Raw genomic sequence first — 57,671 nt, 5'->3', positions numbered from 1 at the left:
GTGGAGATGTTTAGATGGGTAAGATTATTGGTATCGACTTGGGTACAACCAACTCTTGTGTAGCGATTATGGACGGTACGCAGGTCAAAGTACTGGAAAACAGCGAAGGTGATCGCACCACGCCTTCCATTATTGCTTATACGCAAGATGGTGAAACTCTGGTTGGCCAACCGGCTAAACGTCAGGCGGTGACTAACCCGAAAAATACGCTGTTTGCTATCAAACGTTTGATTGGTCGTCGTTTCCAGGATGAAGAAGTTCAGCGCGACACCAACATCATGCCGTACAGAATTATCCCGGCTGACAACGGCGACGCGTGGGTAGAAGTTAAAGACCAGAAACTGGCTCCGCCGCAGATTTCCGCTGAAGTGCTGAAGAAAATGAAAAAGACGGCGGAAGATTATCTGGGTGAAACCATCACCGAAGCCGTCATTACCGTTCCGGCTTATTTTAACGATGCTCAGCGTCAGGCGACCAAAGACGCCGGCCGTATCGCGGGCCTCGAAGTAAAACGTATCATTAACGAACCGACCGCCGCAGCGCTGGCATACGGCCTGGACAAAGGTGTTGGCAACCGCACTATCGCCGTGTATGACCTGGGTGGTGGTACGTTCGATATCTCCATTATCGAAATCGATGACGTGGACGGCGAAAAAACCTTTGAAGTACTGGCGACCAACGGTGATACCCACCTGGGTGGCGAAGACTTCGATAGCCGTATGATCAACTATCTGGTTGACGAGTTCAAAAAAGAGCAGGGCTTTGACCTGCGTAACGACCCGCTGGCGATGCAGCGTCTGAAAGAAGCGGCAGAAAAAGCGAAGATTGAGCTGTCTTCCGCTCAGCAGACTGACGTTAACCTGCCGTACATCACGGCGGACGCAACCGGTCCGAAACACCTGAATATCAAGGTGACTCGCGCCAAACTGGAATCGCTGGTTGAAGACCTGGTAACCCGTTCACTGGAACCGCTGAAAGTGGCGTTGCAGGATGCTGGCCTGTCCGTGTCCGAAATCCACGACGTGATCCTGGTCGGTGGTCAGACACGTATGCCGCTGGTACAGAAGAAAGTGGCCGATTTCTTCGGAAAAGAGCCGCGTAAAGATGTTAACCCGGATGAAGCTGTGGCGATCGGTGCTGCGGTGCAGGGTGGCGTGCTGGCCGGTGACGTAAAAGACGTGCTGCTGCTGGACGTGACTCCGCTGTCTCTGGGTATCGAAACCATGGGCGGCGTGATGACTCCGCTGATTACCAAGAACACCACCATTCCGACCAAACACAGTCAGGTGTTCTCAACGGCGGAAGACAACCAGTCTGCGGTGACTATCCATGTACTGCAGGGTGAGCGTAAGCGCGCTCATGATAACAAGTCGCTGGGCCAGTTCAACCTGGACGGTATCCAGCCGGCACCGCGCGGTATGCCGCAGATTGAAGTGACGTTCGACATCGACGCCGACGGTATCCTGCATGTATCGGCTAAAGACAAGAACAGTGGCCGTGAGCAGAACATCACCATCAAAGCCTCTTCGGGCCTGAATGAGGACGAAATTCAGAAGATGGTACGTGATGCCGAAGCTAACGCCGAAGCGGACCGTAAGTTTGAAGAACTGGTACAGGCACGCAACCAGGGTGACCACCTGCTGCATAGCACCCGTAAGCAACTGGAAGAAACCGGCGACAAGCTGGCTGCCGCTGACAAGACCGCTATTGAAGAAGCACTGAAAGCGCTGGAAACTGCGCTGAAAGGTGAAGATAAAGCGGATATCGACGCGAAAATCCAGAAACTGGCGGAAGCATCGACCAAACTGCTGGAAGCGGCTCAGCAGCAACAGGCTCAGGCCGGTGCGGCGGGCGCTGACAATGCAGCCCGTCAGGATGACGATGTGGTCGACGCCGAGTTCGAAGAAGTCAAAGACAAGAAATAATCGCCCTTAAGCGGGCGCAGTAGCGGTAGCTCATACTGTTGCTGGCAACCAGCACGGGCGTCGGGGAAACTCTGCGCCCGTGCACGCATGTTGAGGGCAGGAAAAAAGAATGGCGAAGCAAGACTACTACGAAATTCTGGGTGTTGCGAAAGACGCTGATGAACGCGACATCAAAAAGGCTTATAAACGGCTGGCGATGAAATATCATCCGGACCGCAATCCGGGTGATAAAGAGGCTGAAGCCAAGTTCAAGGAAGTCAAAGAAGCCTATGAGATTTTGACCGATGCTCAGAAACGCGCCGCCTACGATCAGTATGGACATGCCGCGTTTGAGCAAGGTGGCATGGGTGGCGGCGGTGCCGGTGGTTTCGGCGGCGCTGATTTCGGCGACATTTTTGGTGATGTATTCGGCGATATCTTTGGCGGCGGACGTCGTCAGCGTGCAAGTCGCGGCTCTGATTTACGTTACACCATGGAGCTGACGCTGGAAGAAGCGGTGCGCGGCGTTACGAAAGAGATCCGTATCCCGACGCTGCAGGAGTGTGACGTGTGCCATGGCAGCGGCGCTAAACCGGGCAGCAATGCGGTCACGTGCCCGACGTGCCACGGCAACGGACAGGTGCAAATGCGTCAGGGCTTCTTTACGGTGCAGCAGACGTGTCCGCACTGTCATGGGCGCGGGAAAATCATCAAAGATCCTTGCACGAAGTGCCACGGTCATGGCCGCGTCGAGAAGAGCAAAACACTATCGGTCAAGATCCCGGCAGGGGTCGATACTGGTGACCGCATCCGCCTGGCAGGTGAAGGGGAAGCGGGAGAATTTGGCGCGCCAGCAGGCGATTTGTATGTTCAGGTGCAAGTGCGTGAACACCCGATCTTCCAGCGTGAAGACAATAACCTCTATTGCGAAGTACCGATTAACTTTGCGATGGCGGCGCTGGGGGGCGAAATCGAAGTGCCGACGCTCGACGGTCGTGTGATGCTGAAAGTACCAGCGGAAACGCAAACCGGTAAACTGTTCCGTATGCGTGGTAAAGGTGTGAAATCTGTTCGCGGCGGCGTTCAGGGCGACCTGCTGTGCCGGGTGGTGGTAGAAACCCCGGTCAACTTGAGCGATCGTCAAAAACAACTGTTGCAGGAATTGCAGGAAAGTTTCGGTGGGCCGACTGGCGAAAGCAACAGCCCACGTTCCAAAAGTTTCTTCGACGGTGTGAAAAAATTCTTTGATGATTTGACTCGCTAAGTCGATTCTCCGCCCGTCTTAATAAAAGCCAGCCAGGGTAACCCGGCTGGCTTTTTTACCGATATCGTCTAACTGTTCGGTTTATTCGAGTAATAATCCAGTTTAAAACTGCTTTTAACGATGAGTACTGTAGCTTAACCTTGCATCTCATTATCGGGCCGTGATGCCCGTCGATGGGGTAAGGGAGACAAAAATGATAAAGCTATTTCGCTATTTGACCGGCCTGGAAGCGGCTGCCGGTATGATTTTGATTATCGCCACGCTGTTGGCGTTACTGGTTGCCAATATCCCCGCCACACTATCGTGGTATCACGCCTTTCTGGATATACCGGTTGTACTGGGGATTGGCGCACTGGATATCAACAAACCGCTGCTGTTGTGGATCAATGACGGTTTGATGGCGCTGTTTTTCCTGCAGGTAGGGCTGGAGGTGAAGCGTGAATTGGTCGTCGGTGCGCTGGCGAGTCGACGTCAGGCCATACTGCCGGTGGTGGCGGCATTTGGTGGGATGCTGGTGCCCGCGCTGTTTTTCCTGCTGTTCAACGCCACTGAAGTAGAAACTCGCTCCGGCTGGGCGATTCCGACGGCGACGGATATCGCTTTCGCGGTCGGTATCCTGGTGCTGTTGGGTAAACGAGTGCCAACCGGGTTAAAAGTATTTCTGCTGGCGCTGGCGATCATTGACGACCTGGGGGCTATCGTCATCATTGCCTTGTTCTATACACAGCAGTTGCATTGGCTGGCGCTGTCAGGCGCACTGGCCGCCATCGCGGTTCTGGCGTACATGAATCACCAGCAGGTGATGAAAACCTCGGCCTATCTGTTGGTTGGCATCGTGCTGTGGGTATGTATTCTGAAATCTGGCGTGCATGCTACGCTTGCCGGGGTGATTGTGGGATTCTTTATTCCCCTGCGTGTTCCGGCGGGGCATCCTTCACCTGCCAGTACGCTGGAGCATGGGCTGGCGAGTTGGATTGCCTTTTTGGTGATCCCGCTGTTTGCTTTCGCTAATGCCGGTATTTCGTTGCAGGGTGTTGAGTTCCAGCACTTGTTATCACCATTAACGTTGGGTATCGCCAGCGGATTACTGGTGGGCAAGCCGATTGGTGTGTCGTTATTTAGCTGGCTGGTGATCCGCCTTGGGCTTGGCCGGTTACCGGCTGGCGTGGATTTTCGTCAGGTGATGGCGGTATCGGTGTTGTGCGGCATTGGGTTCACCATGTCTATCTTCATTACGTTACTGGCGTTTGGCGATGTGTCGGCACAGGATATTCTGTATGCCAAGCTGGCGATTTTGCTGACGTCGCTGACCACGGCGGTATTGGGCTACCTGACATTGCGTGCGGTGTTGCCTGCGGCACAGCGCTAACTCGGTATGAATGAACTATGCATGAATGAAGGGACGCGGGCCTATGTCGCATATTAACTTCAATCATCTCTACTATTTCTGGCAAGTGTGTAAGACCGGTTCGGTGGCTGCCGCCGCCGAACGGCTATTTCTGACGCCACAAACGATTACCGGGCAAATAAAACTACTGGAAGAGCGACTACAGGGAAAGTTGTTCAAGCGTAAAGGCCGTGGGCTGGAGCCAACAGAACTGGGGCAACTGGTATTTCGCTATGCGGACAAGATGTTTGCCTTGAGTCAGGAGATGCTGGATATCGTGAATTACCGCAAGGAGTCCAGCCTGCTGTTTGACGTCGGCGTGGCGGATGCCTTGTCGAAACGACTGGTAAGTCGGGTGTTGGAAACGGTGGTGAATGAACAAATGCCGATTCACCTGCGCTGCTTCGAATCCACCCATGAGTTGCTGATTGAACAGTTAAGCCAGCACAAGCTGGATATGATTTTGTCTGATTGCCCGGTAGATTCCGGCCAGCAGGCCGGGCTATTTTCCCGCAAACTGGGTGAGTGCGGGGTGAGTTTTTATAGCCGCCGCCCGGGGCCGGATGCGCCTTTCCCCGCTTGCCTGTCGCAAAGTAAGCTATTAATTCCTGCCCGCCGTACCATGCTGGGGCGCAAGCTGCTCAATTGGTTTAGTGAGCAGAATCTGTTAGTGGATATCATGGGCGAGTTCGATGATGCAGCATTGATGACCGCTTTCGGAATGAGTCACGATGCGATTTTTGTCGCGCCATCGCTGCATGCCGATGAAATGGTGGCGCAAGGCGAGATTGTAGAGATTGGTCGCATCGACAATATTCAGGATGAGTATTACGTTATTTTTGCCGAACGCATGATTCAACACCCGGCGGTGCAACGCGTCTGCAACGAAGATTTCTCTTCCCTGTTTTGTGAATAACGGTGTTTGTACTCTGTTTGACGGGCACAAAAAAACCGGCCTGAGCCGGTTTCTTTAGCGATTCATCACGTAAACGTGATTACTGCATCGCGTTGATCTGCGCAGTCAGATTGGATTTATGACGAGCAGCTTTGTTTTTGTGGATCAGACCTTTGCTGGCCTGACGGTCCACGATCGGTTGCATGTCATTAAATGCTTTCTGCGCAGCTTCTTTATCGCCAGTGGCGATGGCCGCATACACTTTCTTGATGAAAGTACGCATCATGGAGCGACGGCTTGCATTGTGCTTGCGGCGCTTCTCAGACTGTACGGCGCGTTTCTTAGCTGATTTGATATTAGCCAAGGTCCAACTCCCAAATATATTCTATCGAGGACAATTCAAAGGCCGAGGAATATGCCCTTTTAGCCTTCTTTTGTCAATGGATTTGTGCAAATAAGCGCCGTTTGTACGCCAGCGCTTGTTACGTTGTGATGGCGCGGGATTTTAGCAGCTTAAGCGTCGGGAATACAGCCTTTCGCGTCATAAATTCGCCCTTTGCCGCCTTTGTCGCGTCAAGCGTTTGATTACGGGTTAAAAGCCGTGCGCTCGTCGATGCGCCTGCTAGCGGCCAGGTGAAAAATTCTCATTGAGGTGGGAAGGCGAAATACGCTGACATGGCAACAAAAGGCATGAATCGCGGGTTAACCTTGGTCGCTGTACAAGGTATAATCCGCCGATTTCCACTGTTTTGAGCCAGTTATGCAGCTAATACGCGGTATACACAATCTCCAGGCCTGCCATTACGGCTGTGTGCTAACTATTGGTAACTTTGACGGTGTCCACCGCGGGCATCAGGCATTGCTTGAGCGCCTGAAGCAGGAAGGTCAGGCCCGTGGGTTACCGGTCATGGTGATGATTTTCGAGCCTCAGCCGCTGGAGCTGTTTGCCGCAGAAAAAGCACCGGCACGGTTGACCCGGCTGCGCGATAAGGTCAAGTATCTGGCGCAGGCTGGTGTGGATTATCTCTTGTGCGTGACCTTTGACGCCCATTTTGCCGCGAACCATGCCAGTACCTTTATTTCCAGCCTGTTGGTGGAAAAGCTAGGGGTGAAATTTCTGGTGGTGGGGGATGACTTCCGCTTCGGGGCTGGCCGCGAGGGGGATTTCCTGTTATTACAGAAAGCGGGCGTCGAACAGAATTTCGACGTGATCAGCACGCAGACCTTTTGCAGCAGTGGCAAACGGGTGAGCAGCACCGCCGTACGTGAAGCGTTGGCGCAGGACAACCTGACGCTGGCGCAGGAGCTGTTAGGGCACCCGTTCAGTATCTCTGGTCGGGTGGTGCACGGCAACGAGCTGGGGCGTACCATCGGTTTTCCAACGGCCAACCTGCCTTTGAAACGCCAGGTTTCTCCGGTAAGCGGTGTCTATGCCGTCCAGGTGTACGGACTGGGTGATGCACCGTTGCCCGGTGTTGCCAATATTGGTACCCGTCCGACCATCACGGGCGATAAACGCCAGCAACTGGAAGTGCATTTGTTGGATGTCACACTGGATCTGTATGGGCGACATATAGATGTGGTGATGTGTAAAAAATTACGTAGTGAGCAGCGGTTTGCTTCGCTGGATGCGCTGAAGCAGCAAATCGCCAACGATGTGGTGGCCGCCCGTGAGTTCTTCGGGTTGAAGGCACCGGTTTAATTTTTCTCTAGCCGAAAACGAAATCGAGAAGCGAATGAGTGACTATAAAACTACCCTGAATTTGCCGGAAACAGGGTTCCCGATGCGTGGCGATTTAGCCAAGCGCGAACCTGACATGCTGAAACGTTGGTATGAGCAGGATTTGTACGGGATTATTCGTGGCGCCAAGAAGGGTAAAAAAACCTTTATCCTTCATGACGGCCCGCCGTATGCGAACGGCAACATTCATATTGGTCACTCGGTTAACAAGATTCTCAAAGACATTATTAACAAGGCCAAAGGTTTATCCGGTTATGACTCGCCGTATGTGCCGGGCTGGGACTGCCATGGTTTGCCAATCGAACTGAAAGTAGAACAACTGGTGGGCAAACCGGGTGAGAAAGTCAGCGCCGCACAATTCCGTGAAGAGTGCCGGAAATACGCAGCCGAGCAGGTAGCCGGGCAGAAAAAAGATTTCATCCGTCTGGGTGTGTTGGGTGACTGGGATCGTCCCTACCTGACAATGGATTTCAAAACCGAAGCCAACATTATTCGCGCACTGGGTCGAATCATCGAAAACGGCCATCTGCACAAAGGTGCCAAGCCGGTGCACTGGTGTGCCGACTGCGGTTCCGCGTTGGCGGAAGCGGAAGTAGAGTATTACGACAAAACGTCCCCGGCGATTGATGTGGCGTTCAACGCGGTTGACCGTGCCGCCGTGCTGGCGAAGTTCGGGCTGGCTGCCGATGCGGTTGATGGCGATGTGGCGCTGGTCATCTGGACGACGACCCCCTGGACGTTGCCGGCCAACCGCGCCATTTCACTGAATGCCGAGTTCGACTATGCGCTGATTCAGGTGGCTGGCAAAGCCATCATCGTTGCTGAAGGGCTGGCCGACGCGGTCGCTAAACGTGTTACCGGGAGCGACGCTAGTACTCGTCTGGGACATACCGTCAAAGGTAGCGAGCTGGAATTGCTGCGTTTCCGTCATCCATTCCTGGATTTCGATGTCCCGGCTATTTTGGGTGATCACGTCACGCTGGATGCCGGTACCGGTGCGGTACACACCGCCGGTGGTCACGGTCCGGACGACTATGTCATCAGCCAGAAATACCAATTAGAAATCGCTAACCCTGTCGGACCCAACGGCTGCTACCTGCCGGGTACCTTCCCGGGGTTGGATGGTCTGTTCGTGTTTAAAGCCAACGACAAGATCGTTGAATTGCTGCGTGAGCGCGGCGCGTTGTTGCACCATGAAAAGCTGCAACACAGCTACCCGTGCTGCTGGCGTCACAAGTCTCCGATCCTGTTCCGTGCTACGCCGCAGTGGTTCGTGAGCATGGATCAAAACGGCTTGCGTAAACAGTCGCTGTCTGAAATTAAAGGCGTGCAGTGGATTCCGGATTGGGGTCAGGCGCGCATTGAGTCGATGGTCGCGAACCGTCCTGACTGGTGTATTTCCCGCCAGCGTACCTGGGGCGTGCCGATGTCGCTGTTCGTGCATAAAGAAACACAGGAACTGCATCCTCGTACCGCAGAGCTGATTGAGGCGGTAGCCAAACGTGTCGAGCAGGACGGCATTCAGGCATGGTGGGATCTCAACCCGGCAGACCTGATGGGCGCGGAAGCGGCCGATTATGAAAAAGTACCGGATACGCTGGATGTGTGGTTCGACTCAGGGTCGACGCATGCTTCTGTGGTGGATGTTCGCCCGGAATTTGGCGGCCACGCAGCGGATATGTATCTGGAAGGCTCCGACCAGCATCGTGGCTGGTTCATGTCTTCACTGATGATTTCTACCGCAATTAAAGGCAAAGCGCCGTACCGTCAGGTGCTGACCCACGGTTTCACCGTGGACGGTCAGGGCCGCAAGATGTCGAAATCCATCGGCAACACCGTCAGCCCGCAGGATGTGATGGATAAATTGGGGGCGGATATTCTGCGTTTGTGGATCGGCTCTACCGATTACTCTGGCGAGATTGCGGTATCTGATGAAATCCTCAAACGTTCTGCCGATGCCTACCGTCGTATCCGTAACACCGCACGTTTCCTGCTGGCTAACCTGAATGGTTTCGATCCGGCGCTGCATAGCGTGAAGCCGGAAGACATGGTGGTGCTGGATCGTTGGGCGGTAGGCTGTGCCAAAGCGGCGCAGGATGAGATTGTCGAGGCTTACGAGAGCTACGATTTCCACCGTGTGGTGCAGCGTCTGATGCAGTTCTGCTCTATTGAGATGGGGTCGTTCTATCTCGATATCATCAAGGACCGCCAGTACACCGCGAAACACGACAGCGTGGCGCGTCGTAGCTGTCAGACTGCACTGTTCCATATCGCCGAAGCGCTGGTGCGTTGGATGGCCCCGATTATGTCGTTTACCGCCGATGAAATCTGGGGGTATCTGCCGGGTAAACGTGCGCAGTTTGTCTTTACCGAAGAGTGGTATGACGGTTTATTCGGGCTGGCCGACAGCGAACCGATGAACGATGCGTTCTGGACTGACATGCTGAATGTGCGCAGTGAAGTCAACAAGGTGATCGAGCAGGCGCGTAACGACAAGCGTATCGGTGGTTCACTGGAAGCGGCCGTGACGTTGTATGCGGATGAGCGGTTGTTTGCACAGCTCAACAGTCTGCAAGGTGAGTTGCACTTTGCCTTGTTAACTTCCAAAGCGCGCCTGGAACGTGGTGAGAATGCACCGGCTGACGCACAGCAAAGTGAATTACCGGGACTGAAAGTTGTCCTTACTAAAGCCGACGGGGAGAAATGCCCGCGTTGTTGGCACTATGAAACGGATATCGGCAGTGATGCCGCGCATCCGGATGTATGCGGTCGCTGTGCGACCAATGTTGGCGGCAATGGCGAAGAGCGTAAGTTTGTCTGATGAGTAAATCTACTGGAGCAACGGGTCTGCGCTGGCTGTGGCTGGCTGCACTGGTACTGGTGGTCGATCTCGGCAGCAAGCAGTGGGTGATGACCCACTTCCAACTGGGCGAGTCGGTACCGCTGGTGCCGTTCTTCAATTTTACCTACGCCCATAACTATGGCGCGGCGTTTAGCTTTCTGGCAGACAAAGGCGGCTGGCAACGCTGGCTGTTTGCGGTGATAGCACTGGTGATTATTGTGGCGTTGCTGGCGATGATGCTTCGCTCCAGTGCCAGCCAGAAGCAGAACAACATCGCTTATGCGATGATCATTGGTGGCGCTATTGGCAACCTGGCCGATCGGTTGGTACATGGTTACGTGATCGACTTTCTGGATTTTTACGTCAATAACTGGCATTACCCGACGTTTAATCTGGCGGATAGCGCCATTGTCGTGGGAGCGTTGCTGATTGTGCTGGAGGGGTTTTTGGCTTCTCCGCAAAAAAAGCAGGCGGAAGGTAAATAACACATGACGGAATTCGTGACGAACGGCAGCGGAGTGCTGGTGCATTTTACGCTGATGCTGGAAGACGGTTCCGTGGCGGAAGCCACCCGTGAGAGCGGCAAACCAGCGATGTTTCGGCTGGGGGACGGTAGCCTGTCTACGGCGCTGGAAGCTCAATTGCTGGGTTTGCAGGTCGGCGATAAGCGTACGTTCAGTCTGCCGCCAGAGTCTGCCTTTGGCCCGTTGAATCCCGATTTGATCCAATTCTTCCTGCGTCGTGATTTTGTGCAGACCGGGGTGCCCGAAGTGGGCACCATCATGCTGTTCAGCGGTATGGCTGGTAATGATATGCCAGGCATTATCCGTGAGGTGGCTGACGAGTCGGTGACGGTGGATTTCAACCACCCGTTGGCCGGGCATACCATCACGTTTGACGTAGAAGTACTGGAGGTTCATCCCCCTTCTGACGGAGGCAACGCATGAAAATCTTGCTGGCTAACCCCCGTGGATTCTGTGCTGGCGTCGATCGCGCTATCAGTATTGTCGAGCGGGCGCTGGAAGTGTACGGCGCGCCGATTTACGTCCGTCATGAAGTGGTACATAACCGCTATGTGGTGGACGGGCTGCGCGATCGCGGTGCCGTCTTTATCGAGCAAATCGAAGACGTGCCGGATGGCGCGATTCTGATCTTCTCCGCGCATGGCGTATCGCAGGCGGTGAGAGCGGAAGCCAAAAGTCGTGAATTGACCGTCTTTGATGCGACTTGTCCGCTGGTGACGAAAGTGCATATGGAAGTGGCGCGTGCCAGCCGTAAGGGGACGGAAGCCATCCTGATAGGCCACGCCGGGCACCCAGAAGTGGAAGGCACCATGGGTCAGTACAACAACCCGGCTGGGGGCATGTACCTGGTGGAAGGGCCGGAGGATGTCTGGTCGCTGCAGGTAAAAGATGAAACCAATCTCTGTTTCATGACCCAGACGACCTTGTCGGTGGATGATACCTCGGCAGTTATCGATGCACTGCGGGCGCGTTTCCCGCAGATTATCGGGCCACGCAAAGATGATATCTGTTACGCCACCACCAACCGTCAGGAAGCCGTACGTAACCTGGCGGCACAGGCAAATGTGGTGCTGGTGGTTGGGTCGAAAAACTCCTCTAATTCCAATCGTCTGGCCGAGTTGTCACAGCGTGTCGGTAAACCGTCTTACTTGATTGATTCTGCGGATGATATTCAGGAAGAGTGGCTAAAGGGTGTTGCTTGTGTGGGGGTGACCGCCGGGGCTTCTGCGCCGGACGTGCTGGTTCAGCAAGTCATTAAACGCCTGCAAAGCATGGGGGGAGAAGTGGCCATGGAGATGGAAGGTCGCGCAGAGAACATCGTGTTTGAAGTGCCGAAAGAATTGCGTATGGACGTTCGTGAGGTGGAGTAAGTCCTTCGCCTCATCGTTAAAAAATGATGCCAGACGATGAAAATCGCCTGGCATTTTTTTGGGAGAACGCGCATGAACCGAATCCCCATTATTCTGGATACTGACCCAGGCATCGACGATGCTGTTGCCATCGCGGCGGCGTTGTTTGCCCCTGAACTGGATCTGAAGCTCATTACGACAGTAGCAGGCAATGTGGACGTGGAAAAAACCACGCGCAATGCGCTGCAACTGCTGCATTTTTGGGACGCAGTCGTGCCGGTGGCGCAAGGGGCGGCGACACCGTTGGTACGTCCGTTGCGTGACGCTGCCTATGTTCATGGTGAGTCTGGCATGGAAGGCTACGACTTTGTGGCGCATGAAGGCACTGCGCTGGAAACGTCTGCTGCCCAGGCCATGTATGACTGCCTTAACCGTAGCCCTGAGCCTGTCACGCTTGTGACCATCGGGCCGCTGACCAATGTCGCCTTACTGTTGACGCTTTACCCACAGTGTAAAAAACAGATTAAACATCTGGTGATGATGGGGGGATCGTCAGGGCGTGGCAATTTCACGCCGAATGCGGAATTTAATATGGCGATTGACCCGGAGGCGGCGGCGCGTGTCTTCGACAGTGGTATCGATATCGTGATGTGTGGGCTGGATGTGACCAATGAGGCAGTGCTGACACCGGATTATCTGGCCACATTACCGGGCCTTAACCGTACCGGTGCCATGTTGCATGCCCTGTTCAGCCATTATCGCAGCGGCAGTATGGCGACTGGTTTGCGTATGCACGACCTGTGCGCTATTGCTTATCTGGTGAAACCCAGCCTGTTTACTCTGCAACACTGTTTTGTCGCGGTGGAAACGCAGGGAGAATATACCGCGGGTACCACGGTAGTGGATCTCCAGCATCGGTTGCATCGCCCGGCTAATGCGCAGGTGGCGTTAGCGTTGGATGTCGCGGGATTTCGCGCCTGGGTGGCGCAGGTGTTGGCTTTAGCGCCTTAATGTTTTGGTTAAGCCATGCCTGCCTGCAGGGGCAGGGTATTGTGGCCATAAACAATAGCTTTTACTGATATCCCCGCGGGTTTGTCATAAATTTCTAATTATGGGGGTTTTCGGCTGGCAGCGCCTGGCTGGGCTGGTTAACCTGAGAACCTTTTCTCACTCATCAACAAATAAAGAGTACGAATATGCGTGATGCACAAATCCGCGTCGCCATCGCAGGAGCGGGTGGTCGCATGGGGCGGCAGTTGATTCAGGCTGCATTGCAGATGGAAGGCGTAGTCCTGGGTGCGGCGCTGGAATGCGAAGGTTCATCTTTGCTGGGTAGTGACGCGGGCGAGTTGGCCGGGGCAGGGAAAACGGATGTTACCGTACAGAGCAGTCTTGAGGCGGTGGTGAACGATTTCGACGTGTTTATCGATTTTACTCGTCCGGAAGGTACGCTTAGTCACCTCGCGTTTTGTCGCCAGCACGGCAAAGGGATGGTGATCGGCACCACCGGTTTTGACGACGCCGGTAAAGCGGCGATTCAGCAGGCTGCCGCCGACATTGGGATTGTGTTTGCCGCTAACTTTAGCGTTGGCGTGAATGTGTTGCTCAAGCTGCTGGAAAAAGCGGCCAAAGTCATGGGCGACTACACGGACATTGAAATCATAGAAGCGCACCACCGCCATAAAGTGGACGCGCCATCAGGCACGGCATTGGCGATGGGCGAGGCGATCGCCGGGGCGTTGGGTCGTGACCTGAAAGAGTGTGCGGTTTATGCACGTGAAGGGTATACCGGTGAGCGTGAGCCAAAAAGCATCGGTTTTGCCACCATTCGGGCTGGAGATATCGTGGGAGAGCACACGGCGATGTTTGCAGATATCGGTGAGCGTATCGAGATAACACACAAGGCTTCCAGCCGGATGACTTTCGCAAATGGCGCGGTCAGGTCTGCATTATGGGTAAGCTCTCGTAATCATGGTCTTTTTGATATGAGAGATGTGCTTGGGCTTGATGATTTGTAAGGTGTTTCTCTCTGGTTTTTTATTAATGTGTTGATTTTAATGGCGCTAAAAATAGCGCCATTGTTTTATTTGATAAATAATGGTTTCGTTTGAATATTGGTGTGTGTTGGTTTTTTTTAATGATTATCTTTCTTTTTGTTTGTGGTGTGTCGGCCATTTATGATTCATTACACCGGTTTTGGCGTGATTTTAATCATTCTTTCATTCATTGGTGCTGGCAACCGTTTACTTTTCGCAGTTGATGTGTGTTTTTGCCGGTATGGCGATGTATTAACGCCTGAAGCCGTGAAATAGTGAAAAAAAATCCGGTTTGGCTAGACAACGGTCAGGGGCATCATTAAAATGCGCGCAATTTGCCAAAAATTTGCCTTACAGGTGGTTTTTGCATTGATTTAGTCCATCAAATCTGAATTAATATGCAAATAACATGATTTTTTATTCCTTGGAGGGTGTTTTGATTAAGTCAGCGCTATTGGTTCTGGAAGACGGAACCCAATTCCACGGTCGGGCCATTGGGGCAGAGGGAACGGCAGTGGGGGAAGTCGTTTTCAATACGTCAATGACCGGTTATCAAGAAATCCTCACTGATCCTTCCTATTCCCGCCAGATTGTCACTCTTACTTATCCCCATATCGGAAATGTCGGCACCAACAAAGCCGATGAAGAATCTCCCGCCGTTCATGCTCAGGGTTTGGTTATCCGTGATTTACCCCTGATTGCCAGCAACTACCGCAGCGAAGAAAGCCTGTCTGATTACCTCAAACGCAACAATATTGTGGCGATTGCGGATATCGACACCCGCAAATTAACGCGGCTGCTGCGTGAAAAAGGCGCACAAAATGGCTGCATTATCGCCGGTGACGCACCGGATGCGGCGCTGGCGCTGGAAAAGGCTAAAGCGTTCCCCGGCCTGAAAGGGATGGATCTGGCGAAAGAAGTGACTACCCGCTCCAGCTATAGCTGGTTGCAGGGAAGCTGGACGCTGGAAGGCGAACTGCCAGCGGCAAAAACCGAGGGTGAACTGCCGTATCATGTGGTGGCGTATGACTACGGTGTGAAGCGTAATATCCTGCGTATGCTGGTGGATCGCGGCTGCCGCCTGACGGTGGTACCGGCGCAAACCCCGGCCGAGGATGTGCTGAAACTCAATCCGGACGGTATTTTCCTCTCCAACGGTCCTGGCGATCCGGAGCCGTGCGATTACGCCATCAAGGCGATTAAAGCCTTCCTGGAAACCGATATTCCGGTATTCGGCATTTGTCTGGGCCACCAGTTGCTGGCGCTGGCCAGTGGCGCGAAAACCGTCAAGATGAAGTTCGGTCACCACGGCGGCAACCACCCGGTGAAAGATCTGGACGGTAATCGTGTGATGATCACCGCGCAAAACCACGGCTTTGCGGTAGATGAAACGTCGCTGCCCGCCACACTGCGTGCAACGCACAAATCGCTGTTTGATGGTTCGCTGCAGGGCATTCATCGCACCGATAAAGCGGCATTCAGTTTTCAGGGGCACCCTGAAGCCAGCCCCGGCCCACATGATGCCGCGCCGCTGTTTGATCACTTCATCGAGCTGATTGAGTCTTACCGTAACACCAAATAATCAGAATCCGTTTAGTCACGCTGCGATAAAAGAACAGGGCGAAAGTACCAGCGCGGCGGTGAGTAAACGGGTTCGCAGGAGCGAAAAATGCCAAAACGTACAGACATAAAAAGTATCCTGATTCTCGGTGCCGGTCCGATCGTGATCGGTCAGGCGTGCGAGTTTGACTACTCCGGCGCTCAGGCGTGTAAGGCGCTGCGTGAAGAAGGCTACCGCGTGATTCTGGTGAACTCCAACCCGGCTACGATTATGACCGACCCGGAGATGGCCGACGCCACCTACATTGAACCGATCCACTGGGAAGTGGTGCGCAAAATCATCGAAAAAGAACGTCCGGATGCCGTGTTGCCGACAATGGGCGGTCAGACGGCGCTGAACTGTGCGCTGGAACTGGAACGTCAGGGGGTGCTGGCAGAGTTCGGCGTGACCATGATTGGCGCGACTGCTGATGCCATCGATAAAGCGGAAGATCGTCGCCGTTTCGATATCGCGATGAAAAAAATCGGCCTTGAAACCGCTCGTTCCGGCATTGCCCACAATATGGACGAAGCGCTGGCGGTGGCGGCGGATGTCGGGTATCCCTGCATCATTCGCCCGTCTTTCACCATGGGTGGCACGGGCGGTGGTATTGCTTATAACCGTGAAGAGTTCGAAGAAATTTGTACCCGTGGTCTGGATTTGTCACCGACCAAGGAACTGTTGATCGACGAATCGTTGATCGGCTGGAAAGAGTATGAAATGGAAGTGGTGCGGGATAAAAACGATAACTGCATCATCGTCTGCTCTATCGAAAACCTTGATGCGATGGGGATCCACACCGGTGACTCTATCACTGTCGCACCAGCACAAACCCTGACCGACAAAGAATACCAAATCATGCGTAACGCCTCGATGGCGGTACTGCGTGAAATCGGGGTAGAAACCGGCGGATCCAACGTGCAGTTTGCGGTTAATCCGAAAACCGGGCGTCTGATCGTTATCGAAATGAACCCGCGTGTATCCCGCTCCTCGGCGCTGGCTTCCAAAGCGACCGGTTTCCCGATCGCCAAGATCGCGGCCAAACTGGCGGTGGGTTATACGCTTGATGAACTGATGAATGATATTACCGGCGGGCGTACCCCGGCATCGTTCGAACCGTCCATCGATTATGTGGTTACCAAGATCCCGCGCTTTAACTTCGAAAAATTCGCTGGTGCTAACGATCGTCTAACCACGCAGATGAAATCGGTGGGCGAAGTGATGGCGATCGGCCGTACCCAACAGGAGTCGTTGCAGAAAGCGCTGCGTGGTCTGGAAGTCGGGGCGACCGGTTTCGATCCTAAAGTGAGTCTGGACGATCCAGAAGCGCTGACTAAAATCCGCCGCGAATTGAAAGACGCCGGCGGCGACCGTATCTGGTATCTGGCGGATGCGTTCCGCGCAGGCATGTCGGTTGACGGCGTATTCAACCTGACCAACATTGACCGCTGGTTCCTGGTGCAAATTGAAGAACTGGTGCGTCTGGAAGAGCAGGTGGCAGAACAAGGCGCTAACGGCCTGACGAAAGAATTCCTGCGTTTGCTCAAACGCAAAGGTTTTGCCGATGCACGTCTGGCAAAACTGGCCGGTGTATCAGAAGGTGAAATCCGCAAGCTGCGTTACAAATATGATCTGCACCCGGTCTACAAGCGTGTAGATACCTGTGCCGCTGAGTTCGCCACCGATACCGCCTACATGTACTCCACGTATGACGAGGAGTGCGAGGCCAACCCGAATCAGGATCGTGACAAGATCATGGTGCTGGGTGGTGGCCCCAACCGTATCGGTCAGGGGATTGAGTTTGACTATTGCTGTGTGCATGCGGCGCTGGCGCTGCGTGAAGACGGCTATGAAACCATTATGGTCAACTGCAACCCGGAAACCGTCTCCACCGATTACGATACTTCCGATCGCCTCTACTTCGAGCCGGTAACGTTGGAAGACGTGCTGGAGATCGTGCGCATTGAGCAGCCGAAGGGCGTGATCGTGCAGTATGGCGGACAGACGCCGCTGAAATTGGCGCGCCAGCTTGAGGCCGCGGGTGTGCCAGTGATCGGCACCAGCCCGGATGCTATTGACCGTGCGGAAGACCGTGAGCGCTTCCAGCAGGCGGTCAACCGCCTTGGCCTGAAGCAACCGGCCAACGCCACGGTCAGCACCATCGACCAGGCGGTGGAAAAAGCCGTTAACATCGGCTATCCGCTGGTGGTGCGCCCGTCTTACGTACTGGGTGGCCGGGCGATGGAAATCGTGTATGACGAAATCGATTTGCGTCGTTACTTCCAGACAGCGGTCAGCGTTTCCAACGATGCGCCGGTACTGCTGGACCGTTTCCTGGATGACGCGGTGGAAGTGGATGTGGACGCTATCTGCGACGGTGAGCGCGTATTGATTGGCGGCATCATGGAACATATCGAGCAGGCGGGTGTGCACTCCGGTGACTCGGCCTGTTCGCTGCCAGCGTATACCCTGAGCAAAGAGATTCAGGATGTGATGCGTCAGCAGGTAGAAAAACTGGCGTTCGAGCTTGCGGTGCGTGGCCTGATGAATGTGCAGTTCGCGGTGAAAAACAACGAAGTGTACCTGATTGAGGTGAACCCGCGTGCGGCGCGTACCGTGCCGTTTGTTTCCAAAGCCACAGGGGTTCCGCTGGCGAAAGTGGCGGCCCGTGTGATGGTTGGGCAAACGCTGGCGCAGCAGGGCGTCACCAAAGAGGTGATCCCGCCGTACTATTCCGTTAAGGAAGTGGTGCTGCCGTTTAATAAATTCCCAGGTGTGGACCCGATCCTCGGGCCGGAAATGCGTTCTACCGGTGAAGTGATGGGCGTGGGACGGACCTTTGCCGAAGCCTTCGCCAAGGCAATGCTGGGCAGTAACTCTCCGATGAAGAAAACCGGCCGCGCGTTGCTGTCGGTACGTGAGGGTGACAAGGCTCGCGTGGTGGATTTGGCGGCCAAGCTGCTCAAGCACGGTTTTGAACTGGATGCGACTCACGGCACTGCGGTGGTGTTGGGTGAAGCCGGTATCAATCCGCGTTTGGTGAACAAGGTGCATGAAGGCCGTCCACATATTCAGGACCGCATCAAGAATGGCGAGTACACCTACATCGTCAATACCACGGCAGGTCGTCAGGCGATCGAAGATTCCAAACTGATTCGCCGCAGTGCGCTGCAGTATAAAGTGCATTACGACACCACCATGAACGGCGGTTTTGCTACAGCGATGTCGCTGAACGCCGACCCAACCGAGCAGGTCATTTCCGTTCAGGAAATGCATGCCCGTATTCAGGGATAATGGCTAAAAACGCGTCTGGGTTCAGGCGCGTTGTCGTGAAATCGTGAAAGGTCAATCATGAAAAATAAAACCGGCCTGATGCGTGGCATCAGGTCGGTTTTTTTCGTCTGTTATCAGGGCGTATTTAGCTTAAGGCAACTTTGATGCCCAGCGTAATCAACACGCCACCAAGCAGTTTGTCGATCAGCTTTTGCGCTTTGGTCAGACCGCGACGTACTGGTTCGCTCTGAATCAGAATAACCAGTAGCGGCCACCAGATCAGCGTCAATCCCAGGATTATCCCGGCGTACCACAACTTTTCCCCCATGCTGGAGTTCAGCCCCAACACCTGGGTGAATACCGCCAGAAAAAACAGTGTTGCTTTCGGGTTCAGCAGGTTGCAGAGATAGCCCTGGAGGAAGGCTTTCCACAATCCAACGCGCTGTGGCGTCAGGCCGGACAAATCCAGTTTACTGCCGCCGCGTGAGCACAGTGCCTGAATGCCCAGCCAGATCAGGTAAGCGGCACCGACATATTTCAGCAGGCTGAATAGCCAGGGCGTGGTGGTGATGACGACCGCCAGACCGGCGACACAATACGCCATATGGGTGGCGACACCCGCGATAACACCGACAGTGGTCATCATGGCGGCCAGCCGTGGGTAACGTACCGCGTTTTTGATCACCAGAAAAAAGTCCGGGCCGGGAGATATCATCCCCAGTGCAGCGATGGTCGCCACGAATAAAGAGGTTTCAAGCATGATGGATCACGTATGACAATCAAGGATTCGACGAAAAAAGGTGGGCATAATACCGTCAGTGGCATTTTTTCGCACTATCAATCATCGATTTGAAATGTTAATAAACTTATAAAAACCACGCTTATAGTGGTTGTACTCAGGACAGGGGACGAAGTGTAAGATGGTAAATGAAACCACACAGCAGCGGGATATTACCCGATTGTGTATTCAGTGCGCACTGCTGCTGTTGCAGCATGGTGCGGAAAGTATGTTGGTCGAGCAACTTTCGTCACGACTTGGTGTGGCACTGGGCATGGACGCGGTAGAAAGCTCGATTTCGGCTAACGCAATAGTGCTGACCACCATTATGCAGGGGCATTGCCTGACATCCACCCGTAAAAATGTGGACAGAGGCATCAACATGCATGTGGTGACGGAAGTGCAGCGTGTTGTGATCATGGCAGAACATAAACTGCTGGATGTGGCGGGTGTGGCAAAGCGCTTTAGTCATATTAAACCGTTGCGTTACCCGCGTTGGCTGATGGTGACCATCGTGGCGTTGTCGTGCGGCTGTTTTAGCCGTTTAAACGGCGGCGGTTGGGATGCGTTTCTGGTGACGCTGATTGCCAGCGGCATGGCGATGTATGTTCGCCAGGTTTTGACCGCCCGGCACCTTAATCCGTTGATCAATTTCTGTATTACCGCATTTGTGGCGACGTCGGTATCCGGGTTGCTGATGCGTGTGCCCGGCCTTGAACACAGCTCCTCCGTGGCGATGGCGGCGAGCGTGTTGTTGCTGGTACCTGGTTTTCCGCTGATCAATGCGGTCGCCGATATGTTTAAAGGCCATGTGAACACCGGGTTGGCACGCTGGACGATGGCCAGCCTGCTGACGCTGTCGACCTGTATTGGTGTGGTAACGGCAATGGTGATATGGGGGCTGCACGGATGGTGATTGAACTGGTTTGGGCGTTAATTCAGGACATGGTGCTGGCGGCGGTGCCAGCGGTCGGGTTCGCTATGGTATTTAACGTACCGATGCGGGCGTTGCCGTATTGCGCGCTACTCGGCGCACTGGGGCATAGTGTGCGCTTTCTGATGATTCGCTTCGGTATTCCTATCGAGCTGGCGACCTTTGTGGCATCGATTATGGTGGGGATTATCGGCATTCGCTGGTCCCGCTGGTTTCTGGCTCACCCTAAAGTCTTTACCGTCGCAGCGGTGATCCCGATGTTCCCCGGGATTTCAGCCTATACGGCGATGATTTCGGTCGTGCAGCTTTCCCGGTATGGATACAGTGAAGCGTTAATGCAAACGCTGATCACCAACTTCCTGAAGGCCAGTTTTATCGTTGGGGCACTGTCTATCGGGCTGTCGTTACCGGGGATCTGGATTTATCGTAAACGTCCGGGAGTATAACGCTTCGGCTTTCTGTTTAAGGATTCGGTGCTCTTTTAAGGCATTCAGTGTTCTCTTAAATAGTGGGTGACGACCCGGTAATCATATCGACGCATGGGCAGGCTTTCCGTATAGTGGCACCAATTTTGTAGCCTGTAGGGTTTTACCATGGTGATTAGTTTGATTGCCGCACTGGCAGTGGATCGTGTGATCGGAATGGAGAACGCCATGCCGTGGCACCTGCCAGCTGATTTGGCGTGGTTTAAGCGCAACACACTCAACAAACCGGTGATTATGGGGCGTAATACGTTCCGCTCTATCGGGCGGCCGCTGCCGGGACGACTGAACATTGTGGTGAGCAGTCAACCGGGCGACGATGACCGGGTAACCTGGGCGACGTCGCTGGACGCGGCGCTGGCAGCCGCTGGCGACGTGGAAGAAGTGATGGTGATCGGCGGAGGCAGCATTTATCAGCAGATGCTGCCGCAAGCAGGCCGCCTGTATCTGACCCATATTGACGCTGAGGTAGAAGGCGATACCCATTTCCCGGATTACGAACCGGATGAGTGGGTATCGACGTTCAGTGAATTCCATGATGCCGATGAGCAAAACTCTCACAGTTATTGCTTCGAAATCCTCGACCGTCGCTAAGAGTGCTTGCCTGCGATAACGCTCTGCCGGTAATACGCCAGACAGCCAGCTAAACCCGTCTTATGACGGGTTTTTTCGTTTTCTGTTCCCACAGCAAAAGGCTTTTCATGCTTATCAACCCGTAAGACACATTTTCGTCATCTGTCATCGTTAGTATAAAGATGAGTAACCGCTTTCGTTGTTAAATCAACGATGTCAGTAAATCGCTGTGTTTGATAGGCATTTGATAGGTCGGAGACCGTATGCATGACGAATAGCAACCGCAATCTGAATACTGACCGTTTGAGCGATCCACGTCGCCGTGAATTGCCCTCCGGTGATCTGGAAGTTGTTGGTTTGGCCGGATTCCTTGGCGGCGGCATCTGGTCGATTCCCGCCGAGGCGTCAGCCGAGCAGTCATCCCAAAAGGTTCAGTCTGGGACGCCCTTTTCGTTGCTATGACATTGGCACGGCTGGGGATAAGGGGCGTTTTTACTTATCCGTTCAGCGCGATATCGCCAGAAAACTCGGTATTGGATGAGAGTGACGGTTGCGTGAAATAGCGCTTATCGTCCCAACGCAAACAAGTGAGTGCGCCACCCCAGCAGCAGCCGGTATCCAGCGCGTAGATACCTTCCGGTGTGCCTTTTCCTTCCAATGATGCCCAGTGACCAAACGCAATAGCGTATTCGGTTGGAACCGGGCCCGGTAGTGCAAACCAGGGCTTAAGCAGCGACGGTGCCTGTGAGGGCGCCTCTTTACACAGCATATCGAGCTGACCGCCTGAAAAGCAGTAGCGCATGCGGGTAAATACGTTGGTACTAAAGCGCAAACGCGCCAGCCCACTCAATTCCGGGCTCCAATGGTTTGGCATGTCGCCGTACATCGCATCCAGAAACAGCGGGTAGCTGTCGCTGCTGAGGATCGCTTCGACTTCTCTCGCGCACATTTTGGCGGTGTCCAGATCCCATTGCGGCGTGATACCGGCGTGGGCCATCACCAGCTTACGTTCTTCATCTACCTGCAGCAGCGGCTGGCGTCGCAGCCAGTTGATCAAGTCGTCCGCGTCCGGTGCCGACAGCAGCGGATCCAGACGATCTTTGGGTTTATTGCGACTGATACCCGCGTATACCGCCAGGAGATGGAGATCGTGGTTGCCGAGCACCATACGTACTGAATCGCCCAATGAGCGCACATAGCGCAGCACGTCCAGCGAATCGGGGCCACGCGCGACCAGATCGCCGGTCAGCCACAGCGTATCGCTCTCAGGGTTAAACGCAACTTGCGCCAGCAACGCTTTGAGCTCGACGGCACAGCCGTGAACGTCGCCAATAAGATAGGTAGCCATAGTCTTTCAATGTATCAGTGAGGGAATGGCCAGGCGGAATACCGTAATGGGAACCTGAAATGTTTCACCCTGATGATCAATCATCTGGTAATGACCTTCCATGGTGCCCATCGGCGTTTCCAGAATGGCTCCGCTGGTATACTGGAATTCGCTGCCCGGCTGAATGACAGGTTGCAGGCCGATCACGCCTTCACCCTGTACTTCAGTTTGTTTGCCGTTGCCGTTGGTAATCATCCAGTAGCGGCTAAGCAGTTTGACGTCATGACGACCGAGATTGCGGATGGTGATGGTATACGCGAAGACGAAACGGCCTTCTTCTGGCTGAGATTGCGCTTCCACATAGAAGCTCTGAACCTGTATACACACTCGGGGCGCATTCATCATGACGACAACTCCAGCTTATTCCTGCGATGTGGGGTGCGCGGTCAGCCACTCGGCCAGACGGCAATATTGCGCAATAGTGACGTTTTCAGCCCGGGTGTTAGGGTCCACTTCCAGTGCCGTCAATTGCTCTGGCGTGAACAGGTTACCCAGACTGTTACGCAGCGTTTTACGTCGCTGATTAAAGGCTTCCGTGGTAATCCGGCTCAGGATACGGGTATCCACAGCCGGATAAGGCGATGCCGTGTGCGGTACCAACCGCACTACCGCAGAATCCACTTTGGGGGCCGGTTTGAAGGCGGTCGGCGGCACTTCAAGCACCGGAATAACCTGACAATAGTACTGCGCCATCACACTCAGACGACCATAAGCCTTGCTGTTTGGCCCTGCCACCAGCCGGTTGACCACTTCTTTTTGCAACATGAAGTGCATGTCGTGAATAGCCTGAGTATAGCTGAACAGGTGGAACATCAGCGGTGTCGAAATATTATACGGCAGGTTACCAAAAACCCGCAGCGGTTGTCCCGCCTGTTGTGACAGTGCGGCAAAGTCCACTGTCATCGCGTCCTGCTGGATGATGGTCAGCTTGTCCTTGAGCGTCGGATGCACTTCCAGCCGGGCGGCCAGATCGCGGTCCAGTTCGACGACGGTAAAGCGGTCGATACGTTCGCCGACAGGAATAGTTAACGCCCCCAGACCGGGGCCGATTTCCACCATGGCCTGACCCGGCTGCGGGTGGATGGCGGAAACAATACTGTCGATCACGAACTGATCGTTGAGAAAATTCTGGCCAAAGCGCTTACGCGCGAAGTGGCCTTGATGGACGCGATTATTCATTAAGGTTAGCAATCATATGTAGAGCGAGATTCAATGCAGTGCGGAAGCTGCCCGGATCGGCCTGACCGCGACCGGCAAGTTCCAGTGCGGTGCCGTGATCGACGGACGTGCGGATAAACGGCAGCCCCAGCGTGATGTTGACGGCTCGACCAAAGCCCTGATATTTCAGTACCGGCAAACCCTGGTCGTGATACATCGCCAGCACAGCGTCGGCGTGTTCGAGGTACTTGGGTTGGAATAAGGTGTCGGCAGGCAGCGGGCCAACCAGTTGAATACCAGACTGACGCAGCTCATCTAGCGCGGGAATAATGACATCCAGTTCTTCACGCCCCATATGGCCACCTTCGCCAGCGTGTGGGTTCAAACCACAGACGTAGATGACTGGTTGGGCGAGGCCGAACTTGCGCTGCAAATCCTGATGCAGAATGGTAATCACTTCGTGCAGACTGTCGCGGGTGATAGCATCCGATACTGCTTTTAGCGGCAGATGGGTGGTCGCCAGCGCAACGCGCAGTTCTTCGGTTGCTAGCATCATCACCACGCGCGTGCAGTGACTGCGCTCGGCGAAAAACTCCGTGTGACCGGAAAACGCAATACCTGACTCGTTGATAATGCCTTTGTGTACCGGCCCGGTGATCAGCGCGGCAAAATCGCCTTTCAGACAACCATCACAGGCGCGGGCCAGCGTATCGAGCACATAGCGGCTGTTCGCCACGTCCAATTGTCCTGGCACCACGGTAGCGTCGGTGGCAACCGGCAGCAACGTCAACGTGCCAGCCGCTTGCGGCTGTGCCGCCAGGTGCGGTTGGTATTCACGCAAGGTCAGCGGGAGTTTCAGCGCCAGTGCACGGCTTAACAACAGCTCAGCATCGGCGCATACCACCAGTTCCACCGGCCAGCTTTGCTGAGCCAGCGCAACAACCACATCGGGACCAATCCCGGCGGGTTCGCCGGGGGTAATCACGACTCGCTGAACCTGCGTTTCAACGGACATCAGTTCTGACCATCCAGGATTTTCACGTATGCCGCCGCGCGTTTTTCCTGCATCCAGGTTTGGGCTTCTTCGGCGAATTTACGGTTAAACAGCATGCGATAAGCGCGATCCTTCTGAGCGGCGTCAGTCTTGTCTACCCGGCGGGTATCCAGCAGTTGGATCAAATGCCAGCCAAAAGAGGAGTGAACCGGTGCGCTGATTTCGCCTTTTTTCAGGTCCATCAAGGCATCGCGGAATGCCGGGTCATACATATCTGGCGAGGCCCATCCCAGGTCGCCGCCCTGATTAGCCGAGCCCGGATCCTGAGATAACTGTTTGGCTGCGGCGGCGAAGCTCAGTTTGCCACTCCGGATTTGGCTTGCCACCTCTTCGAGTTTAGCTTTGGCTTGCGCGTCGTTCATCACTACCGAGGTCGTCAGCAGAATGTGGCGGGCATGCACTTCAGTAACTGATACCGCTTGAGAGCCACCACGGGTATCGTTAACACGCAGAATATGGAAGCCCACACCAGAGCGAATTGGCCCGATGATCTGTCCTTTCTGTGGGTTAGCCAGACGTTCGGCAAACAGCGACGGCAGTTCTTGCGGACGGCCCCAACCCATCTGCCCACCTTTCAGCGCCTGCGGATCGGCGGAGTAGGTGATGGCCAGTTTGCCGAAATCAGCACCCTGAGAGGCTTCTTTTACCAGGCGGTTGGCCAGACTCTCTGCTTTATCGACCTGATCTTGCGTCGGATTTTCCGGCAGCGGGATCAAAATTTGGCTCAGATTAACCTCGGGGCCGTTTGCTCCCTGACTGGCAAGCTGCTGAGCCAGCGCGTCCACTTCCTGCGGTAGCACGGTGACGCGGCGGCGCACTTCACTGTTACGCACATCCGCGATCATCATGTCTTTGCGGATCTGGTTACGGTAAGTATCGAAACTGACGCCTTCGGCGGCCAGGCGGCTGCGCAACTGGTCAAGGCTCATGTGGTTTTGCGCCGCAATATTGGCGATAGAGCGATCCAATTGCTCATCGGTGACCTGAACACCCATCTTTTGCGCCATCTGCATGATGATGTTATCCATGATCAAACGCTCCAGAATCTGGTGACGGAGCGTGGCGTCGTCCGGCAACTGCTGACCGGCTTCTTGCGCGTTCAGTTTGACGGACTGTAGCAGGCTATTGATATCACTTTCCAGAACCACACTGTTGTCGACGACGGCGGCGATCTTGTTGACCTCTTGTGGGGCCGCAAACGCCATATTGGCACTCAGTGCCAGTCCCAGGACAAGCGCTCTCCAGTTCTTCATACCTTTCCCGTTTAATTTATCCGCCAGGGCGGGTTACATGTTTAATCGCTACCGGTTATTAGACGTTTATTGTCGCCAGAGTTCCCGGCGTTACCTCATCAGAACGCACGCTGGTAAGGCAATATGCTGTTTCTCAGCATTTTGTCCGTTCCCAGATTGTAATTGCTGCTCAGGCCACGCAATTCGAAGCTGAAGCCAATCTTGCTGTCGTAGACGCTCTGATTGGTGGTGCTATTCCATTTGGTTATCTTGCGTTCATAGCCCACGTTGACCGCCCAACAGCAGGTGTTGTACTGCAGGCCCACTAACTGGTCAGCGGGTTGATTGGCCTTGGTGTCATAGTAATAAGCACCCACGATAGCCCAGCGATCGGACAACGGCCAACTGGCTGTGGCACCAACCTGAGATATGCCTTGCTGGAAACCGGGGTTTGTGATGTCTGGCAGCATGGCCTGAATATACTCTGAGCTGGCGAAACGGTAATTCAACTGGAACATACGCTCACCACCGCCACGGTATTCAAGAATAGCGTCGCCGAGGGTAACGCTTTTGAGACGTTCATCGTATTGTGCGCCACCACGCAGACCCCAGTTGTCGGCAAATTTCCAGTAGGCGTCCCCCGCCCAGTTCAGGCTGCCGCGCTCATCATTCTGGTCGAGACTCGAGTTGGTACCGGTGCGTGGGCGATCAAAATAATAAATCTGCCCTAGTGACGCATTGAAACGCTCTTCGAGCGCATTGTCATACAACCGCGTTGTCACCCCGCTCGATACCTGGTTCGCAGACGCGATGCGATCCAGGCCGCTGAAGGTACGGTCACGGAATAACCCGGCGTAGTCTGCCTGCAACAAGGTGGAGTCATAGGCGCGAATATCAGACTGATTACGGTATGGCACATATAAATACTGCACTCGGGGCTCGAGCGTTTGGGTATAGCCTTTCGCCCAGTCCATATCGCGTTCGAACACCATCTTGCCATCGGTTTTGAACTGCGGCATGACACGGTTGACGCTACTTTTTAATGGCGAGTCCGGGTTGCTGGCGTTATAGGCATCCAGATTTTCCTGCTGATAGTGGGTGGCCATCAGCTTGGCTTCGGTATTCAGGCTGGCCCACTGATTGGAAACCGGCATAGAAATTGTCGGCTCGAAATGCAGACGGGTCGCGTCAGGCAGGCTGGGGTTAATATTGGTAAATTTTACCGCCTGACCATAAAGGTGCAGATCGAAGGGGCCGATATCATTCTGATAGTAATTCATATCGAGCTGCGGCAGCGCTCGATAAATATCGCGGGAAGACAGATTGCTGAATATCTGGTACTGACGTGTCGAGACGGTGGCATCCCAGTTTTGGTTGGCGTAACCCAGGCTGAATTTCTGGGTGGCGTAACCGTCGGTGGTATTACCGTAAAACGAATCCAGATCGGTGAAATAATTTGGATCGCTGACCTTGGTATAGTCAGCACTAAAGCGCCACACCTGATCCATCACGCCGAAATGCTGCCAGTGGAACAGCCAGCGGGTGTAATTATCATCAGGCGCATAACCTGATTTACCTGATAACACGTCGTTTTTGTATTGTCTGTCGTCCGGCAACCAGTCAAATTCGACCAGGCCTAAGCCCGCGCTCGACAGATAACGGAATTCGTTCTGCCACTGCATGCCGCGATTGGTCTGTACATGCGGCGTGATGGTGGCGTCGTAGTTGGGCGCGATATTCCAGTAATAAGGTGTGACCAACTCAAACCCGTTACTCCTGCCGTATTTCGCGTTGGGGATCAGGAAACCGGAGCGACGCTTGTTGCCAATCGGGAGTTGCATGTAAGGGCTGTAGAATACCGGGACACCCGCGATGCGAAAACGGGCGTTCCAGATTTCGGCGACTTCCTCCTGCCGGTCCTGAATCACTTCCGAACCGACGACGCTCCAGCTATCATCACCTGGCAGGCAGGATGTAAATGAGCCATGATCCAGAATGGTATAGCGGTTGTTCTCGCGCTGTTTCATCTTGTCGGCATCGCCGCGACCCTGGCGCCCGACCATCTGGTAGTCGCCGTCTTCGACGTCGGTATCCTTGGTGTTGAGGTTGGACCAGGCGCGCGGGCCTTTCAGAATGACCTGATTATCATCGTAATGCACGTTACCGATAGCCGTGACAGTGCGGACAGGGTCGGCCTGACCCGCCTGTTGTTTCTGATGCAGCTGCACCTGGTCTGCGGTCAGTACGCGATTACCCTGCTCGACGTTCACATTGCCGGTAAATAAGGCGCTGTCGGGGTAGTTGGCCTGTGACTGATCCGCTTTGATGTGAACCGGCAACTGACTGGTGTCCCCGGTGACCAGCGGACGATTGTATACAGGAACGCCCGACATACACTGAGAGGCGAGATCGGCCAGCGCATGCTGGCTGTACAGCGCCGACCCAATTAATGAGGCCAGCAGGGTTGGAAAACTTTTTTTCATACGCGGTATCTGGTGTTCCGTCATCAAGGGCGTCATGCCGGCAAACGGTCAGAGACTATATTAGCCACCGGCGTAGCGCCAGTGCAAAATCCCCGCCATTTTCTATGCGTTGCCGTTAGGAGCAAAGATAAATGACGGGTATGATAAAGCAATTTTTGGCCGACGGCATGGGGATTTGAGGAGTATATGCGGTATTGGGGAAAGTTGCTGGGACTGGCGTTGGGGATTGTGTCCAGCGCCGGTGTCGGCGGGTTGATAATCGGGCTGCTGTTGGGTCATTTGCTTGACAGAGCTCGTGCATCCCGTCGTCGCGACTTTTTTTCCGCGCAAGCCACCCGCCAGGCCTTGTTTTGTCTGACCACCTTTCAGGCGATGGGGCACCTGGCCAAATCAAAAGGGCGGGTGACGGAGTCTGATATCCGTATCGCGACCACCATGATGGACCGGCTGGAACTGCATGGCGAGGCGCGTAATGCCGCGCAACAGGCGTTCCGTGAAGGGAAAGCCAGTCAGTTTCCGGTGCGTAATAAGCTGCGTAAGTTACGCGACGCCTGCATTGGACGTTTTGATTTAATCAGAATGTTTCTGGAGATTCAGTTACAGGCCGCGTTTGTAGACGGCGCATTACACCCGAATGAACGGCGGTTGCTGTATGTGTTTGCCGATGAGCTGGGCGTAACCCGCGAACAGTTTGAGCTGTTCATGCGCAACATGGAGCGTGGTGCCCATCAGTCGTCAAAACAGAGCAGCAGTGGTTACCAGTCACGACAGGGCAATACCTACCAGTCGCGGCAAGGGAGCACCCATCAATCACGGCAGAATAATAGTCAGCAACAATCATCAAGACAGGGCAATAAGTCTTATCAGCGGCGTAATCAGTCTTATGGTGGGCAGTCCTATGGCCAGCGGCCGCCGGTATACTCGCGCGGGCCGACTATCGAGAGCGCCTGCCGGACATTAGGGGTACGTAGCACGGATGATGCGGCGACGGTGAAGCGCGCTTATCGCAAACTGATGAGCGAACACCACCCTGATAAAATGATGGGCAAAGGCCTGTCGCCGCGCATGATTGAGATAGCCAAGCGTAAAGCGCAGGATATTCAGGCTGCCTATGAGTTTTTGAAAATCAACAAGTTTTCTCGCTAATTCTTCTTCTCTTTTTGCTGTTCCCGTCGTCGCACTTCTTTCCATGATTGCCTGTTTTCATACAGGGCGCTCGTTTCTAACGCTGCACGGTTTTCAGTGCGAGAGTTGGAGCCTGAGCACAGGTATTAGAAGTCGGCTTCGCAACGAAAGTGCATCGGTGTCGTAAAAATCGGATGGGTAATGGCCAGTTCCTGTGCATGCAGTAGCAAACGGGGTGCCAGTGCTTTCGCCTCCGGGTGGGCGTAAAACCCGTCGCCCAGAATCGGGTGACCCAATGCCAGCATGTGGACACGCAACTGATGTGAGCGACCGGTGATAGGCATCAGTTTCACTCGGGTGGTGCCATCGCTGTCCCGTGATAAGACGATGTAGTCGGTCTGGGCGGGCTTACCTTGCTCAAAGCAGACTTTTTGTTTCGGACGGTTAGGCCAGTCGCAAATCAGCGGCAGATCGACCAGCCCTTCATCCTGCGCCAGATGGCCCCAAACGCGGGCAATGTAAGACTTCTTCGGTTCCCGCTCGCGGAACTGGCGTTTCAGCTCTCGCTCAGCCGCTTTGGTCAGGGCGACCACCATCACACCGCTGGTGGCCATATCCAGACGATGGACGGACTCGGCGGTGGGAAAATCAGCCTGAATACGGGTCATGATGCTGTCTTTATGTTCTTCGGCGCGACCGGGAACGGAGAGCAGTCCGCTAGGCTTGTTCACCACCATGATGTGCTGATCCTGATACAGGATGTGCAGCCAGGGCTCGCGAGGGGGGTTATAGGGTTCCATGAAGGCTCCGGCATCGCGGCAAGGCAGGCCTTGCCGCGAAGTAGGTAGATAACAGATGAGGTTTACTGGTGCGCCACCATCACCAGACGGATGGAATCCAGACGCCAGTTGGCCTGTTGCAGATTCAGCAGCACCTGTTCACGCTGTTCTTCCAGCGCTTCCAGTTCATCGTCACGGATGTTCGGGTTGACGGCTTTGAGCGCCTCCAGTCGTTCCTGTTCGCGGCGCAACTGTGTTTCGGCGTTACGCTGCGCCTCGGCGATCAGCGCTTGAGCCTGTGCTTCTACCAATGGCTGAGCCTTCTGTAACATATCGTGCACCTCGTCTTGCACCGCATTGACCAGCTTGCTGGAAGTGTGGCGATTGACGGCGCTCAGTTGACGGTTGAAGCTCTCGAACTCCACTTGTGCGGCCAGATTGGTGCCTTTGCGATCCAGCAGGACGCGAATCGGCGTCGGTGGCAGGAAGCGGGTCAGTTGCAGTTTCTTCGGTGCCTGTGCTTCCACGACATAGACCAGCTCTGCCAGCAGTGTGCCGACCGGCAAGGCTTTGTTTTTCAACAGCGATACAGCGCAGCTGCCGGTGTCGCCAGACAGGATCAGATCCAGACCATTGCGGATCAGCGGATGCTCCCAACTCACGAACTGGGCATCTTCGCGCGACAGCGCCTGATCGCGATCGAACGTGATAGTACAGCCATCCTGCGGCAAGCCGGGGAAGTCCGGCACCAGCATGTGATCAGACGGTGTCAGCACAATCAAATTATCGCTACGGTCATCCTGATGAATACCGATGATGTCGAACAGGTTGAGTGCGAAATTGACCAGATTGACGTCGTTATCCTGCTCGGCAATGGCTTGTGCCAGTGCTTGCGCCCGCTCGCCGCCGTTGGAGTGCATCTCCAGCAGGCGGTCACGTCCTTGCTCCAGTTGCGCTTTCAGCGTGTCATGTTGCTGACGGCAGGTATGGATAAAGTCATCCAGTCCGGTTTGTTCAGACGGTTTCGCCAGCAGGTTGATCAGTTGCTCGTAGTGGCTGTCATAAATTGCGCGACCCGTCGGGCAGGTATGTTCGAACGCATCCAGCCCTTCGTGATACCAGCGTACCAGCAATGCCTGAGCGGTATTTTCCAGATAAGGCACCAGAATCTGAATGTCACGGCTCTGACCGATACGATCCAGACGACCGATACGTTGTTCCAGCAGATCCGGGTTAAACGGCAGATCAAACATGATCAGATGGCTTGCAAACTGGAAGTTGCGGCCTTCGGATCCGATCTCCGAACAGATCAGTACCTGAGCGCCTTCTTCTTCCGAGGCGAAATACGCAGCAGCACGGTCACGCTCGAGTATAGAGAGTCCTTCGTGGAAGACGGCGGCGCGGATAGCTTCACGGGTGCGCAGCACTTGTTCGAGTTGCAACGCAGTGGCGGCCTTAGCGCAGATTACCAGTACTTTTTCATCGCGATGGCTGGTCAGAAACTCCAGCATCCATTCGACGCGTGGATCGAAGCTCCACCAGGTGGCGTTATCGTCTTCGAACTGCTGATAAATTTGCTCCGGGTAGAGCATGTCGCGTGCGCAGTCTTCTGCGGATTTACGGGCATTCATAATGCCGGATACGCGAATCGCTGTCTGATACTGTGTGGGTAACGGCAGCCTGATTTGGTGTAGCTCGCGTTTCGGGAACCCTTTCACGCCCTGACGGGTATTGCGGAACAGCACACGGCTGGTGCCGTGGCGGTCCATCAGCATAGTGATCAGTTCCTGACGTGCGGCGGCGCTGTCTTCACTGTTGCTGGCGATGGATTTCAGCAGCGGTTCGATATCCTGCTCACCCAGCATCTCGCTCAGGGCGTTGCGTTCGCTATCGCTAATACTGTTGCCACTCAGCAGCAGGGTGACCGCATCGGCGACCGGGCGGTATTGTTGCTGTTCAGCGATAAATTCGTGGTAATCGTGGAAACGATCCGGGTCGAGCAGACGCAGGCGGGCGAAGTGGCTTTCCTGACCTAATTGCTCTGGCGTTGCCGTCAGCAGCAAGACGGCAGGAATAGCGCGTGCCAGACGCTCAATCGCTTTATAGCCAGCGCTCGGCGCGGCTTCACTCCAGGCCAGATGATGGGCTTCATCCACCACCAGCAGATCCCAGTCGGCATCCAGCAACTGTTCGAAACGGGAGGGGTTACGGCGGACAAAATCCAGTGAGCAGATGATCAGTTGCTCAGTTTCAAACGGGTTGTCGCTATCCAGGCGGGCTTCGGCGTAGCGTTCGTCGTCAAACAACGAAAACAGCAGGTTGAAACGGCGCAACATTTCCACCAGCCATTGATGTTGCAGGGTTTCCGGCACCACGATCAGTACGCGCTCGGCACGACCTGCCAGCAATTGCTGGTGGATAATCATGCCAGCTTCGATGGTCTTACCCAAACCGACTTCGTCGGCCAGCAATACGCGTGGCGCATGGCGTTGGCCTACTTCGCGGGCGATGTGTAACTGATGAGGGATCAGGCTGGCGCGCATGCCACGCAACCCTCCCCAGGATTGCAGCGCCTGTTCATGCTGGTGCAGACGGGCACGGTAACGCAGTGCAAAACGATCCATGCGGTCAATCTGCCCGGCGAACAACCGGTCTTGCGGTTTATTGAAGGTCAGTTTGCTGTCGAGGAACACCTCCCGCAGTTCAGCGGGCTCGTCGGTATCCAGACGCTGGCCGATGTAGGTGCGCAGGCCGTTCTCATCACGAACGTCTTCCACCTGTAGTTGCCAGCCTTCGTGGCTGGTGACGGTATCGCCAGGATTGAACATGACACGGGTGATAGGTGCGTCATTTCTGGAATAGAGGCGGTTTTCGCCGCTAGCCGGAAATAGCACCGTAATCATGCGGGCATCCATCGCCACTACCGTACCCAATCCTAAATCGCTTTCTGTATCGCTGATCCAGCGTTGACCAAGTGTAAAAGGCATAAATTCTAAGCTCGATACTCGTCGTTGTCGGAGAATGTCTGAACAGGAGGCTGCCGACCCCTGCGTACGGCAATACCTTACCCGCCCTGCGCGACAGAGATGCTATCGTGCACAGCCTGTGTGATGCGGGTATGGGGGAAGCGCCCCGGATGTAATTGACCGTTGTCTAACTGACAGACGTGGACCCACGCCTGATATTTTTGAAAGGGCGCTATGGTACTGGATGGCGGCCTGTTCGTCACCTGTCAGGCACCATCGGATTGTTAAAATAACCCCATCTGTCCGGTAATCAGTGTAGCAAAATCATCGTGAATGAAAGGCAGAATGGCATCGGCCACCGGTTGCAGCTGTTTTTCCACATAGTGATTGTAATCCAGCATTGAGTGACGATTCTCCAGCGGTTCGGGGCCATTCACCGTGATGACGTAGCTTATCCAGCCGCCGCTTTGGTACTGCAAAGGACGGTCATGCTGACGGTTGTACTCGTCGGCCATTCTGGCGGCGCGGACTTGCGGCGGTACATTGCGTTGATAGTCGCTCAGTTTATGGCGTAGGCGTTTGCGGTAGACCAGCAGGTCGTCATGCTCGCCTTCCATCGTTTTAGCCACGTATTCCCGCACCCATTCCTGATACGGTTCACGGTGGAAAATACGCCGATAAAGCTGCTGCTGGAATTGCTGCGCCAGGGGTGTCCAGTCCGAACGTACCGTTTCCAGCCCTTTGAATACCATCTGCTCACCCTGTGGCGTCATTGTCATACCGGCGTAGCGTTTTTTGCTGCCCAGTTCGGCCCCACGGATAGTGGGCATCAAAAAACGGTGAAAATGGGTTTCGTATTCCATCTCCAGCGCGCTGTTCAGCCCATGTTGCTGATGCAGGTGCTGTTGCCACCAGTCGTTGATATAAGCGACCAATTCACGACCGATGGCGTCCGCTTCGTCCGCGCGATGGGCGCGCTTAAGCCACACGAAGGTCGAATCCGTATCGCCATAAATCACCTGATAACCTTTGGCTTCAATCAGCGAACGGGTCTGGCGCATGATCTCATGGCCGCGCAGGGTGATCGACGACGCCAGTCGAGGATCAAAAAAGCGGCAACCGCTCGACCCCAGTACGCCATAAAATGCATTCATGATGATCTTCAGCGCCTGTGACAGCGGTTTATTGTTCTCCTGCTTGGCGAGATCACGCCCGTGCCACACCTCTTCTACGATAGCGGGCAGGCAATGCTGGCGGCGGGAAAACCAGGCACCGCGAAAACCTTCGACGGCGTGCTGTTCATCAGGCTGCTGCAAGCCGGTGATAAGCCCGACCGGGTCAATCAGGAAGGTGCGAATGATGGAGGGGTAGAGGCTTTTATAGTCCAGTACCAGCACCGAATCGTACAGACCGGGGCGGGAGTCCATCACGTAGCCGCCGGGGCTGGCTTCCGGCGGGATCTCACCCAGGTTGGGGGCGACAAACCCGGCCCGGTGCATACGTGGCAGGTAGAGGTGAGTAAATGCCGCTACCGAGCCGCCGCTGCGGTCTGCGGCCAGCCCGGTGACGCTCGCCCGCTCCAGTAAAAAGGCGATTAAATGGGTTTTCTCGAAGATGCGCGTCACCAGCTCGCAGTCTTTCAGGTTGTAGCGCGCCAGCGCGGGTTTGTCTTGCTGAAAACGCTGCTCGATCTCTTCCAGTCGCTGATAAGGATTGTCGCTGGCTTTCCCTTCGCCAAGCAGCGACTGGGCGACAAATTCCAGGCTGAACGAGGCAAAATGCCAGGTGGCGGATTTCAGTGCTTCGATACCATCGACGATCAACCGGCCCGGCGCGCTGGCGAAAAAATGCCCCTGTCGATAGCCATGCTCGCGCCACTCCAGCTCCTGACTGTTGCGTCCGAATCGTAATGGAATGCGGTAACGCTCGGCGTGCTGTTGCAGCACCCGCAGGTCAAACTGCACCAGATTCCAGCCGATAATGACATCCGGATCGTAGGTGTGCAGCCACTGATTGAGTTTTTCCAGCAGTTGTGGACGGCTGGCGACGTATTCCAGCGTCAGGTCGCCAGCATCCTCTCTGTTGCCATTTTCTGGCCCCAGCATAAATACCTGACGCTGGCCGCACCCTTCCAGACCGATGCAGTAAAGCTCGCCGTGGCGGCTGGTTTCGATATCCAGCGACACCGTTTTGAGTGACGGGCGGTAGTCAGGGGCCGGTTTGAGTTTGACGTTATCGATCAGCCCGTCAGCGCTTTCTTCGCCGCTAAACCAGACTGGCGCGGTGATAAAACGCTCCATCAGAAACCGCTCCGGCGGGCGGATATCCGCTTCGTACACCGGAATTCCCGCCTCCTGTAGCTTCTTTTCCAATCGCAACAGCTGGCGATATTGCAGGCAGTAGAGTCCCAGTTGAGGCTCGTGGTGAAAGTTTTTCAACGCCAGCGGCCGCAGTTGCCAGTGCTTTTCTTCACTTAATAACTGGCTGATACGTGCCTGATGACGCATCGGGACAAACGCTACCGCCTGTTGCGGTGACAACCTGACCCGACAGGGGCCAGTGTCAGTTGCCAGCCAGCATTCGACCTGGACTCCGGCAGGGATGTCTTGCCAGTGGCGGGTCAGTACAAATCCCTGACGCGGTGGGGAAAGGGTCATGGCGTGTTGTCAGCGGGTCAGTGGAGTAATGGCATAAATTATGTATATGCATACAGGTTTTGTCCAGTTGCCGTACTCACACGTTGGAGCGGTCTACTTGTCGGTATTGGTTATCTGGTTTACGTTGTATAATTCAATTTATCTTAATCTGGTTATGATTTTATGGGTGAAATGAAGTAATCACTGTATTTAAAGGAGAGTGGTAAGAAGGATATGAGGGTATTGAATAAGCTGATTATTATTTTTTCTTTTTTATCTGTGCCTGTAATGCCAATGCACGTATTCCCTCATTGATTGGTTTTGAAGGCGATGAGTTAGTTGAGAAAATAATAAAAAATGTACCCAGAATATCCCAACATTATCAAGTTAAACACGGTGATGCTGAGGGGCCAGGGAAACAGGTGATAGGGATATATTTTGAAAATACCACCGATATTGATATGTTAAGAAAGTATATTAATTCATTGAAGTTTAAACTAAGTATGGATGATGGTTATCGGGAGGTATGGGAGTCTCCAGATAAAAGTAAATTTATTGTGATTTCTGTTAATCATGAAGGTCATGCCACTTACTTTGAGGTTTTTTTATGAGTCTCACCATTTATTTTTTGGTTTTATCATTGGCCAATAAGTCTAGATTAACGTAAGATAGTTTGAGAGAGATATTTTCTGAGCATCGTAATGCTTTTCTTATTACCATTATTTTGTAGGCTATCGATAAGTATGCTTTTATCTATTATTGTCCTATTTTCTTTATCGATCTCAATTAAAAAATAATTTTTTGCTCGTCTATCTCTTAACCCAATAGTATAAACAAAACCTATAAATGTTTTATCTCTAACATCAATTTTCCCTACTGCATCGAGGCTTAGGCAAGTTGAGTTTTCAAAGTCTCCCTGACCAATAGATGGTACAATGTTACTGATTTCTTTTTTATCTGTTAACCAGCCAATAAAGCATAATGGGTTGTATTTTTTGTAATATCCTTCGGCGGGAATTAGTGAACCTATATATTTACCGTTTTCAATAACATCAAAAGATTGGCTGTTATGTATTTATATCTGCTCCACTTCCAGTGGCTGAGCTTTTATCGATAATGTTGATAATAGATGGCTACCATCAATCGGCGTTAATATAATTGATGCGTATGCTTGCAGCGACATCGGCAATGTTATTGTTGCTAGTATTTTCTTCATTGCAATTCCTCATCGATTTTCTTTATATTATTTTTGAGATCAGCTATGCTCTTTTTTTCTGAATCATTTTGAAATTTTTCAATGAGTTGACTTTTATCTTCTATAGTTCTTTTTTCTCTATTAAGTTCAATGAGGAAGTGGTTTTGAAAATATCTGTCTATCAACCCTACAGTGTATACAAAGCCAATAAAGGTTCTTCCCTTTTCCTCTATTTTTCCTATTGCATCAAGTTTTGAACAGAGGGAAAGTTCAAAATACCCTTGTCCTATTGATGGGATGATTTTTGATATTGTTTTTTTATCAGTTGACCAACCAATAAAACACAGTGGATAATAATTTTTATAGAATCCTCTGGCGGGTATTATTGTTCCTATATATTTTCCATCATCAGTAATATCAAACTGCTGATGTTCCTGAATATTGATGTCAATGATTCCTTTGTTATTTCCTGACTTTATTACTTCACTTGATAAGGTTTTATCATCATTCTTAGTTAAACTGACTGATGCATAGGATGGTATTGAGACCAATAGTGTTATAAGAAGTGAGGTATATATTGTTTTTTTCATGTGTATTTCCCTGGCTTCTTCCATCGGTAAATCCATTCACGACTTTAAAGTGTTGCTTTTATAACAACAAAATAGTGCCGCTTCAAGGAAGCGACGCGTCGGTGATGATGAGTACCGTGCCAGAGGCACTTTTACTCCTTCCTGCCATACGCCAGCGGTTTCCTGCTATCATCCCGTTATCTTTGTTTATAAAAAAGCAGAAATGTAGAGACGTATGGAAGCCTGGCTGGAGCATCTGATCACTCAATCGTTGGCGTATTCGCTGACGGCGGTACTGTTGGTGGCGTTTCTGGAGTCACTGGCGTTAGTAGGGTTGCTGTTACCCGGCACAATCATGATGGCGTCACTGGGCACCTTGATCGGCAGCGGTAATATGGGGCTGTATCCCGCCTGGGGGATGGGCATCATTGGTTGTCTGCTGGGGGACTGGATTTCCTATTTCATCGGCTGGCACTTTAACGAGAAGCTGCATAACTGGTCGTTCCTGCAAAAGCACCGGGCATACCTGTATCGCACGGAGAAAATGCTGCACCAGCACAGTATGGCGACGATTCTGATTGGCCGGTTTTTTGGCCCGACCCGGCCGCTGATCCCGATGGTGGCGGGGATGTTGCAGCTATCGCCCCGGCGTTTTGCGCTGCCGAATATCATCGGTTGTCTTACCTGGCCTCCGGTGTATCTGCTGCCCGGTATTCTGGCCGGTGTGGCGATTGATATTCCCAAACAGGCTGACAGCGGTAGCTTTAAGTGGCTGTTGCTGGTGACCGCTGTCCTGCTGTGGAGTGCGGGCTGGTTGGTATGGCGGTGGTGGCGTGCTCCTCGTGGGAATACGGCGGAACCAAACGGTTGGCTGACACTGGCGCGCCTGCGCTGGCTGGCTCCGCTGACGGCTATTATTGCGGTCATCAGTCTGTGGCAGCTGTGGCAACACCCGTTGATGCCGGTTTATCGACACCTGCTGTGGCAAATTCTGAATGGGTAAGTTTTTAAAACGGTAAGTGAGGAGATGCGATACCGGTTTGCCCGGTATCGCCTTCTGAGGGTTAGCGGTAAAACTCCGCTACCTGATCAAAGATTTTCATCTCTTCGCCGTGGCGGGTCACCTGTAATACGTCTTCGAGCTTTTCTACCTGGCTTATCATCTGCGGTAAGCGGTGATCATCTTTCACTAATAGCCAGATACGGCTTTGCTCATTGCCGGGTAGCGGCATACACATGATGCCTTCCACGTTGAACGCGCGGCGGGCGAACAGCCCGCACACATGGGACATCACGCCTGGGTGGTTGCGTACTGAGAGTTCCAGTGTGACCTGTGCAGTCGTCGATGAAGTCTGCATAATTTAATCTCCAATCATCTCAATATTGGCGGCACCCGGCGGTACCATCGGGAACACTTTTTCGTTGATATCAATCGCGGCGTGAATCAATGTCGGGCCGGGGCGTTGCAGTGCGTCGCGCAAGGCGGTTTGCGGGTCTTCCGCCGCGTTCAGATCGCAGGTGGCGAAGCCGAATCCGGCGGCGATCGCCAGAAAGTTGGTTTGGTAACGGTAGTCTGATGCGACGAAGTTCTGCTTATAGAACAGTTCCTGTTGTTGGTGCACCAACCCCAGTGACTGGTTGTTCATCAGGACGATTTTGACGTTCAGGTTCTCTTCCGCCGCAGTAGCCATTTCCTGAATATTCATCATCAGGCTGCCGTCACCGGAAAAGCACACCACCGTACGTTGTGGTTCCGCCAGCGCCGCGCCAATAGCCGCCGGTACGCCAAAGCCCATGGTGCCGAAACCGCCGGAGGTGAGCCATTGGCGTGAACGCCGCAGTGGATACGCCTGCGCGACCCACATCTGGTGCTGACCTACGTCCGTGGTGATGATGGCCTGGTCGTCCAGTTGCGCCGCCACCGCGCGGATCAACCCATAATGGCTGAGCGGGTCGTCGGTATTTGGCATATTGAACGGAAAATCACGTTGCAGGGAACGCACCTGTTCGAGCCACTCGGTACGGGGCTGGCGTTCGACCAATGGCAGTAACTGCTCCAGCGCTTGCGCGACATCGGCGTGAAGTGCAACGTGCGGCTGGCGGATCTTACCGAGTTCAGCGGGATCGATATCGATGTGGATAACACGGGCATCCGGACAGAATTCTTCCGCTTTACCGATAGCGCGATCGTCAAAACGGGCACCCAGTACGATCAACAGATCAGACTGTTGCAGGATCATGTTGGTATAGCGGGCGGCATGCATTCCGAGCATCCCGAGCGACAGCGGGTGATCCACTGGCATTGCCCCCAGCGCCATCAGCGTCATGGTAGTGGGTAACCCGGCACGTTCGGCCAGCTCGATGGCTTGCTGATGCGCATCTGCACTAATGATCCCACCCCCCAGATACAGGATCGGGCGTTTGGCCTGATTGATCATCGCCGCCGCCGCGTTCAGAGCATGGGTATCGACAGCCGGAGCCGGGGGCAGCGTGGCCGGTGCAGGCAGCTCTGCCAGTTCGATGGTCGCGGTTTGTACGTCTTTAGGGATGTCCACCCAGACCGGGCCAGGACGGCCGGATTGTGCCAGCCGAAAGGCGTCGTTAATCACCTGTGGCAGTTCGCTGATATCGCGCACCAGATAGTTGTGCTTGGTCACCGGGATCGAGATGCCATAGGTGTCGACTTCCTGAAACGCGTCGGTACCGATCATGCTGGAAGGCACCTGACCGGTGATGCACACCAGTGGAATAGAATCGAGCTTGGCATCGGCGATGGCCGTCAGCAGGTTGGTGGCACCGGGCCCGCTGGAGGCCATACACACTGCGGCTTTACCGCTGGCGCGCGCCATCCCCTGAGCGATGAATCCGGCACCCTGTTCATGGCGGGCGAGTACATGGTGAATGATGTGGCTCTTTCCCAACGCATCGTACAACGGCAGCGCCGCGCCGCCCGGAATACCGCTTACTGTGGTGATGCCTTGCTGCTCCAGCAGACGGATAATCAGCTCAGCTCCTGTATAACGCATAGTCATATCCTTTATCAGAGCCGGTCAGGAGGAGCGGGGAGGGTGGACATAAAGAAACCCCGCTCGGCTTGCGCCGGCGGGGTTTGGGAATCTAGGTTTGATTCGGAACCCGTTACGGCGCGCTGCCGACCACGACCACCACGCGCACGACGACGACCGCGTCAAGCAGCGCGGCGTTGTTTAGTAGTGCGAAAGTAGAGGTGGTGTGTTTCACGGGTAACCTTAATGTTCGTTTTGGTTAATTTGCGCTCCCATATAACCATGAGCGCGGAAAAATAGACAAGGCTTCAACACAGCCAAACCACAGAAATGTGCTTAATGTCACATTTTAAATGGGGTGTTTGTCATCCCAGCCCCAGTATTTTCGCAGCCTGTGCATGCTGCGCCAGTTCGCTGGTCTGGCCATCGTGATAGATTCGGCCGTCTACCACCAGTATGCTGCGTGGCGCAATGCGTATGGCGTCTTCCAACTGGTGTGACACCATTAATAGCGTCAGGTGCCGTTCGCGGCAAATCTCATCCACCAGTGACAGCATTTCCTGACGCAGCGCCGGATCGAGTGCGGAAAACGGTTCATCCAGCAGCAGGATTGGTTGCTGGCGAATCAGGCAACGCGCCAGTGCCGCCCGTTGGCGTTGCCCACCAGACACCTGCGACGGCAGGCGTTCCAGCAGTGGCGAAAGCCCCATGCGGCCCGCGATATCACGTAGCGTTTGCTGCTGGTCCGCACTTAATTTCAGGCCGGGATGCAGGCCAAGGGCGATATTCTGCGCCAGCGTCAGATGGGGGAACAGGTTGTTTTCCTGAAACAGGATCGACACCGGGCGTTTCGCCGGTGGTGTGGCAGCATGATCCTGCCCGTTAAGCTGTAACTGGCCGCTATCGGCTGACAGAAAGCCCGCTATCAGGCTCAGCAGGGTACTTTTCCCCGCGCCACTCGGGCCCAGAATGGCAAGGCGCTCGCCGGGTTGCACCTGTAAATCGAAGCGCATCGGCAGGTGTTGGTAGAGGTAGGTCAACTTATGGAGCGCTATCATGTAAGCCTGCCAGTTTCTCAATCAGGGTAAACAGCGTAAAGCACAATACCAACAGTAGCAGCGCCGTTACCGCGCCATCGGCACTGCGATACGCGCCGATTTGTTGATAAAGGTAAAACGGCAGGGTGCGAAACTGCTCGTTGCCAAATAGCGCGATGATGCCGAAATCACCCACCGATAATACACAAGCAAAGGCCAGCGCCTGTGCAATAGGCGCGCGTAGCGCCTTCAGTTCCACCACCCTGAGTCGATTCCAGCCACGAATATCCAGTGACTGACACAACAAGCTGTAACGTGCGGCGGTGTCCGTCATCGGGTTTTCCAGCACTTTCATCGCATAGGGAATGGCCAGCAGCGCATTGGTCAGCACCACCAGCCCGTAAGGGGAGGAGGGTAGCCCGATGGTTCGATTGAATAGCAGGAAAAACCCTGACGCCAGCACAATGCCCGGCATCGCCAGAATCAGCATCCCGCTCAGGTCCAGCCACTGGGCGGCTAACCGTTGCTGACGCAGTTTCAGTTCACGGCTGCTCCACAATAACATCAGGGTTAACGCTACGCTGAGCGCACCGGCCGCCAGCGCAATACGCAGTGAAGTCCAGAGCGTTTGCCATAGTGCAGGCTGGCGCAATACGTCTGGCAGCGAGCGATTTAGCCCATCAGCGAAGACGGCCAGGAGCGGTGGCAACAACAATAACAGCGCTGCTGTAATCAGTAGCGTATCGGTGACCCGGCTAAACAGGCTGTCCTGTGGGTCGCGCCAGCGCTGGCGGTTGCTGACGCCTACTGCCAATAACCGGCTTAGTCGTTGGCTGAGTAACACCAGCCCCAGACAACAGACCATCTGCAACAGCGCCAGCAGCGCGGCCCGCGCAGGGTCATAGTCAAAGTTTAACGCCTGATAGATAGCCAGTTCGATGGTCGTCGCCTGCGGGCCACCGCCCAGCGCCAGCACGGTAGCAAAGCTGGCAAAGCACAGCATGAAAATCAGTGCCCCGGCGGGTAAGAGCTGGCGGCGTAGCCACGGCCACTCCACCAGACGGAAGAAGTACCAGCCGCGCAGACCGAGTTGGGCTGCCAACTGGCGTTGTTCGGTCGCAATGCCTTCCAGCGCCTGCAAGAACAGTCGCGTTGCCAACGGCAGATTAAAAAAGACATGGGCCAGCAGGATGCCCTGCAAGCCGTAAGGCGAAAACCGGTATTCGATGCCCACCTGCATCAGCAGACGGGCCAGCCAGCCTTCCCGGCCATAGACGCTGAGTATACCGAACACGGCTACCAACACCGGCAGTACCAGCGTCATCGCGCACAACCGCAACAGCAGGCGATGACCGGGAAAACGGCGACGATACAACGCCCGCGCCAGAAATAGCGCGGGCAAAGTGGAAAGCAGAGCAGACAATAACGCCTGCCAAAAGCTGAAGCGAATGACATGCCACAGGTAGCTGTCATTCCACAGCGACAGCCAGGGGGTAGGGGGGCGTCCAGCCACAGTGCGCCGAACGCCAGTGCCGCAGTTGCGATCAACAGAACCGCGGCCAGCAACCCCGGCCACAGCCAGCCTGGGATCAGCGGCTGACGGCGCGCTGCCATGCCTGAACCCAATTCGCTCGCTGTTCTGCGACTTGCTGTGGGGAAAACTCCAGCGCGCTGGCTGGCAGCGTCAGGGTGTTGTAGCCCTCAGGCAGCTCGGTTTTGATCACCGGGTACATCCAGTTGGTGGTCGGAATGAGCTGTTGAACAGTGGGGCTTATCATAAATTGCAGGAAGCGTGCCGCCAGCTGCGGGTTTTTACTGCCAGCCAGTGAGGCGGCGACTTCGACCTGCATATAGTGGCCTTCGCTGAAGTTGGCGGCGGCATAGCTGTCTTTTTTCTCAGCGATGAGATGGTAGGCCGGTGAGGTGGTGTAGCTCAGTACCAAATCGGCTTCACCTTTCAGGAACAGGCCGTAGGCTTCACTCCAACCTTTGGTGACGGTGACGGTTTTCGCCGCCAGTTTCTGCCAGGCAAGTGGTGCTTTGTCGCCATACACTTTTTGCATCCACAACAGTAACCCCAGCCCCGGAGTGCTGGTGCGCGGATCTTCGTAGATCACTTTCCACGGTTGGTTGCTTTCCACCAATTCATGCAGGCTTTTCGGCGGGTTTTTCAGTTTGTCTTTGTTATAGACGAAGGCGAAATAGCCGTAGTCGAACGGCAGGAAGGTCTCGTTGTGCCAACCACCGGGCACTGTCAGCGTGCTGGTGTTCACGCCATGCGGGGCGAACAGGCCGGTCTGTGCTGCGGCTTGTACCAGATTGTTATCCAACCCCAGCACCACATCCGCCGACGTATTTTTACCTTCCATTCGCAGGCGGTTGAGCAGGGCGACGCCATCTTCCAGCGCCACGAATTTCAGCTCACAGTCGCACTCTTTTTCAAACGCGGTTTTGACCGCCGGGCCGGGGCCCCACTCCGAGGCGAACGAATCGTAGGTGTAGACCGTCAGAATGGGTTTGGCAAACACAGGGGCGGACAGCAATAACAGGCAGGACAATAATTTCTTTAACACTTTGCGCTCCAAATTGTTGAAGGCGGCAAAGGTCTTTGAGCAAGCAGAATGCAGTCTCAAATCCCTTCGCCGGTATTAACCGGATCAGGTTCGACGGGTATTTTCTCAGCGGCGCAAACGTACATGGCTTTTCGTGCATGACTCTTGGTACATGACGACGCGTACATGAATGTTGGGGCCGCACCCCGTTGAGAACGGCACCATTGTAAAGTGTTTGTCACATCAGGAAAAGCGCCATGACGGGGAGCGGAGGGTCAGGTGGTGGGGGCGGGCGGCGCGAACCAGGCCGACTTGAAATCGAACCAACCCAGCGTATTCATGTGCAGCCCTCGCATGTTGGCCTGCCCCTGCAAGCGCAACCAGTGATGGAATAGCGGGTGAAGTTGCTGGTTACTGACCAGCGACTGGCTCCACTCTGCCAGCGACAGTTCACCCTGACGCCACTGGCGTGCGGTGCTATCCAGTTCCTCTTCCCCCAAACAGTGTCGCAGCAACGGCAGTTCATACAGCATCGCGAACAGCGAAAACTCCAGCGGCAGATAGACGTTGGCGCTACCGAGCCAGATATCGCCGACATCGGTGCCCTGGCACCAGGCGTCGAATTCCAGGCTGCGTAGTGTCAGTGTGACGCCGTGTGATGCCAGCAAGCGGCTCATGATGTCGCTTATCACCGCGTACTCAGGGTGGTCACGGTAGTAAGTGAGCGTGAGGTGGGTCAGCCCGGCCGGTTTTTCCCGTACCGCGCGCGGTGGGCTGTGATGCCAGCGCGGGAGCAAGCCATAGGCAGGAGACCAGTCACTCTGGTATGGGCTGTCCGCCAGGGCAAGCATCGCTACCGGGCTTAATACCTGACACAGCCAGTGGCGGACCTCTGGGTCTGTCATTGGCGCAGAACGGCGGTCAAACAGCAGGAAATAACAGCCTTCTTCGAGCCGATTCTCCAGTTCATTGTCGATGGTGTCATCGCCTTGCAGCGTGACGGTACAAGCGGGGATGGTCGGGGCGTCGGGTAGTACCCAGATACTGACCTCATCAATCAGCGCCCGGTAGCCGAAGTAATCGTCAAACGCGGCAATTTTTAACTGATTGGGGGAATTGCGCACCACCTTATAGGGCCCGGTGCCTACGGGTTGACGGATAAAGTCCGGCAGCGTTGGCCATTCTTGCGGCAGGATCATGGCCGGTACGCTGCCGAGCAACCACGGTAGCCAGTCGTCCGGCATGCTGAGCCGGATATCCAGCACGAACGGCGTCGGTGACGAGATGTCGGCTAAATGGGAAAACAGCGGCAGCGACGTTAACCGGGATAACGAGGTGATCACGTCTTCCATCGTCAGTTCCCGGCCGTGGTGGAAGCGAATCGCCGGGCGCAAGTAGAAACGCCAGTGCAAGGGTGACAACGCCTGCCAGTGGTGTGCGATATCCGGTAACAGTTCCCCATTTTCCTCATTTAGGCTGGTCAGCCCGCTGAAAATCTGGCGGGCGATGTGGGTTTCCGAGCGCCGTAACGCACTACCGGGCAGCAGATTATGCATCGGTCGATAGTAGAGGATTCTCAGCAGGTGGCGGCCCTGGCGCACGCTGCGGCCAAGGTGTGACATCAGCATCTGGCGTACGGTTTCCTTGTCACCCACCAGTTGTACCAACTGGTCGATGCGGTCCTGCTCCAGCAGGTCTTCGGCCCGCTGCTGTTGCAGGGTTAATCCCGTGTAGAGAAAGCTGAGACGCGAGCGTTTACCACGCCCGGCTTCTGCCTGCCAGGTGAGCCAGCCTTGTTGTTGCATGGCGTTGAGTAGCGAGCGGACATGGCGACGGGAGCAACTGAGCAACCCGGCCAGTTCCTGCAGCGTAGTGTCAGTATCCTGACCTTGCAGGCATTGCCATAACCGAACGAATTGTTGTTGCAGGCGTGGGGAGGACATAAAAGGGGAACTCCACGACTCAAGGTCATCAATATATTTTTCCCTATATTACGCGGATACTGAATAGCAGTGAATGGTTCTGTACGCGAACCGTCGTGAAGGGGAGGCTCTATGTGCCGGTTATTCCGCTTTTATCGTCGCTGGCTTTGCCGAGGCTGTCGTCGGGGGTGGGGGGGACTCACCGCTCCACAGCGAATGGCATTGCTGTTACAGGTTACGCAGTGGCAGATCCAGGATATGGACGAGGAAGAGTATCGCCGCTGGCTGTAATGCCGGTGGCTATCGAATGAGAGTGAGAACGGCGGCGGGAAACCGCCACAGTGTTCTGAGTAATGGTGCTGTTCACCAGCCAGCGGAGTGCTCCGCTGGCTTTTTTTATGGCAGGTTTTATGGTGGCGCGTTATTCCACCGGTTTCAGCCGGGCGACAAAGTGGCGCAATACCGGCGGCTCATAGGTGAACGTCAGACCTTTGATGCTGCTGGCCCTTTCTTTCAGTGCAATCAGCGAGTCGGCGATATAGTCCATGTGATCGTTGGTGTACACCCGACGCGGAATGGTCAGACGCAGCAGTTCCAGCGGCGACGGTTTCTGTTCGCCGGTGTCCGGGTCACGCCCCAGCAGCAATGAACCGATTTCCACACTGCGGATACCTGCTTCCAGATACAGCTCATTATTCAGCGCTTGTGCCGGGAACTGCTCCGCCGGGATATGCGGCAGCAGCTTTTTCGCATCGACAAACACCGCATGCCCACCTACTGGGTATTGAATCGGAATCCCACCGGCACGCAGCCGCTCGCCGAGGTAGGTCACCTGGCCGATACGATAGGTCAGGTAGTCTTCGTTCATACCTTCTTCCAGACCAATAGCCAGCGCTTCCATGTCGCGCCCGGCCAGCCCGCCGTAGGTCACAAACCCTTCCATCGGTACACAGCGGATGCGTACCTCGTTGAACAGATCTTCGTCGCTGCGAAAACAGCACAGTCCGCCGATGTTCACCATCGGATCTTTCTTCGCTGACATGGTGAGCATGTCGCCGTACTGGTACATCTCATGGACGATCGCTTTGATCGAGCGGTTCTCATAACCGGCTTCACGTTGCTTGATAAACCAGGCGTTTTCGCAAAACCGGGCCGAGTCGATCACGACCGGGATCCCGTGTTGCTGCGCGATGCGATACACCTCACGCATGTTGCCCATTGAAATCGGCTGACCGCCGGAGCTGTTGCAAGTGACGGTGGTGATGATCGCCACGACGTTGTCCGCACCGTGTTGCTCGATGGTGGTCTGTAACAGGTCAAGGTCGAAGTCGCCTTTCCAGTCGTAATAGGTGGTGGTGTCGAAGGCTTTGGGGGTCACCACATTGATGGCGCGTGCACCGTTTAGCTCTACATGGGCCGCAGTGGTGTCAAAATGGAAGTTGGAAATGAACACCGGCTTTTTGCCGCCGCCAGCGCGTTGCTTTTTGGCAATCAGACACGGGAACAGAATCTGTTCCGCGCCACGGCCCTGATGAGTCGGAATCGTGAACGGATAACCCAGCAGCGCTTTCACCTGATCGCACAGATGGTAGTAGTTGCGCGACCCGGCATAGGCTTCGTCGCCCATCATCAGCCCGGCCCACTGGCGGTCGCTCATGGCGCCGGTACCGGAGTCGGTCAGCAGGTCGATGTAGACATCCTCACTGCGTAACAAAAACGGGTTGTAGCCTGCTTCCTGCAAGGCGCGTTCCCGTTCGTCGCGGGTGGTCATACGGATGTTTTCTACCATTTTGATACGAAAAGGCTCAGGGATGCGTTTCATGCACTTTCTCCATAACGCCGTCAGCAGGCCGGTTTGCCGCTGTATGACGTCAAAAAACAATAAATTGAAATAAAAGGAAAAAATCAGCGAGATGCTGAATCAGGCATGAAGCGAGCGTGGGAAATCGTCGGTAAGGCGGTGGTCGATGTTGAACCAGGGGCGACAGTCGCCGGAGAGGCTCAGGCGATAACACCGGATGATGCGTGTCATGAGGTCTCCTTATCTCGTGAATAACGAACAATCAGAATAGGGCAAAAGTACCGGATAAAACCGTGATCACGCGGGCAATCCCGCACTGACAGTACCGCCTTATATGAGAATTAAAATTGATTCAATAATGGTTCTCATTAGCATTTTTTAATGTTAAAACAGTCGACGTTTGGCATCGGAACCGGTTATTGGGGCGTGTTGCCGTGGAGTCACTAACAAAGAGGTAAAGGCAGGTTATGGCTGGGGTAAAGGAATATAAAGTGTTTGATGTGACGTTGGCCCATAAGACATTGCTTACCCCCTCGCTAATGCGTTGTGTCTTTCGCGGCGAGGCGGTGAGAAAGATGAAAATCTGCGCGCCGGATCAGCGCATTAAAGTGCTGTTGCCTGCTGAAGACGGCACGCCGCCACGCCTGCCGGATGTGGGTGAGTGGTATAAGCTGGTGCAGGCTATGCCGAAACCACAGCGCCCTATCCCGCGTACTTATACGTTGCGCAGTCTGGATACCGAAACCGGCGAAATGGTGGTGGAGTTCGTTGTGCATGGCACGGAAGGCCCGGCGTCAGCGTGGGTGCTGAGTGCGCAACCGGGTGCGACATTGCAGGTAGTGGCACCACGTGGTGACTTTGCCGGCGATAACGGCGGTTATGAGTGGGTGCTGTCAGCCAACACCCGTCAGGTGTTGTTGATGGGCGATGAAACCGCGTTGCCAGCCATCAAAGGCATTCTGGAACAGTTGGCGCAGCAGGATAACCCGCCGCAAGTGCAGGCATTTATCGAAGTACCGTTACAGGCCGATTGCACTGACGATTATCGCAATTTGCCGTTCGCCGAGGTGGTCTGGTTGCCGCGTGAAGGCACGGGCGCGACCTATGGTGAGCGCTTGCTGGAGGCGGCGCGCCATTGGTCATGCCCAGCAGCGCAGGTAGCAGCACAGCCAGTGATGGTGGCAGATATCGCAGAGGGCGAGAAGGTGTGGGAACCGGCCAGCACGCAGCAGGGGCAGTTCTTCGGGTGGGTGGCCACTGAATCCTCAGCGGTGAAGGCGCTGCGCCGGTATCTGCTGGCAGAAAAAGGCCTGGCGCAGGAGTCAGTCACCTTTATGGCCTACTGGAGCCGAGGTTCGCGTCCTCATTGAGGTTACAAGCAACAAAGCCCACCGAAGTGGGCTTTGTGCGTGCAATAAAACAGCAAGGCCAAACTAGCGCAGAAACGCCGGTTGTTGCTGCTCGTAACTGGCGATGGATGCGTCGTGCTGCAGCGTCAGGCCGATGCTGTCCAGACCATTTATCATGCAGTGACGGCGGAAGCTGTCTATTTCAAACGAGTAGGTCTTCTCGCCTGCTTTAACCTGCTGTGCTTCCAGATCCACCGTGAAGGTAATGCCTTCATGGCTGGCTACCAGTTTGAACAGGTCGTCGATATCGGCATCGCTCAGTTTGACTGGCAGCAGCTGGTTGTTAAACGAGTTACTGTAGAAAATATCGGCGAAGCTTGGGGCGATAACGACCTTAAAGCCGTAGTCGGTCAACGCCCACGGCGCGTGCTCGCGGGAAGAGCCACAGCCGAAGTTTTCGCGTGCCAGCAGAATGCTTGCACCTTTATAGCGCGGCTGGTTCAGCACGAAATCCGGGTTAGGCTGCTGACCGGCATCGTCCAGAAAACGCCAGTCGTGAAACAGATGCTGACCGAAACCGGTACGGGTCACCTTTTGCAGAAACTGCTTCGGGATAATCGCGTCGGTATCGACGTTGGCGGCATCCAGCGGCACCACCAAACCAGTGTGTTGGGTAAATTTAGCCATGGTTGCCTCTCTTAATTCAGTTCACGAATGTCTGCAAAACGACCGGTAATCGCCGCCGCCGCCGCCATCGCGGGGCTGACCAGATGGGTGCGGCCACCACGGCCCTGACGCCCTTCAAAGTTACGGTTACTGGTCGAAGCGCAACGCTCGCCCGGGTTCAGACGGTCGTTATTCATTGCCAGACACATAGAGCAACCGGGCAGACGCCATTCGAAACCGGCATCCAGGAAGATTTTGTCCAGACCTTCGGCTTCTGCCTGTGCTTTGACCGGGCCGGAACCGGGGACAACATAGGCTTGCACGCCGTCGGCCACTTTGCGCCCTTTGGCGATAGCAGCGGCAGCGCGCAAGTCTTCAATACGGGAGTTGGTGCAGGAACCGATAAACACTTTGTCGATTGCCACCTCCGTCAGTTTCACGCCCGGCTGCAAACCCATATACGCCAACGCTTTTTCTGCCGAGGCGCGTTCTACCGGATCATGGAAGGATTCCGGTGTCGGGATGATTTGATCAACGGCGATCACCTGACCGGGGTTGGTGCCCCAGGTCACTTGCGGCGCGATGTCGGCGGCATTCAGTGTGACGATGGTGTCGTAGTGCGCATCGGCGTCGGAACGCAGGGTGTTCCAGTACTCCACGGCGGCATCCCAATCGCTACCGGTCGGCGCGAACTGACGACCTTTCAGGTAAGCAAAGGTGGTGTCGTCCGGCGCGACCAGACCGGCTTTGGCACCCATTTCGATTGCCATGTTGCACAAGGTCATGCGGCCTTCCATGCTCAGCGCTTCGATAGCGCTGCCGGTGAATTCCACCACATGGCCGGTACCGCCAGCACTGCCGGTTTTACCGATGATGGCCAGCACGATGTCTTTGGCGGTGATACCCGGGGCCGCGTCACCCACGACCTCGATCTTCATGGTTTTGGCGCGGCCTTGTTTCAGCGTCTGCGTCGCCAGTACATGTTCTACCTCAGAGGTACCGATACCGAATGCCAGTGCGCCGAACGCGCCGTGGGTGGCGGTGTGGGAGTCACCGCAAACGATGGTCATCCCCGGCAGCGTCATACCTTGTTCTGGCCCGATAACGTGCACGATGCCCTGAAACGGGTGGTTCAGGTCATACAGTTGCACGCCAAACTCGGCACAGTTTTTGATCAACTCCTGCATCTGGATACGGGCCATTTCGCCGCTGGCGTTGATGTCACGCGTCTGAGTCGAGACGTTGTGGTCCATGGTGGCGAAGGTTTTGCCCGGCTGGCGGACTTTACGGCCCATGGCGCGCAAACCGTCGAATGCCTGCGGTGAGGTCACTTCGTGCACCAGGTGTCTGTCGATATACAGCAGTGGGGTTTCATTCGGTGCTTCGTGTACCACATGCGCATCGAACAATTTCTGATATAAGGTCTTACCCATGATTACGCCCCTTCTGCTACAAATCGGGCAATCGCATCGCCCATTTCATCGGTGGTGACGGCGTTGCTGCCGCTGGCCAGATCGCCGGTGCGGTAACCTTCCGCCAGCGCCTGGTTGACCGCCTGCTCAATGGCGGTGGCAGCATCATCTGCACCCAGACTGTAGCGCAGCAACAGTGCCGCAGACAGGATTTGGGCGATCGGGTTGGCGATGTTCTTGCCTGCGATATCCGGTGCGGAACCACCGGCCGGTTCGTACAGACCAAAGCCCTGTTCGTTGAGGCTGGCTGACGGCAACATCCCCATGGAACCGGTGATCATCGCGCATTCGTCGGATAAGATGTCGCCGAACAGGTTAGAACACAGCAGTACGTCAAACTGGGACGGATCTTTAATCAACTGCATGGTCGCGTTGTCGATATACAGATGATTCAGGCGAACATCCGGGTAATCGCGGGCGATTTCGTTGACGATTTCGCGCCACAGAATGGAGCTTTGCAACACGTTGGCTTTATCGATAGAGGTGACGATGCTGCGGCGCTTGCGTGCTGATTCAAAGGCGATGCGGGCAATGCGCTCGATTTCGAAACGGTGATACACCTCGGTATCGAAAGCGCGTTCGTACATGCCGCTGCCTTCACGGCCTTTCGGCTGGCCGAAGTAGATACCACCGGTCAGTTCACGCACGCACAGAATGTCGAAACCGTTGGCGGCGATGTCGCTACGCAGCGGGCAGAAGGCTTCCAGCCCCTGATACAGACGTGCCGGGCGCAGGTTGCTGAACAGGCGGAAGTGTTTGCGCAGGGGTAACAGCGCGCCACGTTCTGGTTGCTCTGCCGGTGGCAGATGTTCCCATTTCGGGCCGCCAACCGAGCCGAACAGAATGGCGTCGGCCTGTTCACAGCCTTCGATCGTCCCCTGTGGCAGCGGCGTACCCTGCCGGTCGATGGCGATGCCACCGACGTCGTATTCGCTGGTGGTGATGCGCAAACCAAAACGCTGGCGAACCGCATCCACTACTTTATACGCCTGAGCCATTACTTCCGGGCCGATGCCGTCACCGGGTAAGACGGCAATATGGTAACTCTTGCTCATCACACTGTTTCCTGACTGTTGTGTTTGTTGTGTTGCTGCAAACGCTGCACTTCTTTTTCAACCAGTTGCGCACGTTTGATGTTGTTTAATACGTTAACCATCGCATTGGCGGAGGATTCGACGATGTCCGTCGCCAGACCGACGCCGTGGAAACGGCGGCCCTGATATTCCACCACAATGTCCACCTGGCCGAGCGCTTCTTTACCTTGTCCTTTGGCGGACAACTGGTATTTGACCAGATTGATCGGGTAGCCGGTAATGCGGTTAATGGCCTGATACACAGCGTCAACCGGGCCGTTACCGGTAGCTGCTTCGGACAGTGTCTCGTCGCCACATGACAATTTGACGGACGCTGTAGCCATAACACTAGAACCAGATTGCACGCTGAAGTAGTCCAGCCGATAGAATTCGGAGCTTTCCTGCTGGTTGTTGATAAACGCCAGCGCTTCCAGGTCATAGTCGAACACCTGACCTTTCTTGTCGGCCAGTTTGAGGAAATCGGCGTACAGCGTATCCAGATTGTAGTCGCCTTCTTTATAGCCCATTTCTTCCATGCGGTGTTTAACGGCAGCACGGCCAGAGCGGGAAGTCAGGTTCAACTGCACTTCTTTCAGGCCGATGGATTCCGGCGTCATGATTTCGTAGTTTTCGCGGTTTTTCAGCACGCCGTCCTGATGGATACCGGAAGAGTGAGCGAACGCATTGGCGCCGACTACCGCCTTGTTGGCCGGGATCGGCATGTTGCAGATCTGGCTGACTATCTGGCTGGTACGGTAGATTTCCTGATGGTTGATGCTGGTGTGCAGGTTCATCAACTGGCTGCGTACCTTGATGGCCATGATCACTTCTTCCAGTGAACAGTTGCCCGCGCGTTCGCCGATGCCGTTGAGTGTACCTTCTACCTGACGAGCACCGGCGTGTACTGCCGCCATGGCATTGCCCACCGCCAGACCGAGGTCGTCATGGGTATGCACGGAAATGATCGCTTTATCGATGTTCGGCACACGCTGGTACAACGAGGCGATGATGTTGCCGAATTCGTGGGGCAGGGTATAACCGACAGTATCCGGGATATTGATGGTACGGGCACCAGCGTTAATGGCGGCTTCCACCACCCTGCTCAGGTCTTCGATCGGGGTACGGCCAGCGTCTTCACAGGAGAATTCCACATCGTCGGTGTAGTTGCGGGCGCGTTTAATCATATACGTGGCCCGCTCAATGACTTCATCCAGCGTGCTGCGCAGTTTGGTCGCGATATGCATCGGCGAGGTGGCGATAAACGTATGGATACGGAACGCCTCGGCAACGCGCAAGGATTCGGCCGCCACATCAATGTCTTTTTCAACGCAACGTGCCAGGGCACAAACACGGCTGTTTTTGATGTTACGGGCGATCGTTTGTACCGATTCGAAATCGCCGGGAGAGGAGACGGGAAAACCGACTTCCATCACATTGACGCCCATCCTTTCCAGCGCCAGGGCAATCTGGAGCTTTTCTTTTACACTCAGGCTGGCCTGCAACGCTTGCTCACCGTCACGCAACGTCGTATCGAAAATAATCACTTGTTGGTTCATCGGTCTGGTTCCTTTGTTCTGTTAGCCTGGGCGCCCGGCGAGTAAAAAAAAACCCGCGCAACGGCGCGGGTTTTTTATGGGGGTGACCTGAAATCAGCTCTGAATTTCGCCCACCGGCATACCGCGCAAGTAAGATGCGTTTAGTAGTAGGCCTAGTAGCTGAGCGACGTTAAACATGCTGTTTCAGTATCCAAAATGAGTTGAAAACGAAGTTCTGCTTTTATTGGTACTTGATTCCCGCAGTGATGTCAACATCGGGATCATCACCGGTGGTGATATTCGGGGTGTTTTGCCCGTCACATTCCTGGTGGAAAAGCGGCGTAAAGGGCTTTGACGCTACTGATGGGCGCGGTAGACTGCCTGCCCGGTTTTTACGCCTATTTTTGAGATTGTCAGACTTTTACGCGCATGAAGACGAATTTACTCCCACAATACCACCTGGTTCACCGCATTCAGCAACAAATAGCCCAACGTCCTGACGCGCTGGCGTTTCGTGAATGGGAACCCGGTCAGGAACAGCAACTTGACTGGCATCAGGTGGGCGAGCGTATTCGCCGCATCGCCTGCGGCCTGCTGGGAGTGGGCGTTGATGTTCAGGAGCGGGTGGCCATCTTCTCTGATAATTCGATTAACTGGTCGCTGGCAGACCTGGCATTGTTGCACTTGCGCGCGATTACCGTGCCGCTTTATGCCACCAGTGCGGCGGCGCAGGCGGCCTTTATTCTCAATGAGGCGGATATCCGAACCGTTTTTGTGGGCGGTCAGGCACAGTTTGATTTGCTGATGTCGCTACGCAGTACCTGTCCACAACTGCGCACCATTATTTTGCTTGATGAGCAGACACGCCGCCGGGGTTGCGATATTGCCGTCTCACTGCAGGAGTTTGAAGCGCAGGCCGAGTTATCCGTGTGGGAGTCTGTCCTGCGCCAGCGTGTGGCAGAGCGGGACCTGCACGATCTGTTCACGCTCATCTATACCTCCGGTACTACCGGTGAGCCGAAAGGCGTCATGCTGGATTACGCCAACATGGCAACCCAACTGATGTTGCATGATGAGCGGTTGCAGATAAGCGAACAGGACGTGTCGCTATGCTTTTTGCCGTTATCGCATGTATTCGAACGTGCCTGGAGCTTCCTTATCATGCACCGCGGCGCACAGAATGTGTATCTGCGTGATACCAATCAGGTACGTGCGGCGATGACAGCGGTGAGCCCGACGGTGATGTGCGCCGTACCGCGCTTTTACGAGAAGGTGTTTAGCGCAATCCATGAAAAAGTGGCGCAGGCACCGTGGCATCGGCGTGCGCTGTTTCATTGGGGAATCGCCCAAGGCACGAAGCGGTTTTTACGCCAACAAGCCGGAAAACGCGCTGGTGTGTGGAATGCGCTGACCTGCCAGCTTGCTGATCGATTGGTATTGTCACGTCTACGTCAGTTGCTGGGAGGAAAGGTGCGTTTTCTGCCAGCGGCAGGTGCGCGTCTGGATGACAATATCATCGCTTTCTTTCAGGCGATGGGGGTGCGTATCGTTTATGGCTACGGCCTGACGGAAACCTGCGCTACGGTGTCCTGCTGGGAAGCGAATCAGTACCTGCTCGGGTCGGTGGGGACGCCGTTGCCGGGTATCGAGGTGCGTATCGGCGAGCAAAATGAAATCCAGGTACGTGGTGCGACGGTGATGCGCGGCTATTACCAGCGTCCACAAGACACTGAGGCGGCGTTCACGCCAGACGGCTGGTTTAAAACCGGCGATGTGGGTGATGTAGACGGGAACGGTAACCTGTTCATCACCGAACGCCTCAAAGATCTGATGAAAACCTCGGGCGGCAAATACATCGCGCCACAGCATTTGGAAGGGGCGCTGGGGCAGGATCGTTTCATTGAGCAAGTCGCGGTGATCGCTGATGCCCGCAAATATGTCTCTGCGTTGATTGTACCGTGTTTTGACGCACTGGAAGAGTATGCCCATTCGATTAACCTGCGGTATCAGGACCGGCTGGAACTGCTGCGCCATAGCCATATTGTGTCGCTGTTTGAACAGCGGCTGCGTGAGGTGCAAAAAGAGTTTGCCCGCTTTGAGCAGGTGAAAAAATTCACTTTGTTGCCGACGCCGTTTAGTCAGGAGGAAGGTGAACTGACTCCAACATTAAAACTCCGTCGTAAGGTCATTCATCAGCGTTATCAGCTGGAAATTGAGGCAATGTACACCGAGTAGCAGACATTTTGACGGCGATGACGCACGTTGAGTCGCAATTTTATCGTCAATATTTCACTCTGTAATGCCTGACCGCGGCGGGATATTTTTTAATGCCGTGGTCGCTCCCCAGCGTTTTATCTGTTTCGTTCCTCTTTTAACAGTTGATTTACCATTATCACACCGTTGCCAGCCCGGCAGCGGCGTTTGCCTGCTTCATAATCTGGCGTTATGTTAATAAGTTATATGTAAAAACCCGGGCGATGTACTGCGAAAGCGCAGGCGTGTGGCGAAAGCTCGCACGCTCTTGTTTCATTCACCGTGTATCGTCTAATGAGCGCGGGGGGTTCCCCTGTCAATGCAGAAGCAACTCGCTATCTGAACAATAAGAGGCAAACCCATGGAGATGTTGTCAGGCGCCGAGATGGTGATTCGATCGTTGATCGATCAGGGCGTAAAACATGTGTTCGGCTATCCGGGCGGTGCGGTGCTGGATATTTACGATGCGCTGCACACCGTTGGCGGTATAGAACACATTCTGGTGCGCCACGAGCAGGGCGCGGTACATATGGCAGACGGCTACGCCAGAGCGACGGGTGAAGTTGGGGTAGTGCTCGTGACCTCGGGGCCGGGCGCAACCAATGCCATTACCGGTATTGCCACCGCGTACATGGATTCCATTCCGCTGGTGGTGATTTCCGGCCAGGTGGCGACGTCACTTATCGGGTATGACGCTTTTCAGGAATGCGACATGGTGGGGATTTCTCGCCCGGTGGTGAAGCACAGTTATCTGGTTAAACAGACTGAAGACATTCCCACCGTGCTGAAAAAAGCCTTCTATCTGGCGTCGACGGGGCGTCCTGGGCCGGTGGTGGTGGA

51 protein-coding genes, 1 pseudogene and 1 riboswitch (1 of these 53 cut by a window edge) are annotated in these 57,671 nt (G+C 54.7%); of the genes and pseudogenes, 24 read left to right on the top strand and 28 right to left on the bottom strand.

The features are described from left to right. Positions 1-14 precede the first annotated feature (14 nt). From dnaK to nhaR, 4 genes are all read left to right on the top strand, one after another. Entirely contained in the window at positions 15-1,925 is a 1,911-nt protein-coding gene (gene dnaK, locus DZE2538_RS16855; protein WP_012886223.1) for a molecular chaperone DnaK, read from the top strand. A gap of 109 nt (positions 1,926-2,034) precedes the next feature. Next, on the top strand, positions 2,035-3,168 hold the full coding sequence (dnaJ, locus tag DZE2538_RS16850) for a molecular chaperone DnaJ (protein WP_012886222.1): 1,134 nt from the start codon (positions 2,035-2,037) through the stop codon (positions 3,166-3,168). A gap of 193 nt (positions 3,169-3,361) precedes the next feature. Continuing rightward, on the top strand, positions 3,362-4,537 hold the full coding sequence (nhaA, locus tag DZE2538_RS16845) for a Na+/H+ antiporter NhaA (RefSeq protein ID WP_038916838.1): 1,176 nt from the start codon (positions 3,362-3,364) through the stop codon (positions 4,535-4,537). 43 nt (positions 4,538-4,580) lie between these two features. Next, positions 4,581-5,471 carry a transcriptional activator NhaR gene (gene nhaR, locus DZE2538_RS16840; RefSeq protein ID WP_038914655.1) on the top strand — a complete coding sequence of 297 codons (891 nt, stop codon included), beginning with the start codon at positions 4,581-4,583 and terminating at the stop codon, positions 5,469-5,471. A 79-nt stretch (positions 5,472-5,550) separates the two neighbouring features. Here the strand turns inward: nhaR and rpsT are convergent, their stop codons facing one another. After that, positions 5,551-5,814, bottom strand: coding sequence for a 30S ribosomal protein S20 (gene rpsT, locus DZE2538_RS16835; RefSeq protein ID WP_012768310.1), 264 nt, complete (start codon positions 5,812-5,814; stop codon positions 5,551-5,553). A gap of 396 nt (positions 5,815-6,210) precedes the next feature. Here rpsT and ribF point away from each other — a divergent pair, with 396 nt between their 5' ends. From ribF to carB, 9 genes are all read left to right on the top strand, one after another. Next, positions 6,211-7,152, top strand: coding sequence for a bifunctional riboflavin kinase/FAD synthetase (gene ribF, locus DZE2538_RS16830; RefSeq protein WP_016940648.1), 942 nt, complete (start codon positions 6,211-6,213; stop codon positions 7,150-7,152). A 34-nt stretch (positions 7,153-7,186) separates the two neighbouring features. Next, positions 7,187-10,012: an isoleucine--tRNA ligase gene (gene ileS / locus DZE2538_RS16825; RefSeq protein ID WP_038916837.1), complete on the top strand. Its 2,826-nt coding sequence runs from the start codon at positions 7,187-7,189 to the stop codon at positions 10,010-10,012. Then, positions 10,012-10,518 carry a signal peptidase II gene (gene lspA, locus DZE2538_RS16820; RefSeq protein WP_038916836.1) on the top strand — a complete coding sequence of 169 codons (507 nt, stop codon included), beginning with the start codon at positions 10,012-10,014 and terminating at the stop codon, positions 10,516-10,518. Before ileS ends, lspA begins: the two co-directional genes overlap by 1 nt. Positions 10,519-10,521: 3 nt before the next feature. Then, positions 10,522-10,980, top strand: a complete 459-nt coding sequence (gene fkpB / locus DZE2538_RS16815; protein ID WP_038916835.1) for an FKBP-type peptidyl-prolyl cis-trans isomerase — start codon at positions 10,522-10,524, stop codon at positions 10,978-10,980. Further along, the gene (ispH, locus tag DZE2538_RS16810) at positions 10,977-11,927 is read left to right on the top strand and encodes a 4-hydroxy-3-methylbut-2-enyl diphosphate reductase (RefSeq protein ID WP_012886215.1); all 951 of its coding nucleotides are present in this window, start codon (positions 10,977-10,979) and stop codon (positions 11,925-11,927) included. The genes fkpB and ispH overlap by 4 nt, the downstream gene beginning before the upstream one ends. Positions 11,928-11,999: 72 nt before the next feature. Next, the gene (gene rihC, locus DZE2538_RS16805) at positions 12,000-12,917 is read left to right on the top strand and encodes a ribonucleoside hydrolase RihC (RefSeq protein WP_038917213.1); all 918 of its coding nucleotides are present in this window, start codon (positions 12,000-12,002) and stop codon (positions 12,915-12,917) included. Between the two features lie 185 nt (positions 12,918-13,102). After that, positions 13,103-13,924, top strand: a complete 822-nt coding sequence (dapB, locus tag DZE2538_RS16800) for a 4-hydroxy-tetrahydrodipicolinate reductase (protein WP_038916834.1) — start codon at positions 13,103-13,105, stop codon at positions 13,922-13,924. A 454-nt stretch (positions 13,925-14,378) separates the two neighbouring features. Further along, positions 14,379-15,524, top strand: coding sequence for a glutamine-hydrolyzing carbamoyl-phosphate synthase small subunit (carA, locus tag DZE2538_RS16795; RefSeq protein WP_026357735.1), 1,146 nt, complete (start codon positions 14,379-14,381; stop codon positions 15,522-15,524). A gap of 87 nt (positions 15,525-15,611) precedes the next feature. Beyond that, the gene (gene carB / locus DZE2538_RS16790) at positions 15,612-18,836 is read left to right on the top strand and encodes a carbamoyl-phosphate synthase large subunit (RefSeq protein WP_023640795.1); all 3,225 of its coding nucleotides are present in this window, start codon (positions 15,612-15,614) and stop codon (positions 18,834-18,836) included. 124 nt (positions 18,837-18,960) lie between these two features. Here the strand turns inward: carB and DZE2538_RS16785 are convergent, their stop codons facing one another. Beyond that, the gene (locus tag DZE2538_RS16785) at positions 18,961-19,575 is read right to left on the bottom strand and encodes a LysE family translocator (protein ID WP_019843353.1); all 615 of its coding nucleotides are present in this window, start codon (positions 19,573-19,575) and stop codon (positions 18,961-18,963) included. A 160-nt stretch (positions 19,576-19,735) separates the two neighbouring features. Between DZE2538_RS16785 and DZE2538_RS16780 the strand changes: the two genes are divergently transcribed. From DZE2538_RS16780 to DZE2538_RS20530, 4 genes are all read left to right on the top strand, one after another. Further along, positions 19,736-20,509 (top strand): threonine/serine exporter family protein, encoded by a 774-nt coding sequence (locus DZE2538_RS16780; protein ID WP_023640794.1) that lies wholly within the window; start codon positions 19,736-19,738, stop codon positions 20,507-20,509. Further along, entirely contained in the window at positions 20,503-20,973 is a 471-nt protein-coding gene (locus tag DZE2538_RS16775; protein WP_019843354.1) for a threonine/serine exporter, read from the top strand. Before DZE2538_RS16780 ends, DZE2538_RS16775 begins: the two co-directional genes overlap by 7 nt. 147 nt (positions 20,974-21,120) lie before the next feature. Further along, complete coding sequence (gene folA / locus DZE2538_RS16770) at positions 21,121-21,603, top strand: type 3 dihydrofolate reductase (RefSeq protein WP_019843355.1); 483 nt, start codon at positions 21,121-21,123, stop codon at positions 21,601-21,603. A 246-nt stretch (positions 21,604-21,849) separates the two neighbouring features. Further along, the gene (locus DZE2538_RS20530; RefSeq protein ID WP_071601227.1) at positions 21,850-22,044 is read left to right on the top strand and encodes a hypothetical protein; all 195 of its coding nucleotides are present in this window, start codon (positions 21,850-21,852) and stop codon (positions 22,042-22,044) included. 34 nt (positions 22,045-22,078) lie between these two features. Here the strand turns inward: DZE2538_RS20530 and apaH are convergent, their stop codons facing one another. The 6 genes from apaH to lptD form a co-directional block, all read right to left on the bottom strand. Beyond that, positions 22,079-22,930: a bis(5'-nucleosyl)-tetraphosphatase (symmetrical) ApaH gene (apaH, locus tag DZE2538_RS16765; protein ID WP_019843357.1), complete on the bottom strand. Its 852-nt coding sequence runs from the start codon at positions 22,928-22,930 to the stop codon at positions 22,079-22,081. A gap of 6 nt (positions 22,931-22,936) precedes the next feature. Continuing rightward, positions 22,937-23,314, bottom strand: a complete 378-nt coding sequence (apaG, locus tag DZE2538_RS16760) for a Co2+/Mg2+ efflux protein ApaG (RefSeq protein WP_012768326.1) — start codon at positions 23,312-23,314, stop codon at positions 22,937-22,939. A gap of 15 nt (positions 23,315-23,329) precedes the next feature. Continuing rightward, positions 23,330-24,148, bottom strand: coding sequence for a 16S rRNA (adenine(1518)-N(6)/adenine(1519)-N(6))-dimethyltransferase RsmA (gene rsmA, locus DZE2538_RS16755; protein WP_019843358.1), 819 nt, complete (start codon positions 24,146-24,148; stop codon positions 23,330-23,332). Further along, complete coding sequence (gene pdxA, locus DZE2538_RS16750; RefSeq protein ID WP_038916833.1) at positions 24,141-25,142, bottom strand: 4-hydroxythreonine-4-phosphate dehydrogenase PdxA; 1,002 nt, start codon at positions 25,140-25,142, stop codon at positions 24,141-24,143. The genes rsmA and pdxA overlap by 8 nt, the downstream gene beginning before the upstream one ends. After that, positions 25,142-26,434 carry a peptidylprolyl isomerase SurA gene (gene surA, locus DZE2538_RS16745; protein ID WP_038916832.1) on the bottom strand — a complete coding sequence of 431 codons (1,293 nt, stop codon included), beginning with the start codon at positions 26,432-26,434 and terminating at the stop codon, positions 25,142-25,144. The genes pdxA and surA overlap by 1 nt, the downstream gene beginning before the upstream one ends. Before the next feature lie 98 nt (positions 26,435-26,532). Then, the gene (gene lptD, locus DZE2538_RS16740) at positions 26,533-28,932 is read right to left on the bottom strand and encodes an LPS assembly protein LptD (RefSeq protein WP_023640790.1); all 2,400 of its coding nucleotides are present in this window, start codon (positions 28,930-28,932) and stop codon (positions 26,533-26,535) included. A gap of 150 nt (positions 28,933-29,082) precedes the next feature. Between lptD and djlA the strand changes: the two genes are divergently transcribed. Further along, complete coding sequence (djlA, locus tag DZE2538_RS16735; RefSeq protein ID WP_012886199.1) at positions 29,083-30,042, top strand: co-chaperone DjlA; 960 nt, start codon at positions 29,083-29,085, stop codon at positions 30,040-30,042. 125 nt (positions 30,043-30,167) lie between these two features. On the opposite strand, the gene rluA is transcribed toward djlA, so the two are convergent. From rluA to DZE2538_RS16720, 3 genes are all read right to left on the bottom strand, one after another. Next, positions 30,168-30,821, bottom strand: coding sequence for a bifunctional tRNA pseudouridine(32) synthase/23S rRNA pseudouridine(746) synthase RluA (rluA, locus tag DZE2538_RS16730; RefSeq protein ID WP_038916831.1), 654 nt, complete (start codon positions 30,819-30,821; stop codon positions 30,168-30,170). A 62-nt stretch (positions 30,822-30,883) separates the two neighbouring features. Then, entirely contained in the window at positions 30,884-33,787 is a 2,904-nt protein-coding gene (rapA, locus tag DZE2538_RS16725; RefSeq protein WP_038916830.1) for an RNA polymerase-associated protein RapA, read from the bottom strand. 263 nt (positions 33,788-34,050) lie between these two features. Then, positions 34,051-36,423, bottom strand: coding sequence for a DNA polymerase II (locus tag DZE2538_RS16720; RefSeq protein WP_038916829.1), 2,373 nt, complete (start codon positions 36,421-36,423; stop codon positions 34,051-34,053). Between the two features lie 290 nt (positions 36,424-36,713). Here DZE2538_RS16720 and DZE2538_RS16715 point away from each other — a divergent pair, with 290 nt between their 5' ends. After that, positions 36,714-37,013, top strand: coding sequence for a hypothetical protein (locus DZE2538_RS16715; RefSeq protein WP_226067361.1), 300 nt, complete (start codon positions 36,714-36,716; stop codon positions 37,011-37,013). A gap of 47 nt (positions 37,014-37,060) precedes the next feature. Here the strand turns inward: DZE2538_RS16715 and DZE2538_RS20525 are convergent, their stop codons facing one another. From DZE2538_RS20525 to DZE2538_RS16710, 3 genes are read right to left on the bottom strand one after another with little or no spacing between them, the layout of a single operon-like run. Beyond that, the gene (locus DZE2538_RS20525) at positions 37,061-37,477 is read right to left on the bottom strand and encodes a hypothetical protein (RefSeq protein WP_236617025.1); all 417 of its coding nucleotides are present in this window, start codon (positions 37,475-37,477) and stop codon (positions 37,061-37,063) included. Beyond that, a complete protein-coding gene (locus DZE2538_RS21305; protein ID WP_236616973.1) occupies positions 37,478-37,618 on the bottom strand; it encodes a hypothetical protein in 141 nt (46 codons plus the stop codon). Next, positions 37,615-38,187 carry a hypothetical protein gene (locus tag DZE2538_RS16710; protein ID WP_038917212.1) on the bottom strand — a complete coding sequence of 191 codons (573 nt, stop codon included), beginning with the start codon at positions 38,185-38,187 and terminating at the stop codon, positions 37,615-37,617. The genes DZE2538_RS21305 and DZE2538_RS16710 overlap by 4 nt, the downstream gene beginning before the upstream one ends. Positions 38,188-38,401: 214 nt before the next feature. On the opposite strand from DZE2538_RS16710, the gene DZE2538_RS16705 reads away from it, so the two are divergent. Beyond that, positions 38,402-39,169, top strand: a complete 768-nt coding sequence (locus DZE2538_RS16705; RefSeq protein ID WP_019843369.1) for a DedA family protein — start codon at positions 38,402-38,404, stop codon at positions 39,167-39,169. Between the two features lie 61 nt (positions 39,170-39,230). Here DZE2538_RS16705 and ilvN read toward each other — a convergent pair whose 3' ends face one another. From ilvN to sgrR, 7 genes and pseudogenes are all read right to left on the bottom strand, one after another. Then, on the bottom strand, positions 39,231-39,524 hold the full coding sequence (gene ilvN / locus DZE2538_RS16700) for an acetolactate synthase small subunit (protein ID WP_019843370.1): 294 nt from the start codon (positions 39,522-39,524) through the stop codon (positions 39,231-39,233). Positions 39,525-39,527: 3 nt separating this feature from the next. Beyond that, positions 39,528-41,192 (bottom strand): acetolactate synthase large subunit, encoded by a 1,665-nt coding sequence (gene ilvB, locus DZE2538_RS16695; protein ID WP_038916827.1) that lies wholly within the window; start codon positions 41,190-41,192, stop codon positions 39,528-39,530. Positions 41,193-41,304: 112 nt separating this feature from the next. Then, a complete protein-coding gene (locus tag DZE2538_RS20955) occupies positions 41,305-41,406 on the bottom strand; it encodes an ilvB operon leader peptide IvbL (RefSeq protein ID WP_100224696.1) in 102 nt (33 codons plus the stop codon). 130 nt (positions 41,407-41,536) lie between these two features. After that, a complete protein-coding gene (thiQ, locus tag DZE2538_RS16690) occupies positions 41,537-42,229 on the bottom strand; it encodes a thiamine ABC transporter ATP-binding protein ThiQ (RefSeq protein WP_023640781.1) in 693 nt (230 codons plus the stop codon). After that, positions 42,213-43,822: pseudogene (thiP, locus tag DZE2538_RS16685) on the bottom strand (thiamine/thiamine pyrophosphate ABC transporter permease ThiP). Before thiP ends, thiQ begins: the two are co-directional and overlap by 17 nt. After that, positions 43,798-44,781 (bottom strand): thiamine ABC transporter substrate binding subunit, encoded by a 984-nt coding sequence (thiB, locus tag DZE2538_RS16680; RefSeq protein WP_023640779.1) that lies wholly within the window; start codon positions 44,779-44,781, stop codon positions 43,798-43,800. Before thiB ends, thiP begins: the two are co-directional and overlap by 25 nt. Positions 44,782-44,824: 43 nt before the next feature. Further along, positions 44,825-44,979, bottom strand: a riboswitch (TPP riboswitch). A gap of 56 nt (positions 44,980-45,035) precedes the next feature. Further along, positions 45,036-46,703, bottom strand: coding sequence for an HTH-type transcriptional regulator SgrR (gene sgrR, locus DZE2538_RS16675; RefSeq protein WP_038914634.1), 1,668 nt, complete (start codon positions 46,701-46,703; stop codon positions 45,036-45,038). A gap of 111 nt (positions 46,704-46,814) precedes the next feature. Here sgrR and sgrT point away from each other — a divergent pair, with 111 nt between their 5' ends. Continuing rightward, complete coding sequence (sgrT, locus tag DZE2538_RS21415) at positions 46,815-46,973, top strand: glucose uptake inhibitor SgrT (protein ID WP_071601226.1); 159 nt, start codon at positions 46,815-46,817, stop codon at positions 46,971-46,973. Positions 46,974-47,103: 130 nt separating this feature from the next. On the opposite strand, the gene tnaA is transcribed toward sgrT, so the two are convergent. After that, a complete protein-coding gene (gene tnaA / locus DZE2538_RS16670) occupies positions 47,104-48,504 on the bottom strand; it encodes a tryptophanase (protein WP_012886183.1) in 1,401 nt (466 codons plus the stop codon). 99 nt (positions 48,505-48,603) lie between these two features. Further along, entirely contained in the window at positions 48,604-48,714 is a 111-nt protein-coding gene (gene tnaC, locus DZE2538_RS20515; protein WP_012768352.1) for a tryptophanase leader peptide, read from the bottom strand. Between the two features lie 236 nt (positions 48,715-48,950). On the opposite strand from tnaC, the gene DZE2538_RS16665 reads away from it, so the two are divergent. After that, positions 48,951-49,853, top strand: coding sequence for a siderophore-interacting protein (locus DZE2538_RS16665; RefSeq protein ID WP_038916826.1), 903 nt, complete (start codon positions 48,951-48,953; stop codon positions 49,851-49,853). 63 nt (positions 49,854-49,916) lie between these two features. On the opposite strand, the gene leuD is transcribed toward DZE2538_RS16665, so the two are convergent. The 5 genes from leuD to leuL all read right to left on the bottom strand — a co-directional run bounded on the left by leuD (position 49,917) and on the right by leuL (position 54,776). Continuing rightward, positions 49,917-50,519 carry a 3-isopropylmalate dehydratase small subunit gene (gene leuD, locus DZE2538_RS16660; RefSeq protein WP_038916825.1) on the bottom strand — a complete coding sequence of 201 codons (603 nt, stop codon included), beginning with the start codon at positions 50,517-50,519 and terminating at the stop codon, positions 49,917-49,919. Positions 50,520-50,530: 11 nt separating this feature from the next. Beyond that, complete coding sequence (gene leuC, locus DZE2538_RS16655; RefSeq protein WP_016940612.1) at positions 50,531-51,931, bottom strand: 3-isopropylmalate dehydratase large subunit; 1,401 nt, start codon at positions 51,929-51,931, stop codon at positions 50,531-50,533. Between the two features lie 2 nt (positions 51,932-51,933). Further along, entirely contained in the window at positions 51,934-53,025 is a 1,092-nt protein-coding gene (gene leuB, locus DZE2538_RS16650; protein ID WP_038916824.1) for a 3-isopropylmalate dehydrogenase, read from the bottom strand. Next, complete coding sequence (gene leuA, locus DZE2538_RS16645) at positions 53,025-54,599, bottom strand: 2-isopropylmalate synthase (RefSeq protein ID WP_016940610.1); 1,575 nt, start codon at positions 54,597-54,599, stop codon at positions 53,025-53,027. The genes leuB and leuA overlap by 1 nt, the downstream gene beginning before the upstream one ends. Positions 54,600-54,692: 93 nt before the next feature. Beyond that, entirely contained in the window at positions 54,693-54,776 is an 84-nt protein-coding gene (gene leuL / locus DZE2538_RS21500; RefSeq protein WP_110371466.1) for a leu operon leader peptide, read from the bottom strand. Between the two features lie 231 nt (positions 54,777-55,007). Here leuL and DZE2538_RS16640 point away from each other — a divergent pair, with 231 nt between their 5' ends. Beyond that, entirely contained in the window at positions 55,008-56,813 is a 1,806-nt protein-coding gene (locus DZE2538_RS16640; RefSeq protein WP_038916823.1) for an AMP-dependent synthetase/ligase, read from the top strand. Positions 56,814-57,192: 379 nt separating this feature from the next. Then, positions 57,193-57,671, top strand: partial view of an acetolactate synthase 3 large subunit gene (ilvI, locus tag DZE2538_RS16635; RefSeq protein ID WP_016940608.1) — the beginning only. 1,243 nt of this gene lie beyond the right edge of the window; only the first 479 of its 1,722 coding nucleotides appear in the window; its start codon is at positions 57,193-57,195; its stop codon lies off the right edge, out of view.

It is taken from the genome of Dickeya zeae NCPPB 2538 (assembly GCF_000406165.1).
GTDB classification, from domain to species: domain Bacteria; phylum Pseudomonadota; class Gammaproteobacteria; order Enterobacterales; family Enterobacteriaceae; genus Dickeya; species Dickeya zeae.
Note: the sequence above shows the minus strand (reverse complement) of the source record. Positions and strands in the feature narration are given on the sequence as shown.

Coding starts and splice junctions, on each gene's coding strand:
- surA (WP_038916832.1), bottom strand. CDS start 26,434: ATGAAGAACTGGAGAGCGCTTGTCCTGGGACTGGCACTGAGTGCCAAT.
- ribF (WP_016940648.1), top strand. CDS start 6,211: ATGCAGCTAATACGCGGTATACACAATCTCCAGGCCTGCCATTACGGC.
- sgrT (WP_071601226.1), top strand. CDS start 46,815: ATGTGCCGGTTATTCCGCTTTTATCGTCGCTGGCTTTGCCGAGGCTGT.
- dapB (WP_038916834.1), top strand. CDS start 13,103: ATGCGTGATGCACAAATCCGCGTCGCCATCGCAGGAGCGGGTGGTCGC.
- lspA (WP_038916836.1), top strand. CDS start 10,012: ATGAGTAAATCTACTGGAGCAACGGGTCTGCGCTGGCTGTGGCTGGCT.
- ilvN (WP_019843370.1), bottom strand. CDS start 39,524: ATGCAGACTTCATCGACGACTGCACAGGTCACACTGGAACTCTCAGTA.
- folA (WP_019843355.1), top strand. CDS start 21,121: ATGGTGATTAGTTTGATTGCCGCACTGGCAGTGGATCGTGTGATCGGA.
- rihC (WP_038917213.1), top strand. CDS start 12,000: ATGAACCGAATCCCCATTATTCTGGATACTGACCCAGGCATCGACGAT.
- dnaJ (WP_012886222.1), top strand. CDS start 2,035: ATGGCGAAGCAAGACTACTACGAAATTCTGGGTGTTGCGAAAGACGCT.
- leuB (WP_038916824.1), bottom strand. CDS start 53,025: ATGAGCAAGAGTTACCATATTGCCGTCTTACCCGGTGACGGCATCGGC.
- nhaR (WP_038914655.1), top strand. CDS start 4,581: ATGTCGCATATTAACTTCAATCATCTCTACTATTTCTGGCAAGTGTGT.
- pdxA (WP_038916833.1), bottom strand. CDS start 25,142: ATGTCCGTTGAAACGCAGGTTCAGCGAGTCGTGATTACCCCCGGCGAA.
- leuC (WP_016940612.1), bottom strand. CDS start 51,931: ATGGGTAAGACCTTATATCAGAAATTGTTCGATGCGCATGTGGTACAC.
- nhaA (WP_038916838.1), top strand. CDS start 3,362: ATGATAAAGCTATTTCGCTATTTGACCGGCCTGGAAGCGGCTGCCGGT.
- leuD (WP_038916825.1), bottom strand. CDS start 50,519: ATGGCTAAATTTACCCAACACACTGGTTTGGTGGTGCCGCTGGATGCC.
- apaG (WP_012768326.1), bottom strand. CDS start 23,314: ATGATGAATGCGCCCCGAGTGTGTATACAGGTTCAGAGCTTCTATGTG.
- dnaK (WP_012886223.1), top strand. CDS start 15: ATGGGTAAGATTATTGGTATCGACTTGGGTACAACCAACTCTTGTGTA.
- DZE2538_RS16720 (WP_038916829.1), bottom strand. CDS start 36,423: ATGACCCTTTCCCCACCGCGTCAGGGATTTGTACTGACCCGCCACTGG.
- apaH (WP_019843357.1), bottom strand. CDS start 22,930: ATGGCTACCTATCTTATTGGCGACGTTCACGGCTGTGCCGTCGAGCTC.
- DZE2538_RS16710 (WP_038917212.1), bottom strand. CDS start 38,187: ATGAAAAAAACAATATATACCTCACTTCTTATAACACTATTGGTCTCA.
- fkpB (WP_038916835.1), top strand. CDS start 10,522: ATGACGGAATTCGTGACGAACGGCAGCGGAGTGCTGGTGCATTTTACG.
- lptD (WP_023640790.1), bottom strand. CDS start 28,932: ATGACGCCCTTGATGACGGAACACCAGATACCGCGTATGAAAAAAAGT.
- djlA (WP_012886199.1), top strand. CDS start 29,083: ATGCGGTATTGGGGAAAGTTGCTGGGACTGGCGTTGGGGATTGTGTCC.
- ispH (WP_012886215.1), top strand. CDS start 10,977: ATGAAAATCTTGCTGGCTAACCCCCGTGGATTCTGTGCTGGCGTCGAT.
- DZE2538_RS16785 (WP_019843353.1), bottom strand. CDS start 19,575: ATGCTTGAAACCTCTTTATTCGTGGCGACCATCGCTGCACTGGGGATG.
- DZE2538_RS16780 (WP_023640794.1), top strand. CDS start 19,736: ATGGTAAATGAAACCACACAGCAGCGGGATATTACCCGATTGTGTATT.
- DZE2538_RS16775 (WP_019843354.1), top strand. CDS start 20,503: ATGGTGATTGAACTGGTTTGGGCGTTAATTCAGGACATGGTGCTGGCG.
- thiQ (WP_023640781.1), bottom strand. CDS start 42,229: ATGATAGCGCTCCATAAGTTGACCTACCTCTACCAACACCTGCCGATG.
- carB (WP_023640795.1), top strand. CDS start 15,612: ATGCCAAAACGTACAGACATAAAAAGTATCCTGATTCTCGGTGCCGGT.
- DZE2538_RS16705 (WP_019843369.1), top strand. CDS start 38,402: ATGGAAGCCTGGCTGGAGCATCTGATCACTCAATCGTTGGCGTATTCG.
- leuA (WP_016940610.1), bottom strand. CDS start 54,599: ATGAACCAACAAGTGATTATTTTCGATACGACGTTGCGTGACGGTGAG.
- rluA (WP_038916831.1), bottom strand. CDS start 30,821: ATGGAACCCTATAACCCCCCTCGCGAGCCCTGGCTGCACATCCTGTAT.
- leuL (WP_110371466.1), bottom strand. CDS start 54,776: ATGTTTAACGTCGCTCAGCTACTAGGCCTACTACTAAACGCATCTTAC.
- DZE2538_RS16665 (WP_038916826.1), top strand. CDS start 48,951: ATGGCTGGGGTAAAGGAATATAAAGTGTTTGATGTGACGTTGGCCCAT.
- rapA (WP_038916830.1), bottom strand. CDS start 33,787: ATGCCTTTTACACTTGGTCAACGCTGGATCAGCGATACAGAAAGCGAT.
- ileS (WP_038916837.1), top strand. CDS start 7,187: ATGAGTGACTATAAAACTACCCTGAATTTGCCGGAAACAGGGTTCCCG.
- ilvB (WP_038916827.1), bottom strand. CDS start 41,192: ATGCGTTATACAGGAGCTGAGCTGATTATCCGTCTGCTGGAGCAGCAA.
- rsmA (WP_019843358.1), bottom strand. CDS start 24,148: ATGAATAATCGCGTCCATCAAGGCCACTTCGCGCGTAAGCGCTTTGGC.
- tnaC (WP_012768352.1), bottom strand. CDS start 48,714: ATGACACGCATCATCCGGTGTTATCGCCTGAGCCTCTCCGGCGACTGT.
- DZE2538_RS21305 (WP_236616973.1), bottom strand. CDS start 37,618: ATGAAGAAAATACTAGCAACAATAACATTGCCGATGTCGCTGCAAGCA.
- sgrR (WP_038914634.1), bottom strand. CDS start 46,703: ATGTCCTCCCCACGCCTGCAACAACAATTCGTTCGGTTATGGCAATGC.
- tnaA (WP_012886183.1), bottom strand. CDS start 48,504: ATGAAACGCATCCCTGAGCCTTTTCGTATCAAAATGGTAGAAAACATC.
- DZE2538_RS20530 (WP_071601227.1), top strand. CDS start 21,850: ATGACGAATAGCAACCGCAATCTGAATACTGACCGTTTGAGCGATCCA.
- DZE2538_RS16640 (WP_038916823.1), top strand. CDS start 55,008: ATGAAGACGAATTTACTCCCACAATACCACCTGGTTCACCGCATTCAG.